The 57,105-nt window shown below is 70.7% G+C and carries 50 protein-coding genes and 2 pseudogenes (1 of these 52 only partly in view); 30 read left to right on the plus strand and 22 right to left on the minus strand.

The genetic code is table 11. The annotated features are described in order from the left end of the window. Positions 1-464: 464 nt before the first annotated feature. The 3 genes from ACFY2A_RS18810 to ACFY2A_RS18820 form a co-directional block, all read right to left on the minus strand. Positions 465-1,949 carry a S1 family peptidase gene (locus ACFY2A_RS18810; RefSeq protein WP_387173091.1) on the minus strand — a complete coding sequence of 495 codons (1,485 nt, stop codon included), beginning with the start codon at positions 1,947-1,949 and terminating at the stop codon, positions 465-467. 276 nt (positions 1,950-2,225) lie between these two features. Then, positions 2,226-2,873: a class I SAM-dependent methyltransferase gene (locus ACFY2A_RS18815; protein WP_387173093.1), complete on the minus strand. Its 648-nt coding sequence runs from the start codon at positions 2,871-2,873 to the stop codon at positions 2,226-2,228. Then, complete coding sequence (locus tag ACFY2A_RS18820) at positions 2,870-3,517, minus strand: TetR/AcrR family transcriptional regulator (protein ID WP_387173095.1); 648 nt, start codon at positions 3,515-3,517, stop codon at positions 2,870-2,872. Before ACFY2A_RS18820 ends, ACFY2A_RS18815 begins: the two co-directional genes overlap by 4 nt. Positions 3,518-3,815: 298 nt before the next feature. On the opposite strand from ACFY2A_RS18820, the gene ACFY2A_RS18825 reads away from it, so the two are divergent. From ACFY2A_RS18825 to ACFY2A_RS18835, 3 genes are all read left to right on the plus strand, one after another. Further along, positions 3,816-4,589 carry a hypothetical protein gene (locus tag ACFY2A_RS18825; RefSeq protein ID WP_387173097.1) on the plus strand — a complete coding sequence of 258 codons (774 nt, stop codon included), beginning with the start codon at positions 3,816-3,818 and terminating at the stop codon, positions 4,587-4,589. A gap of 173 nt (positions 4,590-4,762) precedes the next feature. Then, positions 4,763-5,473: a VOC family protein gene (locus ACFY2A_RS18830; RefSeq protein ID WP_387173099.1), complete on the plus strand. Its 711-nt coding sequence runs from the start codon at positions 4,763-4,765 to the stop codon at positions 5,471-5,473. A 90-nt stretch (positions 5,474-5,563) separates the two neighbouring features. Continuing rightward, the gene (locus ACFY2A_RS18835; protein WP_387173101.1) at positions 5,564-6,214 is read left to right on the plus strand and encodes a nucleotidyltransferase domain-containing protein; all 651 of its coding nucleotides are present in this window, start codon (positions 5,564-5,566) and stop codon (positions 6,212-6,214) included. 36 nt (positions 6,215-6,250) lie between these two features. Here ACFY2A_RS18835 and map read toward each other — a convergent pair whose 3' ends face one another. After that, positions 6,251-7,069, minus strand: coding sequence for a type I methionyl aminopeptidase (map, locus tag ACFY2A_RS18840; RefSeq protein ID WP_387173103.1), 819 nt, complete (start codon positions 7,067-7,069; stop codon positions 6,251-6,253). Positions 7,070-7,144: 75 nt separating this feature from the next. Here map and ACFY2A_RS18845 point away from each other — a divergent pair, with 75 nt between their 5' ends. Then, a complete protein-coding gene (locus tag ACFY2A_RS18845; protein ID WP_363925005.1) occupies positions 7,145-7,411 on the plus strand; it encodes a helix-turn-helix transcriptional regulator in 267 nt (88 codons plus the stop codon). Positions 7,412-7,436: 25 nt separating this feature from the next. Continuing rightward, positions 7,437-7,937: a hypothetical protein gene (locus ACFY2A_RS18850; protein ID WP_387173106.1), complete on the plus strand. Its 501-nt coding sequence runs from the start codon at positions 7,437-7,439 to the stop codon at positions 7,935-7,937. 85 nt (positions 7,938-8,022) lie between these two features. Here the strand turns inward: ACFY2A_RS18850 and ACFY2A_RS18855 are convergent, their stop codons facing one another. Continuing rightward, entirely contained in the window at positions 8,023-8,442 is a 420-nt protein-coding gene (locus ACFY2A_RS18855; protein ID WP_363925007.1) for a DUF4259 domain-containing protein, read from the minus strand. Between the two features lie 123 nt (positions 8,443-8,565). On the opposite strand from ACFY2A_RS18855, the gene ACFY2A_RS18860 reads away from it, so the two are divergent. Further along, the gene (locus tag ACFY2A_RS18860) at positions 8,566-9,279 is read left to right on the plus strand and encodes a DNA alkylation repair protein (RefSeq protein WP_387173108.1); all 714 of its coding nucleotides are present in this window, start codon (positions 8,566-8,568) and stop codon (positions 9,277-9,279) included. A gap of 251 nt (positions 9,280-9,530) precedes the next feature. Further along, complete coding sequence (locus tag ACFY2A_RS18865; protein WP_387173110.1) at positions 9,531-10,355, plus strand: SAM-dependent methyltransferase; 825 nt, start codon at positions 9,531-9,533, stop codon at positions 10,353-10,355. Positions 10,356-10,386: 31 nt separating this feature from the next. On the opposite strand, the gene ACFY2A_RS18870 is transcribed toward ACFY2A_RS18865, so the two are convergent. Beyond that, a complete protein-coding gene (locus ACFY2A_RS18870) occupies positions 10,387-10,908 on the minus strand; it encodes a hypothetical protein (protein WP_387173112.1) in 522 nt (173 codons plus the stop codon). A 238-nt stretch (positions 10,909-11,146) separates the two neighbouring features. Here ACFY2A_RS18870 and ACFY2A_RS18875 point away from each other — a divergent pair, with 238 nt between their 5' ends. From ACFY2A_RS18875 to katG, 3 genes are read left to right on the plus strand one after another with little or no spacing between them, the layout of a single operon-like run. After that, positions 11,147-12,964: a serine/threonine-protein kinase gene (locus ACFY2A_RS18875; RefSeq protein WP_387173114.1), complete on the plus strand. Its 1,818-nt coding sequence runs from the start codon at positions 11,147-11,149 to the stop codon at positions 12,962-12,964. Positions 12,965-13,013: 49 nt separating this feature from the next. Next, positions 13,014-13,469 (plus strand): Fur family transcriptional regulator, encoded by a 456-nt coding sequence (locus tag ACFY2A_RS18880; protein ID WP_093407101.1) that lies wholly within the window; start codon positions 13,014-13,016, stop codon positions 13,467-13,469. Next, the gene (katG, locus tag ACFY2A_RS18885) at positions 13,466-15,742 is read left to right on the plus strand and encodes a catalase/peroxidase HPI (RefSeq protein ID WP_387173117.1); all 2,277 of its coding nucleotides are present in this window, start codon (positions 13,466-13,468) and stop codon (positions 15,740-15,742) included. The genes ACFY2A_RS18880 and katG overlap by 4 nt, the downstream gene beginning before the upstream one ends. 202 nt (positions 15,743-15,944) lie before the next feature. Here the strand turns inward: katG and ACFY2A_RS18890 are convergent, their stop codons facing one another. Next, positions 15,945-16,073, minus strand: coding sequence for a hypothetical protein (locus ACFY2A_RS18890; RefSeq protein ID WP_387173119.1), 129 nt, complete (start codon positions 16,071-16,073; stop codon positions 15,945-15,947). 18 nt (positions 16,074-16,091) lie between these two features. Here ACFY2A_RS18890 and ACFY2A_RS18895 point away from each other — a divergent pair, with 18 nt between their 5' ends. The 5 genes from ACFY2A_RS18895 (at position 16,092) to fxsT (ending at position 25,137) form a co-directional block, all read left to right on the plus strand. After that, positions 16,092-18,443, plus strand: coding sequence for an FxsB family cyclophane-forming radical SAM/SPASM peptide maturase (locus ACFY2A_RS18895; protein WP_387173121.1), 2,352 nt, complete (start codon positions 16,092-16,094; stop codon positions 18,441-18,443). Then, on the plus strand, positions 18,430-19,272 hold the full coding sequence (locus tag ACFY2A_RS18900; RefSeq protein ID WP_387173123.1) for an aminoglycoside N(3)-acetyltransferase: 843 nt from the start codon (positions 18,430-18,432) through the stop codon (positions 19,270-19,272). Before ACFY2A_RS18895 ends, ACFY2A_RS18900 begins: the two co-directional genes overlap by 14 nt. A gap of 84 nt (positions 19,273-19,356) precedes the next feature. Then, on the plus strand, positions 19,357-20,013 hold the full coding sequence (locus tag ACFY2A_RS18905) for a TIR-like protein FxsC (RefSeq protein ID WP_363925016.1): 657 nt from the start codon (positions 19,357-19,359) through the stop codon (positions 20,011-20,013). Continuing rightward, complete coding sequence (locus ACFY2A_RS18910) at positions 20,010-21,257, plus strand: TIR-like protein FxsC (RefSeq protein ID WP_387173125.1); 1,248 nt, start codon at positions 20,010-20,012, stop codon at positions 21,255-21,257. Before ACFY2A_RS18905 ends, ACFY2A_RS18910 begins: the two co-directional genes overlap by 4 nt. Further along, the gene (gene fxsT, locus ACFY2A_RS18915) at positions 21,250-25,137 is read left to right on the plus strand and encodes an FxSxx-COOH system tetratricopeptide repeat protein (RefSeq protein WP_387173127.1); all 3,888 of its coding nucleotides are present in this window, start codon (positions 21,250-21,252) and stop codon (positions 25,135-25,137) included. The genes ACFY2A_RS18910 and fxsT overlap by 8 nt, the downstream gene beginning before the upstream one ends. A 43-nt stretch (positions 25,138-25,180) precedes the next feature. On the opposite strand, the gene ACFY2A_RS18920 is transcribed toward fxsT, so the two are convergent. The 7 genes from ACFY2A_RS18920 to ACFY2A_RS18950 form a co-directional block, all read right to left on the minus strand. Then, positions 25,181-26,071, minus strand: a complete 891-nt coding sequence (locus ACFY2A_RS18920; RefSeq protein WP_387173129.1) for an alpha/beta fold hydrolase — start codon at positions 26,069-26,071, stop codon at positions 25,181-25,183. A gap of 252 nt (positions 26,072-26,323) precedes the next feature. Next, positions 26,324-26,875, minus strand: a complete 552-nt coding sequence (locus ACFY2A_RS18925; RefSeq protein WP_387173131.1) for a hypothetical protein — start codon at positions 26,873-26,875, stop codon at positions 26,324-26,326. A gap of 125 nt (positions 26,876-27,000) precedes the next feature. Continuing rightward, positions 27,001-27,843, minus strand: a complete 843-nt coding sequence (locus tag ACFY2A_RS18930; protein WP_387173133.1) for a carbohydrate ABC transporter permease — start codon at positions 27,841-27,843, stop codon at positions 27,001-27,003. Beyond that, positions 27,833-28,798, minus strand: coding sequence for a carbohydrate ABC transporter permease (locus ACFY2A_RS18935; RefSeq protein WP_387173135.1), 966 nt, complete (start codon positions 28,796-28,798; stop codon positions 27,833-27,835). The genes ACFY2A_RS18930 and ACFY2A_RS18935 overlap by 11 nt, the downstream gene beginning before the upstream one ends. Positions 28,799-28,808: 10 nt before the next feature. Then, positions 28,809-30,080, minus strand: a complete 1,272-nt coding sequence (locus ACFY2A_RS18940; RefSeq protein ID WP_387173137.1) for an ABC transporter substrate-binding protein — start codon at positions 30,078-30,080, stop codon at positions 28,809-28,811. A gap of 16 nt (positions 30,081-30,096) precedes the next feature. Beyond that, positions 30,097-31,722: an FAD-dependent oxidoreductase gene (locus ACFY2A_RS18945; RefSeq protein WP_387173405.1), complete on the minus strand. Its 1,626-nt coding sequence runs from the start codon at positions 31,720-31,722 to the stop codon at positions 30,097-30,099. 75 nt (positions 31,723-31,797) lie between these two features. Further along, positions 31,798-32,808, minus strand: a complete 1,011-nt coding sequence (locus tag ACFY2A_RS18950; protein WP_363925024.1) for a LacI family DNA-binding transcriptional regulator — start codon at positions 32,806-32,808, stop codon at positions 31,798-31,800. Between the two features lie 374 nt (positions 32,809-33,182). Here ACFY2A_RS18950 and ACFY2A_RS18955 point away from each other — a divergent pair, with 374 nt between their 5' ends. Next, complete coding sequence (locus ACFY2A_RS18955; RefSeq protein WP_387173140.1) at positions 33,183-34,202, plus strand: hypothetical protein; 1,020 nt, start codon at positions 33,183-33,185, stop codon at positions 34,200-34,202. A 215-nt stretch (positions 34,203-34,417) separates the two neighbouring features. Here ACFY2A_RS18955 and ACFY2A_RS18960 read toward each other — a convergent pair whose 3' ends face one another. Next, positions 34,418-37,786: an endo-1,4-beta-xylanase gene (locus ACFY2A_RS18960; RefSeq protein WP_387173142.1), complete on the minus strand. Its 3,369-nt coding sequence runs from the start codon at positions 37,784-37,786 to the stop codon at positions 34,418-34,420. A 178-nt stretch (positions 37,787-37,964) separates the two neighbouring features. After that, the gene (locus ACFY2A_RS18965; RefSeq protein WP_387173144.1) at positions 37,965-38,978 is read right to left on the minus strand and encodes a GlxA family transcriptional regulator; all 1,014 of its coding nucleotides are present in this window, start codon (positions 38,976-38,978) and stop codon (positions 37,965-37,967) included. Positions 38,979-39,048: 70 nt separating this feature from the next. On the opposite strand from ACFY2A_RS18965, the pseudogene ACFY2A_RS18970 reads away from it, so the two are divergent. Both ACFY2A_RS18970 and abc-f read left to right on the plus strand, forming a co-directional pair. Beyond that, a pseudogene (locus ACFY2A_RS18970) lies at positions 39,049-40,339 on the plus strand (APC family permease); the annotation flags it as partial. A 222-nt stretch (positions 40,340-40,561) separates the two neighbouring features. After that, positions 40,562-42,199 (plus strand): ribosomal protection-like ABC-F family protein, encoded by a 1,638-nt coding sequence (gene abc-f / locus ACFY2A_RS18975; RefSeq protein ID WP_387173146.1) that lies wholly within the window; start codon positions 40,562-40,564, stop codon positions 42,197-42,199. 102 nt (positions 42,200-42,301) lie between these two features. Here abc-f and ACFY2A_RS18980 read toward each other — a convergent pair whose 3' ends face one another. Further along, positions 42,302-42,865 (minus strand): GNAT family N-acetyltransferase, encoded by a 564-nt coding sequence (locus ACFY2A_RS18980; protein ID WP_387173148.1) that lies wholly within the window; start codon positions 42,863-42,865, stop codon positions 42,302-42,304. An 80-nt stretch (positions 42,866-42,945) separates the two neighbouring features. Between ACFY2A_RS18980 and ACFY2A_RS18985 the strand changes: the two are divergent. From ACFY2A_RS18985 to ACFY2A_RS19000, 4 genes and pseudogenes are all read left to right on the plus strand, one after another. Then, positions 42,946-43,131 (plus strand): annotated as a pseudogene (locus ACFY2A_RS18985) (TetR family transcriptional regulator); the annotation flags it as partial. A 33-nt stretch (positions 43,132-43,164) separates the two neighbouring features. Beyond that, complete coding sequence (locus ACFY2A_RS18990) at positions 43,165-43,650, plus strand: hypothetical protein (RefSeq protein WP_387173407.1); 486 nt, start codon at positions 43,165-43,167, stop codon at positions 43,648-43,650. A 144-nt stretch (positions 43,651-43,794) separates the two neighbouring features. After that, positions 43,795-44,709 carry an ATP-binding cassette domain-containing protein gene (locus tag ACFY2A_RS18995; RefSeq protein WP_387173150.1) on the plus strand — a complete coding sequence of 305 codons (915 nt, stop codon included), beginning with the start codon at positions 43,795-43,797 and terminating at the stop codon, positions 44,707-44,709. Continuing rightward, positions 44,709-46,370: an ABC transporter permease gene (locus tag ACFY2A_RS19000; RefSeq protein ID WP_387173152.1), complete on the plus strand. Its 1,662-nt coding sequence runs from the start codon at positions 44,709-44,711 to the stop codon at positions 46,368-46,370. The genes ACFY2A_RS18995 and ACFY2A_RS19000 overlap by 1 nt, the downstream gene beginning before the upstream one ends. Positions 46,371-46,471: 101 nt before the next feature. On the opposite strand, the gene ACFY2A_RS19005 is transcribed toward ACFY2A_RS19000, so the two are convergent. Both ACFY2A_RS19005 and ACFY2A_RS19010 read right to left on the minus strand, forming a co-directional pair. After that, positions 46,472-46,891 (minus strand): hypothetical protein, encoded by a 420-nt coding sequence (locus ACFY2A_RS19005; protein ID WP_387173154.1) that lies wholly within the window; start codon positions 46,889-46,891, stop codon positions 46,472-46,474. Between the two features lie 138 nt (positions 46,892-47,029). Beyond that, a complete protein-coding gene (locus ACFY2A_RS19010; RefSeq protein WP_387173156.1) occupies positions 47,030-47,596 on the minus strand; it encodes a nucleosidase in 567 nt (188 codons plus the stop codon). A 94-nt stretch (positions 47,597-47,690) separates the two neighbouring features. Between ACFY2A_RS19010 and ACFY2A_RS19015 the strand changes: the two genes are divergently transcribed. After that, positions 47,691-48,767, plus strand: a complete 1,077-nt coding sequence (locus tag ACFY2A_RS19015) for a PIN domain-containing protein (protein WP_363925034.1) — start codon at positions 47,691-47,693, stop codon at positions 48,765-48,767. A gap of 47 nt (positions 48,768-48,814) precedes the next feature. On the opposite strand, the gene ACFY2A_RS19020 is transcribed toward ACFY2A_RS19015, so the two are convergent. Together ACFY2A_RS19020 and ACFY2A_RS19025 are read right to left on the minus strand one after the other, a co-directional pair. Then, on the minus strand, positions 48,815-49,582 hold the full coding sequence (locus tag ACFY2A_RS19020; RefSeq protein WP_387173158.1) for an ABC transporter permease: 768 nt from the start codon (positions 49,580-49,582) through the stop codon (positions 48,815-48,817). Next, positions 49,579-50,319: an ABC transporter ATP-binding protein gene (locus ACFY2A_RS19025; RefSeq protein WP_363925036.1), complete on the minus strand. Its 741-nt coding sequence runs from the start codon at positions 50,317-50,319 to the stop codon at positions 49,579-49,581. The genes ACFY2A_RS19020 and ACFY2A_RS19025 overlap by 4 nt, the downstream gene beginning before the upstream one ends. A 111-nt stretch (positions 50,320-50,430) precedes the next feature. Between ACFY2A_RS19025 and ACFY2A_RS19030 the strand changes: the two genes are divergently transcribed. Together ACFY2A_RS19030 and ACFY2A_RS19035 are read left to right on the plus strand one after the other, a co-directional pair. Beyond that, positions 50,431-51,534 (plus strand): sensor histidine kinase, encoded by a 1,104-nt coding sequence (locus ACFY2A_RS19030; protein ID WP_387173161.1) that lies wholly within the window; start codon positions 50,431-50,433, stop codon positions 51,532-51,534. Then, positions 51,531-52,175, plus strand: a complete 645-nt coding sequence (locus tag ACFY2A_RS19035) for a response regulator (protein ID WP_387173163.1) — start codon at positions 51,531-51,533, stop codon at positions 52,173-52,175. Before ACFY2A_RS19030 ends, ACFY2A_RS19035 begins: the two co-directional genes overlap by 4 nt. A gap of 54 nt (positions 52,176-52,229) precedes the next feature. Here ACFY2A_RS19035 and ACFY2A_RS19040 read toward each other — a convergent pair whose 3' ends face one another. Continuing rightward, positions 52,230-53,573: a glycoside hydrolase family 18 protein gene (locus tag ACFY2A_RS19040; RefSeq protein ID WP_387173165.1), complete on the minus strand. Its 1,344-nt coding sequence runs from the start codon at positions 53,571-53,573 to the stop codon at positions 52,230-52,232. A 256-nt stretch (positions 53,574-53,829) separates the two neighbouring features. Between ACFY2A_RS19040 and ACFY2A_RS19045 the strand changes: the two genes are divergently transcribed. The 5 genes from ACFY2A_RS19045 to ACFY2A_RS19065 all read left to right on the plus strand — a co-directional run. Further along, positions 53,830-54,573, plus strand: a complete 744-nt coding sequence (locus ACFY2A_RS19045; protein ID WP_387173167.1) for a DUF305 domain-containing protein — start codon at positions 53,830-53,832, stop codon at positions 54,571-54,573. Between the two features lie 278 nt (positions 54,574-54,851). After that, the gene (locus ACFY2A_RS19050) at positions 54,852-55,667 is read left to right on the plus strand and encodes a cellulose binding domain-containing protein (protein ID WP_387173169.1); all 816 of its coding nucleotides are present in this window, start codon (positions 54,852-54,854) and stop codon (positions 55,665-55,667) included. A 115-nt stretch (positions 55,668-55,782) separates the two neighbouring features. Then, the gene (locus ACFY2A_RS19055; protein WP_387173171.1) at positions 55,783-56,421 is read left to right on the plus strand and encodes a transporter; all 639 of its coding nucleotides are present in this window, start codon (positions 55,783-55,785) and stop codon (positions 56,419-56,421) included. Beyond that, on the plus strand, positions 56,418-56,729 hold the full coding sequence (locus tag ACFY2A_RS19060) for a transcriptional regulator (protein ID WP_363925043.1): 312 nt from the start codon (positions 56,418-56,420) through the stop codon (positions 56,727-56,729). The genes ACFY2A_RS19055 and ACFY2A_RS19060 overlap by 4 nt, the downstream gene beginning before the upstream one ends. Beyond that, positions 56,726-57,105, plus strand: partial view of an ABC transporter ATP-binding protein gene (locus ACFY2A_RS19065; RefSeq protein ID WP_387173173.1) — the start only. Its footprint extends 520 nt past the window's final position; only the first 380 of its 900 coding nucleotides appear in the window; it begins with the start codon at positions 56,726-56,728; the stop codon falls past the right edge of the window. The genes ACFY2A_RS19060 and ACFY2A_RS19065 overlap by 4 nt, the downstream gene beginning before the upstream one ends.

Below are 57,105 nucleotides of genomic sequence, written 5' to 3' on the forward strand. Positions count from 1 at the left end.
ACCATCGACCCCTGCAACCTGCAACTGCTCTACCAAGGCCGCTCCCCCAACTCCGGCGGCGACTACGGCCTCCTGCCCTACCGCCCAGGAGTACTGACCCTGCAACGCTGACCGACTCTGGGGATTGGTCCGGACCCGACATGGTGTCCGGACCAATTCTCGTCCTGCCGGCTTTGACCTGGACCGGTGTCGCCGGGCATCGCGATCTGCGCCGCGCCTGCCCTCCGGCCCGCCATCAGAAGTCCGCCCAGTCCGGTCACGAACGCCGGGACCGTCGGAGGCCCGTCCCGATCGCGCGGCCAGCCGGATTTCGGTACGCCTCCGGCGTGTCCGCCGGCTGCTGGTCGAACAGAACCAGAGCACGCGCCGCGGGTGTCGGATCAGGGCCTCGACCGGTCACCGGTGGGCACGCCAAGCGGCGGGGTGCGGATCGATCCGCACCCCGCCGCCGGGTCGTCGAAGGGTCAGGGGTTGGTGATGCCCAGCGAGTAGCTGCCGGAGCCGCTGTACGCGTGCACCTCGAAGCGGTAGTAGCCCGCCGTGCCGTTGTAGGTCAGCGACTCATCCGGCCCGGCGCTGTAGGAGCCGGCCACGTCGACCCAGGCCGATCCGCTCCACTTCTGCAGGTAGAGGTCGAAGTCCACGCCGGTCGGTCCGTCCAGGCAGCCGCGGTGGGTGCCCGAGGTGGACGAGTAGTAGTAGCTGCCGTTCGGCTGGTACCGACTCTGGCCGGAGGAGATGCTGCCGGTGTAGGTCGACTCGTAGCCGCTGCACCCGGTGGGCGGCGGCGGTTCGTTGCCGCCGCCACTGGTGCGCAGCGTCAGGCCGTACGCCGAGAGGATCTCGTTGACCGGCTGGAAGTAGGTGGTCCCGCCGGAGGAGCAGTTGCCGGAGCCGCCCGAGGTCACACCCTGGGCCTGCTGGCCGGACAGCCACGAACCGCCCGAGTCGCCCGGCTCGGCGCAGGCGTTGGTGCGGGTCAGCCCGCTTACCGAGCCCTCGGCGTAGTTGACGGTCTGGTTCTTGGCCTGGATGGTGCCGCACCGCCAGCCGGTGGTCGAGCCGGAGCGGCAGACCGCCGCACCGACGGCGGCTTCGGTGGAACCGGCCACCGTCACGTTGCCACCGGAGTAGTTGTTGACCCACGGCTGCGGCGTCCAGTTCGAGTTGGTCTGGACCCAGCCGTAGTCGTTGCCCGGGAACGACGAGCCGCGGAAGGTGCCCTGGGCCACCTGGTTGTAGCCCTGCGTGGCGGTGCCGGTGCGGCCGCAGTGCCCGGCGGTGACGAAGCCACCGGTCACCGAGAACCCGACCGAGCAGCGCCCGCCCATGTAGTAGGCGTCGCCGCCACGGACGTCGTAGAGCACTCGGGGAGCCTCGGTGGTGCTGACCACCCGGACCGCGGTGGCGTCGACGCGGCTCGTGCGGACGAACTCCGCAGCCGTAGCGGTGTTCCCGCTGGCGAGGACCACGACGGTGTTGGTCGTGACGTCGACGTACCAGCCGGGAACCGCGCCGGCCGGCGCCTTGGCGGCGTGCCGGTCCAGGGTCGCCTTGATCCGGTCCAGCTCGGCGCCGCTGCGCTCGACGATCGTCGCCCGCGCACCGGCGGCCTTGACCCGGTTGGCTGCGGCCTTTCCGGTGACGGCGACGACCAGGCCGTCGGCGGTCATCCAGCCACCGGCGTACGACGATCCCAGGGACCGGCGCAGGCTGGCGTCCGTCCTGGTTCCCTTGTCGTCCCGGGCGATCCGGGTGCGCGCCTCGGTCGGGCTCAGGTCCAGGTCACGCTGCATCGCGGCGAGCATCTCCGACGATGCGGCCGCCACGGTGGCGGTGGCGGTGTCGGGGGTGGGCAGCGGGGCCGCTGCGGCGGGGGTTACCGCGACGGCGATGGCACCGACGGGCAGCAGGATCGCTGCTGCCGCGAGGGTGAAGACTCGTCTCATCTAGTTGCCTCCTGTGGAAACGGCGGCGCGGATCGGGGGTGCGCCGCGATCGGGGCGGGGTTGTCCCGCCGCGCTCCGCCCTCGGGGTTTGGGCGACGGTGCTGCGGGTGTCGCAGCCCGTTGACCTGGCCGGTGCCGCTGCCGGGCGCCTCGGTGGGGCGCCAGCCGGATCAGATGGGCCACCGCCAACCTAACCGGAATCCATAGGATTTGATCTATATCAGTTAACTCATATTAAGGCGAGTAATGCTCGACTCTCTGGCGGACGCCGGCTACTCAGTCGGACCTCACCGCGTGTACGCGTTCGACGGTGCCGGCCTTCGACCGCTCGGCCTCGACGATCGTGAACCCTGCCGCCCGTACCAGTGGCAGCTGGCGGCGGGTGAAGTGCTCGCCGGCCGCGCGTATGGTGAGCCGTTCAAGTAGCCACTGCGCGGCGCGAACCGCTGGCCACGTACTACCGATGTGATCCAACAGGAGCAGCCGGCCGCCGGGCACGAGGACGCGTTTCATGTCGTCGATCGCCCGCGCCGGGTGCGGGATGCTGCAGAGTGAGAGGGCGCAGACGACGGTGTCGAACGATGCGGGTGCGAAGGGCAACTCCTCCGCGTCGCCCTCGCGCAGGTCGACCGCGCGGCCGAGGTCTGCGGCACGCCGCCGCGCGATGTCCAGCATCGCCGGGCTCAGATCGACGCCCACCACCGTCGCGTCCTGGGGGTAGTACGGCAGGTTCCGACCGGTGCCGATGGCGACCTCCAGCACCCGCCCACGCGCGCGGGCACCCAGCCATTCGCGGCCACCAGCGAACTGGACCCGCTCGAAGAACGCGATCTGCTTGTCGTAGCTGGGTGCGGACCTGTCCCACACCCGCCGCTGCCTGGCCGTCGGCGTCTCGGCAATATTCCTCTTGGCGGGGCTGTTCATGATGATGGTCCTACCTGCTCGGCGGGATGGGGAAGGGCGCAGTCCACATCGGAGTTAGCCGCCGCATCGATCACCCCCATGACCGCCTTGCGGACTCGGGTGGCAGCTCTCGCGGGATCGGGCTGACCGGCGTCGAGCCAGGCGATGATGGCCTCGATGGCCACCACCGGTGCAAGCTGGGCAGCCCAGCCCGCCAGTGCCTCGTCCGGTACGACCGCCGAGATCTGCGGGTACGCGGCAGCGGTGATGTCGGAGTGGAACTTCTCGATGCGTTCGTTGAACTCTGGCTCGCGTAGGGCGTGCTGAAACAGCAGTCGGAATCCGGCGGGGCACTCGACCGCTGCCCGGATGAGGCCGTCGATGCTGGCGTCGCTGAACCCACCGACCGGCTCGTCGACGTGAGCCTCCAGCCGGGCGCACATCTGGTCAAGGACCGCCTGGTAAAGATCGGTCTTGGAGTCGAAATGCCGGTAGAGGATCACTCGCGTGATCCCGGCCTCGGTGGCGATCTCGTCCAAGCCGGTGGCCGCGAACCCGTTGCGCGCGAACGCCTCGGTCGCGGCGGCCAGGATCTGCTCGCGGCGCTGAGCGCGAGGCAGGCGGCCTACCCGCTCTGGTTGTTCACCGGCCACCTCGACCTCCACCGTTGTTGATGCTCGCGTGTACGTAAGCGCGTGTCTACTCGAAAGTACACAACGTGGCGGTGGCCGGTCGTGCCGGCTCCTGTTTGGCGGCGGCGCGCGAAGAAATTCAGCATCTGCTATATATGGGAACGCTTCCAAGCGTGACGCGGTGGGGGCGAGGTGGATCGGGGCTTTCGCGCCAACCCGGGCTGCCAGGTCTTCCGCCGCTGCCCGCAGCCCTTGGAACGTCACCTGTCCGGCGTCGGACGCCGTAGCCCTGCCACGTCGCCGTGGTGGGAATCAGCTCCTGGAGGAGAACATGCGCAGCCTTCTTGCCACGTTGACCGCCCTGATGGTCGGCGTCACGGTCGGCAGTGTCCCGTCCGACGCCGCGGGTGCCTCCCACCGAGGCTCCTGCGCCCGGCACATGCTCTTCTGCGAGGACTTCGAGCGCCTGCCGCCTGGCGGCGCCAGCACCCTGGACTGGGGCATCGACACACGCAACGGCACGCTCACTGTGGAACGTGCCCGCCGTGGCAACCAGGTGTTGCACATCCACACGGTCGACAACGGCCGTGCCTTCCTGCGCGTCGACGATTTCGCCGCGCCCGGCAATCGCTTCTACGGCCGGATGCGGCTGCGCGTCGACGCCTTCCCCACCGGCCCCGACTGGGCGCACTTCACCCTCGTGGAGGCGACCGGCACCGGCAGTTCGGAGATCGTCCGTCCGATCGGCGGGCAGTACGCACCCACGGTCCCCGGAATCTTCTGGGGGGTCGGCGCCGACGGTGGGCCGACCGGCGACTGGACCAACTGGCGCGAGTCCGCCCCGGTCGTCGAGGACACCTGGCAGTGCTTCGAGTGGCAGCTCGACCCTGCGGACAACCGCGTCGCGGTGTGGATCGACGGGGTGGCGAACCCGGAGCTGACCGCCTCCACCACCGAACACGGCGGCAACGACGTGCCGTTCATCCTGCCGACGGTGAACACCGTGAAGATCGGTTGGCAGCTCTACCAGGGTGGCACGACCCCCGGCGAGTTCGACCTCTGGATCGACGACATCGCCCTGTCCACCAGGCGTCTCGGCTGCTGACCCGTAGGGCGGGTGAAAGCGTGGTACTGGCCAGCGGATTTTCATCGCCGCTGGCGATCGCGCAGGCTCGCCGAATATTCGGCTGTGCCCGGCACCACGCTTTCCTACGCTGCACCCGGACGGGCGACGATGGCGCGCTGGCGAGTGCGGTCAGCCGACGATCGGGGGATGCAGTGACGTGTCAGCTGACAGCGGTCTGTTTCGATGCGAGCGGGCCGCTGCGGCTGGCGCAGTTCTGGGCCGGGCTGCTCGGCCGGGAGGTCGTCCACGACGCCGGCGGCGCGTTTCTCCCGGGCACGGACACGCAGCTCGGCCTCCGGTTCGTGGCGAGTCGCGCGGAGCGGGTGGGGGAGAACCGCTTGCACCTGCATCTCACCAGCGCCAGCCTGGCCGACCAGCAGCAGACGGTGGCCAGGGCGCTCGCCCTCGGCGCCGGCCACATCGACCTCGGGCAGCGCCCGGAGGAGGGGCACATCGTGCTGGCCGACCCCGAAGGTAACGAGTTCTGCGTCATCGAGCCGGGCAACAAGTTCCTCGCCGGTTGCGGACTTCTCGGTGAGATCGCCTGCGACGGCACCCGGGAGGTCGGCCTGTTCTGGAGTACGGCGCTGCGTTGGCCGCTCGTGTGGGATCAGGACCAGGAGACCGCCGTGCAGTCACCGCGTGGCGGCACGAAGGTCGCCTGGGGTGGTCCGCCCGTGGCACCGAAGCAGGGAAGGAACCGGCAGCGCTTCGACCTTGCTCCACCCGCCCACGGTGATCAGCGGTCGGAGGTCGACCGGCTGGTGTCCCTCGGCGCCACGCGGCTCGAGGTCGGCGAGGACGGCACGGTCATGCTGACCGATCCCGACGGCAACGAGTTCGGTGTGCTGACGCCCCGATAACCCACCGGGCGGGCGTCGACCGGTTCCTGCCGGCCCAGGCCGCACGGCTGCGGACGGTGGGTCGAATGTCGACAGGGATATCGTCGGTGAGTGGCAGGCCAACTACCGGACGGCGGCGTCGAGGTGTCACTCGACGAGATCGAGGCCCGCTGGGCCGCCTGCTGGACACCGCAAGAGGTAGCACGGCGCCTGGCCGGGACCGCCGTGCCCTGGTACGTCGCGGGCGGCTGGGCCCTGGACCTGTTCCGTGGCGAGCAGACCCGCGAGCACCACGACATCGAGATCGGTGTGCCAGGCGGCGGGTTCCCGGGCATCCGCGAACACTTTGCCGACTTCACCTTCGACGCCGTAGGTGCGGGGCGGATCTGGGAAGCGGCGACGCCGCAGGTGCTCAGCGCCACCCGACAGACGTGGCTGCGCGAGCCGGCAACGGGACGTTACCTGCTTGACGTCATGCGTGAGCCACACGACGGCGAGGTGTGGATCTGCCGGCGAGACGCGACGATCCGGCTGCCCTATCCCGAGATCATCCGGCGCGGCCCGGACCGGATTCCGTACCTGCGCCCTGAGCTGGTCCTCCTCTTCAAGGCCAAGCACGTACGCGCCAAGGATCAGGCGGACTTCGACGGTGTCGTTTCACTGCTGACCCGTACCCAACGCGACACGCTGACCCGGCTGCTGGGGCGGGTACATCCGGGACATGCCTGGCTGGCGGCCCTGCGGGTGGGCGACAGCCGGTGAGACGGCGGTCCGGCCGACCGCACCGGGTTGCGCCGGTCAGGAGTGGGAGGCGGACTTCTCGGCGGGATCGGCGGGGCCGGCGCCGTGGGCGGGACGGCGGGTCAGGACCCGGGGGCCGGAGTCCGTGACGGCGACCGTGTGCTCCGAATGGGCGGTGCGGGAACCGTCGGCCGACCGGATCGTCCAGCCGTCCGTGTCGTACCTGATTTTGTCGGTGGACCGGCAGAGCCAGGGCTCGATGGCGATGGTCAGGCCGGGGTCGAGTTTCAGGCCGCGACGGGGGCGGCCGCTGTTGGCCACGTGCGGGGCCTCGTGCATGGTGCGACCGATGCCGTGACCGCCGAACTCGGCGTTGACCCGGTAGCCGTAGGAGTGGGCGACCTCGCCGATCGCGGCGGAGACATCGCCCAGGCGGCCGCCGGGCTGGGCGGCCGTTATGGCGGCTTCCAGTGCGACCTCGGTGGCCTCGATCAGCCTCAGGTCGGCCGGGTCGGGGTTGCCGACGACGACGGAGAGCGCGGAGTCGGCGACCCAGCCGTCGATGCCGACCGCCATGTCGATGCTGAGCAGGTCGCCGTCCCGCAGGACGTAGTCGTGGGGGAGACCGTGCAGCACTGCGTCGTTGACCGACAGGCAGAGCACGTTGCGGAACGGACCACGGCCGAACGAGGGGGCGTAATCCCAGTAGCAGGACTCGGCACCGCGTTCGTTGATGCGGCGGCGCGCATGGTGCTCAAGGTCCATCAGGTTGACGCCGACCGCGGCGACACCGCTCAGCTCGGCCAACAACTCGCCGACGAACTGGCCGGTCACCGCCATCCGATCGATTTCCTCGGCCGACTTGAGCTCGATCATGAAGCCTCCCTCATCCCTGCGGTATTTTTATACCACGTCGCGCTGGGGCTGCTCGGGAGGGGATATCCTGCTGGCATGGTTCGCCAACCACTGACCGCCGAACAGATCGCCGCGGGCCAGCGCCTCGGAGCCGCCCTGCGGGCCGCCCGGGCCGGCCGCAGCCTCGTCGACGTGGCCCTGGCAGCCGGCATCTCCCCCGAGACGCTGCGCAAGATCGAGGCGGGCCGGCTACCCGCGCCGGCGTTCGGCACCGTGGTCTGCCTCAGCCAGGCCCTCGATGTCCCCCTCAGCGACCTGGCCGAGGTCTGGCGGGCCGACATGCCCGTCCGCCAGGCGTCCTAGGGTCCCTGCCGACCTTGTGCGTCAGTTGAATCCCCACCGCGCGGGACGGCCCGACGTACCCGTCATCTTCCTGGACCTCGACGGCGTACTGAATCCCTTCGCGGCACCGACCTGCCCTGACGGCTACCAGGAACGTGTCCTCTTCGACGGGGAAGACCCGCAGCGCTACTGCGTGGCGCATGCCGACTGGATCCGGGAACTGGCCGTCGCCGGGGAGCTGTGGTGGGCGACGGGTTGGGGCGAGGACGCCAACGAGCTCTACCTGCCGCTGCTCGGCGTCGGGCCGCTGCCGGTGGTCGGCTTCCCACCGGTGCCGTTCGATCCTGAACTCAAGGTGCCGGCCGTGGATGCCGTGGCCGCCGATCGACCGGCAGCGTGGCTCGATGACAACCACACCGCCGTCGGCCGGCGGTGGGCCGCTGCCCGTTCGGTACCGACCTTGCTCGTGTCGATCGATCCCGCGATCGGTTGGACCCGCGCGGACGTCGAGCGCGTGCTCACCTGGGTGGCATCCCTGCCCAGGTGAGCACGGATCGCACGGATTCCCGAGAGGCCCCCGTCCTACCTCATCGAGCCGTGATCCGGTCGACCGCAGACCCACCCGTCCCGGATCAGGCCGTCAGTGTCCGGCGCAGCTCACGGACGGTGTCGAAGGCCCGGTTGTCGTCATCGGCGAATGCCTCCTGCCACAGGTCGTGCCATTCGGAATTCGCGGACATGATCCGGTCGAGCGCGCTCGCGGCCAGCGCGGGCAGGTCGGCGGGCAGGTCGAGTCGGCCGCCGTCGCGGAGGACCTCCGGCGCGTACGGTGAGCTGATGGGTTGCCCACCGGGCAGGTGCGCGGCCACGATCGCGGCTGCGGCAATTGCCTCGCAGGCGATGTCGGCGTCGAGGTAGTCCTGCTCGACGGCGGCCTCGTTCAGGGCCTTGCGGACCAGCGCCGGACGCTGGGTGGCGTCGGCCTTATCGAGGTCGCCACACCAGTCGGCGGCGGTGTCGTTGTCGAACGGTCCGCTGTCCCAGGCACCCATGAAACCTCCCACGATCGGTTGCGCGGCATTCTGGCACCGCCCACCGACAGGCTTCGACACCCGCGATCCGGCACACGGACGCGGGCAGTCAGTCACCCACGGTGCACTTCGTCGTACGCTTCCGTGGCGAGTGACGAACAGGGGGTCGAGGTGGCCGAGACGACGTTGACCGGGACGACGGTGGCGCAGGTGATGGCGAAGCTGGCCGAGCTTGCGGACCCGAGGACGCGCGAGGTGAACGAGAGGCACGGTGACGATCACGGTGTGAACCTCAGCAAGCTGCGCGCCCTCGCGAAGCGGCTGAAGACGCAGCAGGACCTCGCGTGGCAGCTGTGGCAGACGGGCGACACCGCGGCGCGACTCCTGGCGATCCTGATCTGCCGTCCGAAGGCGTTCGAGCGCGGCCAGTTGGACACCATGCTGCGCCAGGCGCGGCGACCCAAGGTGCACGACTGGCTGGTGAACTACGTGGTGCGGAAGAGCCCGCACTGCGAGGAGCTGCGCCGTACGTGGTTCGTCGATCCGGATCCCGTGGTGGCCAGCGCCGGCTGGGCGTTGACCACCGACCGGGTGGCCGCGAAGCCTGAGGAGCTTGACCTCACCGGGCTGCTCGACGTCATCGAGGCGGAGATGAAGGACGCGCCGGACCGTCTGCAGTGGGCGATGAACCACTGCCTGGCGCAGATCGGGATTGCGCACGCCGAGCACCGTGCCCGCGCGATCGACATCGGGGAGCGTCTGGGAGTGCTCCAGGACTATCCGACCTCTCCGGGCTGTACCTCCCCGTACGCGCCCACCTGGATCGCCGAGATGGTGCGCCGACAGCACGGTAGGTGACCAGATCCGCACCATGCGTCGGTCGCCGGATGTTCGGCACACCGTGGTGCAGGTCAAGGCTGAGGTGGACCGGCGTGAGCGTGCCGGCAGACAGACCACTTAGGATGGTCGGCGGTGTCTGCCGCAGAATGTCGATCACGGTGCGGCGGCGACGCCGACCGAACACGCTTGGGCGCTTGGCTACACTCGGTCCGGCGCTCGGCCCGAGCGGTTCGACCGACTGTGATCCGGTGTGGACGAGGAGACGAACTGTGGCGAATGAAGAGGTGGCACCGTCCGGGGTCGACATGAGCGTGCCGAGCATCGCGCGGGTGTACGACTTCATGCTCGGCGGCAAGGACAACCTCGCGGTGGACCGCGCCGTCGCCGAGCACGCGCTCAGGATCACGCCGGACGGCCCGCAGGCGGGCCAGGCGAATCGGGCCTTCCTGCGTCGGGCGGTGCGCTTCCTCACCGAGCAGGGCATCGGCCAGTTCCTCGATCTCGGTTCCGGTCTGCCCACTCAGGGCAATGTGCACCAGGTGGCCCTGCGCCACGATCCGCAGGCACGGGTGGTCTACGTCGACAACGATCCGATCGTGCTGGCGCACGGTCGGGCGCTGCTGGCCGACGCCGGAACCGCGACGGTGGTCCAGGCCGATATCCGGTCGCCGGAGGCCATCCTGGAACACCCGGAGGTCCGCCGGTTCCTGGACTTCGACCGCCCCGTCGGGCTGTTGCTCTTCGCGATTCTGCACCACCTCACGGACGACGAGGACCCGAAGGCGGTGGCGGCGAGGCTGATCGACGCCCTGCCGTCGGGCAGCTACGTCGCGATCTCCCACTTCCGTGATCCCGGGGACCGGCACCCGGATGCCTCCCGGAAGGCGCGTGAGGTCGAGCGCATCTTCAACGAGTCCCTCGGCACCGGTCGTTGGCGTACCGACGAGGAGATCCTCTCCTTCGCCGAGGGCCTGGAGGTGCTGGAACCGGGCCTGGTGCCGGTGGCCGCGTGGCGACCGGACCCGGAGGAGACCGCACCGGAGCAGAGCGACACCTACCACACCTTCGTCGGGTTGGTCGCCCGCAAGCCGTAGTACCGCGGCGCGGCCGCCTGCGCGGATCCCGTCACCGCCACACGGTAACCTGACTGGCTACCAGTGCCTTCTGTCCTTCGAACGGGCGGTAGGCCGCCGGGTCGGTCAGGTCGTGGCGGGCCGCGAGGCTGCGGTACGAGAAGCGGACCACGGTCCCTTCCACGCTGAGCAACTGCGGCGGGGCCGCCTCCACCGCCTGGCGGGTCAGCACGAGCAGGGTTCCTTCGGTCAGGTCGATGTCTCGTACGACGATCGCGCGCTCGTCGATGATCCGGTCCACCGCCGCGGTCACGGTCAGCGCGGCACCGACCTCGACCCGCGCCAGAGTGTCCGGCGGGCTGGTGCCGGTGGACGGAGGTGGCGGTTCCGCCACCGGCTCGCGGGCGCAGCCGGTGACGGCCAGTACGGCCGCCAGCGCGGTGGCGACCGCCGCGTGCCGGACGCCGTGCGGAACGGCACCTCCTCGGCCGCCCCGCACGACCGGATGGACTGCGAGGTCGCCGGCAGCGCGCACACGTCGCGTGGTCCAGCGGGCAAGAGGTCGGTTGCGCATGTCGTCGCCTCCTCGAAACAGGGCCTTTTCCCAGAGATGCCCTGCGGGATGACGAGTGCCGCGCGAACGTGTGACGGTCGCGTGACATCACGAATCGAGGCTTACCAACTGGTTGACCAGGGGTTTTCCCGCCTCCGGCCGGGGGTAGCGCGATAGTCGACCAGGGCGGTGACCGGACGCGATCCGCCGACGGGACACCCCGCCGGGGGTGCGCGACCGGAGCGGGAGGTTGTGGCTCGTGCGTTGTCTGCAGCGGCGTTACCGGCTCGACGAACCGGTCGGCCGGGGCGGCATGGCCACCGTCTGGCGCGGCTACGATCTGCGGTTGCAGCGTACCGTCGCGGTGAAGCTGCTGTCGGCACCGCTGCTGGGCGACCCTGCGGCCCGCGACCGCATCCGCCGCGAGGCGCTGGCCGCCGCCCGGCTGGACCACCCTGGCGTCGCCCGGGTCTACGACTACGGCGAGCAACGGCACCTGACCCGCACACCCACCCCGTTCCTGGTGATGGAGTTCGTCGCCGGATCGACGTTGGCCGCCCGTCTCCGTGCCGCTGGCCCGCTGCCTGCAGACGAGGCGCTGCGGATCGGTCAGCAGGTGGCGGCGGCACTCGCCGCCGCGCACGAGCAGGACATCGTGCACCGGGACGTCAAGCCCGGCAACATCATGCTCACCGACAGCGGCGTGAAGGTGGTCGACTTCGGTATCGCGGCCGGCGCGGGTGACGACCCGGCGGAGCCGGACGGGCAGGTGTGGGGCACCCCGAGCTATCTGCCGCCGGAGTTGACCGCCGGAGCGGAGGCGGTACCGGCGGGTGACCTGTTCGCCCTCGGCGTCGTCCTCGCCGAGTGCCTCACCGGTCAGGCTCCCCAGCGGTCCCCGCACGAACCGGTGTCCGTCCCCAGCGTCGAGGGGCTGTCCGCCTCCCACGCGTACCTGATCGGTCGGTGCCTGGCGACCGATCCGGATCGGCGTCCCGGCGCGGCCGAACTCGCCGAGGCACTGGCCGGAGTGACCGTGACCCTGCGGCCGGCACCGGGTTCCGCGCCCACCCCGGTCGCCGCACCCACCCGGGTGGTCGCCGGCCCCACCAGGCCGGCCGATGGACGGGCCGGCCGGTCGGCGGTCGCCGGGCGGCGTCGCGGGCTGCTGTTCGCCGCGTCTGCCGCAGCGGCGGCAGCGCTGGCCGGGATCCTGCCGGGACTGGTCACCGCCAACGAGGGCTCGGCCGATCCGCAGGCCACCGAGGCCGGCTGCGCCGTGCAGTACCGGGCCCAGCAGGCGGCCGACGGTCACTTCATGGCGCAGATCAGCGTGACGGGGACCGGGCAACCCTCAGCCGGGCAACCGGCGCTGACCTTCACCCTGCCGGCCAGCCAACACCTCCTCGACGTGCGGGGCGCTGCCTGGATGCACGACGAGCAGCGGGTGACCCTGCGGCTGGCCGAGCCGTCGGAACCGGGCACGGGCGTGACGGCGACCCTGCACGGCCGCGTCGAATCCGGCGGGCACGAGACACCGGAGCGGTTCAGCCTGGCGGGTGTCGCCTGCGAGCATGCCGACACGCACGTACGGACATCGGTCCTGGCCTCCGCGTCGGCCGAGCCGTCGGCGTCGACGGAGGGGCCCTCCCGGGGCCGGTCGGGTACGCCCGACGGGGACCACCTGTCGCCGAGCGGCGGCGGGGGCGGATCGGGTCGACCCGACGTCCAGCCGTCCGGCGCACCATCGGCGACGCCGTCGGGTACGCCGACCAGCTCGACGCCGACCGCGTCCGGTCCGTCGGACTCGCCGAGCCCGTCGACCACCACCAGCCCCACGTCCAGCCCGTCGGCGACCACCAGCCCAACGCCCAGCCCGTCGGCGACGTCGAGTCCGGCGACGACCTCGCGCCCACCGACCCCGTCCCCGCCGCCGGGCCCGACCTCACCGCCGGCTACGGACCCACCCGAAACCGCAGCTCCGACCCCCGAACAGACATCTCCCACCGCCTCGGTGACCTCCGCCACGTCAGCGCCTGCGGACGAGGGCGGGGACACCGGCGACACGAACACCTGATCCCGCGAAAACTTGATTCATTCCAGAAGAGTCGAGTAGGTTCGTGGGCATGACGGCCGACTTCGAGGCGCAGCTGCGGGCGGTCTCGTTGCGCGTGACCCGACCCCGGTTGGCGGTGCTCGCGGCGCTTCGCGACCACCCGCACGTCGACACCGACACCGTGATCCGGCTGGTCCGTGCCGATCATCCCACCGTGTCCCACCAGGCGATCTACGATGTGCTGCGGGCACTCACCGACGCCGGTCTGGTCCGGCGCATCCAGCCCACCGGAGCGATCGCCCGCTACGAGTCCCGGGTGGGGGACAACCACCATCATGTCGTCTGCCGCTCCTGCGGCGTGATCGCCGACGTGGACTGCGCCGTCGGCTACGCCCCCTGTCTCACCGCCTCCGACGACCACGGATTCGTGGTCGACGAGGCGGAGGTCGTCTACTGGGGCACCTGCCCCGACTGCGCGACCGCACGCACCACCAGTGAACCGCCAGGTCGGAAGGAAGCACATTGAGCAACGCAGAGCACGACGCCCCGTCCAGCGCCCAGGGCGTGGACTCCAAGGCGGCGGCCGGCTGCCCGGTCGCGCACGACTCCGTGACCGCCCACGGCAGCGAGAGCGAGAACCCGGCGATCGACTCGCCGACGCCGAAGACCGGCGGTCGTCCGCGTACGAACCGGGACTGGTGGCCCAACCAGCTCGACCTCTCGGTGCTGCACGCCCACTCGTCGAAGGGCAACCCGCTGGGGGAGGACTTCAGCTACGCCAAGGAGTTCGCCAAGCTCGACGTCGAGGCGCTCAAGCGGGACATCGTCGAGGTCCTCACCACCTCGCAGGACTGGTGGCCGGCCGACTTCGGTCACTACGGCGGCCTCATGATCCGGATGAGCTGGCACGCCGCGGGCACCTACCGCATCGAGGATGGGCGCGGTGGCGCCGGTGACGGCGGGCAGCGCTTCGCTCCGCTCAACAGCTGGCCGGACAACGCCAACCTGGACAAGGCACGCCGCCTGCTGTGGCCGGTGAAGCAGAAGTACGGCCAGCAGATCTCCTGGGCCGACCTGCTCGTGCTCGCCGGCAACGTGGCTCTGGAGTCGATGGGCTTCAAGACCTTCGGGTTCGGCTTCGGCCGCGAGGACGTCTGGGAGCCCGAGGAGATCTTCTGGGGTCCGGAGGACACCTGGCTGGGTGACGAGCGCTACGTCTCCGAGAAGGACATGTCGCAGGGCGTCGGCGCGACCGAGATGGGCCTGATCTACGTCAACCCCGAGGGCCCGCGCGGCAACGCCGACCCGCTCGCGGCGGCGCACTTCATCCGGGAGACCTTCGCCCGGATGGCGATGAACGACGAGGAGACCGTCGCGCTGATCGCCGGTGGCCATACCTTCGGCAAGACCCACGGTGCCGGTGTCGCCGACGACCACGTGGGCCCGGAGCCCGAGGGCGCGCCGCTGGAGGCGCAGGGCCTGGGCTGGCTGAGCACGTACGGCAGCGGCAAGGGCGCCGACACCATCACCAGCGGCCTCGAGGTCACCTGGACCGACCGGCCGACGCAGTGGAGCAACCGCTTCTTCGAGATCCTCTTCGGCTACGAGTGGGAACTCACCACCAGCCCCGGCGGTGCCAAGCAGTGGGTCGCCAAGGACGCCGAGGCGATCATCCCGGACGCCCACGACCCGTCGAAGAAGCACAAGCCCACGATGCTCACGACCGACCTGTCGCTGCGCGTCGACCCGACGTACGAGAAGATCTCCCGTCGGTTCCTGGAGAACCCGGACGAGTTCGCCCTGGCCTTCGCCAAGGCGTGGTTCAAGCTGCTGCACCGCGACATGGGTCCAGTCAGCCGGTTCCTCGGACCGTGGGTGCCGGAGCCCCAGCTGTGGCAGGATCCGGTGCCGGCCGTCGACCACGAGCTGGTCGGTGAGGCCGACATCGCGGCGCTGAAGGCGAAGGTCCTGGAGTCCGGCCTCACCACCGCCCAGCTGGTCTCCACCGCCTGGGCCTCGGCCGCGAGCTTCCGGTACACCGACAAGCGCGGTGGTGCCAACGGTGCCCGGATCCGCCTCGAACCGCAGCGCAGCTGGGAGGTCAACCAGCCCGAGCAGCTCGCGACGGTGCTGAGCACCCTGGAGGGCATCCAGCGGGAGTTCAACTCGGCGGGCGGGGCCAAGATCTCCCTTGCCGATCTGATCGTGCTGGCCGGTTCGGCCGCCGTAGAGAAGGCCGCCCGGGACGCGGGTGTCGAGATCACCGTCCCGTTCCACCCGGGCCGCACCGACGCCAGCCAGGAGCAGACCGACATCGAGTCGTTCCGGGTCATGGAGCCGCGTGCCGACGGGTTCCGCAACTACCTGCGTGCTGGCGAGAAGACCCAGCCGGAGGTGCTGCTGATCGACCGGGCGTACATGCTCAACCTGACCGCGCCCGAGATGACCGTGCTCGTGGGTGGCCTGCGTTCCCTCGGTGCCAACGTCGGCGGCAGCCGGCACGGTGTGCTCACCGACCGGCCCGGCGTGCTCACCAACGACTTCTTCCGCAACCTGCTCTCCCCGGGCACCCGCTGGAAGGCGTCGGAGTCCGACGAGCACGTGTACGAGATCCGTGACGTGGCCACCGAGCAGGTGAAGTGGACCGCCACCGCGGTCGACCTCATCTTCGGCTCCAACTCCCAGCTCCGGGCGCTCGCCGAGGTCTACGCCAGCGACGACGCCCAGGCCAAGTTCGTGGCCGACTTCGTGGCGGCCTGGACCAAGGTGATGGAACTGGACCGCTTCGACCTCGCCTGATCCGACACCCACCCGACGAGCCCCGGGCGATCAGCAACGATCGACCGGGGCTCGTTGCTGCCACGGGACATCACGGCGGGTCGTCTCTATGCTACTAATTGGAGTGACGTTCGCCGCTCCGTCGACTGATCCGTCCCGCAGGCACCGGCATTGAGGGGAGTCACCCGTGGCCCATGCCGCACCCGTCGAGGCCCAGCAGGCGTCAACCGATCTCACTGTTCTTCTGCGCACCCCACTCCGTCAGCTCTCCACCGAGCAGGTCCGGCCCCTCGTACGCCGGATCGTCGAGGACCGCGACCGCGTCGAGGCGGTCGATGTGGCGGCGTTCCAATCGGCGATCTGATGCCTGGTGTCCACCACGCCAGGCGAATCTGATCCGTGGCCGCTTCCACTGGACCAGTACGTCCTCAAGGTGCACAGCCGATGTGACCTGGCCTGCGACCACTGCTACGTCTATGAACACGCCGACCAGAGTTGGCGGGCCCGGCCGCGGGAGATCGCCCCGGAAACCGTGGCGGCCGCCGCCGTCCGCATCGCCGAGCATGCCCGAGAGCACGGCCTGCGCCGGGTTCATCTGGTGTTGCACGGCGGCGAACCGCTGCTGCTGGGGGTGACCGGGTTGGCGATGGTGCTGACCCGCCTGCGTGCCGCCATCGAGCCGGTCGCCGAACTGGACCTCCGGATGCAGTCCAACGGGGTGCTGCTCACTGCGCAACTGTGCGACCTGTTCGTGGAGCACGGCGTGCGGGTCGGCATCTCGCTGGACGGTGACGCCTCGGCGAACGACCGGCACCGACGCTTCGCCAACGGGGCCAGCAGCCACGCCCAGGTACGGCGGGCGTTGGCCCTGCTCCGTCGGCCGGAATATCGCCGCTGCTACGCGGGCATTCTCTGCACGATCGACGTGCGCAACGACCCCGTCGGGGTCTACCGGGCGCTGCTGGCCGAGGCGCCGCCCCGGATCGACTTCCTGCTTCCACACGCGACCTGGGCCGATCCGCCGCCGCGACCCGACGGTGTCACCTCGTACGCGGACTGGCTGCTACCCATCTACCGACAGTGGGTCCGCGGCGGCCGGCCGGTCGACATCCGACTGTTCGACTCGCTGCTGGCCACCGCCGCCGGCGGGCGGAGCGGCACCGAGGCCGTCGGGCTCGATCCGTCGGGTCTCGCGGTGATCGAGACCGACGGCGCCTGGGAACTGGCCGACTCGATGAAGACCGCGTTCGACGGTGCGGCCGGGACAGGTTTGGACGTCTTCGACCACTCGGCGAACGTCGTGACCGCACATCCGGAGTTTGCCCGCAGCCGGCGCGGCCTGGCCGTGCTCTGCCAGACCTGCCGGGACTGTTCCGTCGTCGGCCAGTGCGGCGGTGGGCTGCGGGCGCACCGTTACTCCGCTGCCGGCGGGTTCGACAATCCGTCGGTCTACTGCGCCGACCTGAAGAAGCTGATCGTCACGATGAACCGTGAGTCACCGGAGACCGGCGTGGCCGCCCATCCGACCGACCTTGCCGGGGACCGGCTTCTCGACGGCCTGCCCGCCGGCGACCTGCTGGACGATCTCGGTACCGGCCATGGCTCGGAGGCCAGCCTGCGGCGGCTCGCCGCCGCCCAGCTCGCCTACGTGCGGGGGCTGCTGGTCCAGATCGCCGACCGGGTCTCCGGCACGCCGCTCGCCGAAGCCTGGGAGCTGATCGTCCGGCTCGACGAGGAGGCGACCGACGCGGTCTCGGCCACCTTCGCCCACCCCTACCTGCGGCGGTGGGCCCGGCACTGCCTCGCCCCGGTCACGGGTGAGGCCCCTGACTGGGCGTACCTCGGCGCGCTGGCCGCGGCCGCGGCCGTCCGCGCGGGCGTCGACACGGACATTGAGGTGCCGGTGCGCTCCGGCCTGGTGCATCTACCGGGCCTCGGCGCGCAGGCCATCGACGAGCCGGGTGAACGGAGCGCACGCCTGTCGATCGCTGGCGGTGGATTCACCGCCCGCGCCGGGAAGTCGCTCGTCACGGTGCCACCCGCCGGGGCCACGCCCCCGGCGGGCTGGGCACCCGTACGTCAGGTCGAGCTGGACGGCTGGACGGTCCTGATCGACGACATCGACCCGTACCGGGACTGCTACCAGTGGCCGGTGACCGGCCGGCTCGACCCGGCGCAGCTGACGTCCTGGCGGAGGTCACTGGCTGCCGCCTGGGCCAGGATCGAGCGCACCGTGCCTGGTCAGATCGCGGGGCTGCGGGCCGGGCTGCGGACCGTCACGCCGCTGCGGGTGGATCCGAGCGGCCGGCTGCGCAGTGCCGCCTCCCGGGACGCCTTCGGCGCGCTCGGCACCGTGCCGGCCGCCCCCGACCCGCTGGCGGAGCTGCTGGTGCACGAATTCCAGCACGTCAAACTCGGCGCGGTGCTGGATGTGGGCCAGTTGTACGACCCGGCGTACCGGAAGCGACTCACCGTGCCGTGGCGCGACGATCCGCGACCGCTGGAGGGTGCCCTCCAGGGCACGTACGCACATCTGGCCATCGCCGACATCTGGGGGGCTCGGCCCGGTGCCCTGGCCCGGCAGCGGCACCGCCGATATCGCGGGTGGACGGTGCGCGCCATCGACGAACTGGCCGGCACCGGGGCGCTCACCGAGCACGGGCATCGCTTCGTCCGGCGGATGCGCCAGACCGTGGACTCGTGGTCCGATGACCCGCGTTGACCGAGCGGTCCTTTCCGGCCGCGCCGATCCCGCCGAGGTCGACCGGCTCGCCGCCGACCTGACCATACTCGGCGTACGGGCCGGGCAGGACCTGTTGGTGCACTGCTCGATGCGGCGGATGGCGCCGGTGGCGGGCGGCCCAGCAACGCTGCTGGCGGCGCTGCGTCGGGTGGCCGGGCCGGAGGCGACGGTCGTCGTCCCGGCACAGACGGCCGGCAACTCGCCGACGAGTCCGGCCTTCCGGGCCGCCACCGACGGGCTGGATGCGGCGGGCCGGGCCGCCTACGAGGCTCGGCTACCCGGGTTCGATCCGGCGACCACACCCGCCGAGGGAATGGGGATCTTCGCCGAGTACCTGCGGCAGCAGCCCCGCGCGGCCCGTAGTGGTCACCCACTCACGTCGTTCGCCGCCCTCGGCCGCCGCGCGGCCGAGTTCACCGCGGTCCACGACCTGGACTGCCACCTCGGGGAGCGCTCGCCACTTGGGCGTCTCTACCGCGCCGGCGCCGCGGTCCTGCTGCTCGGCGTGGGCTACACCAGCTGTACGGCCCTGCATCTGGCGGAGTACCGGCCGGAGGCACGACGGCCGGCGGGCCCACCGCCGGAGCGGGCCTACCGCTGCTACGTGCTGGTGGCCGGGCGTCGGGAGCGACGCGATTTCCGCGCGCCGTCGCTCGACATGAGTGATTTCTCCACGCTCGGCGCGGCGATCGATGCCGGTCTGCCGGTCGGTCGCGGCCTCGTGGGCAGCGCACCGACCCGGTTGCTCGATCTGCGCGATGCGGTCGACTTCGCGACAACCTGGATGGCCGGGCATCGCCGACCGTAAAGCGGTATAGACCCATCCGTGCCGGTGTGCTTACCTTGGGCGACGGCGCGGTGGCACCTGCGGTCGATGGCGGGGGAGCAACAGTTGGGTGATGACAGGGTGGTGGACGATCCGTTCGCTCCACTGTTCTTTGTCAGCTATGCCGTCATCAAACCGCCGCTGCGGGCGCCCGGCGGCCGGCGGGAGGCCAACACGAACGCGCTACGTCTCTTCACCGAGCTGTCCATTCACGTGAACGCCCTGGTGAGCCGCCCGGCCGGCGCGGATCCCGGCTTCATCAACCGGACCATGCGCGGTGGCGAGAAATGGACCCCGGAGCTACTGGAGGCCGTCGGCACATGCCAGGTCTTCGTCGCCCTGCTGACCCCGGCCTACCTGGACAGCGAGTGGTGCGCGATGGAGTGGGAGTTGTTCGCCCGCCGGACGATCACCCGCCGTGACGGTCGGCCCACCCGCGAGACCTGCATAGTGCCGGTGTGCTGGGCGCCGGAGGATTCGTGCGAGCCGCCCGACGGCCTCGAGTGGTTCTCCCCGGAAGGCACCCCGGACGAGAACGTGGTACCGAGATACCACCAGGAGGGCCTGTACGGGCTGCTCTCCATGAAGGACGACGCCAGCGACGTGGTGATCTGGAAATTGGCCCAGCGCATCGTCGAGTTGACCCGATCGCACTGGGTGGAGCCGCAGGTGCTGACCGCACCCAACCGGCCCCTCAGGAAGTTCTCCGGGAGGGACAGATGAGCGGGATCGGGGCGGCGGCACCGGTGGCGGTCGACCACGGCACCTACTTCTTCCTCAGCTACGCCCATTCCCCGCCCATGCTGGAGGATCCCCGTCTGGATCCCGACAAGTGGGTCAAGGTGTTCTTCGACGATCTGTCGGCGGCGATCCGCGGCCAGATCGCCGCTCCGGACGACCGGCAGGTCGGGTTCTTCGACGCGCAGCTGAGCTCCGGTGCGGACTGGGAAGAGACGCTGACCACGGCGCTCGGCAACACCCAGGTGTTCGTGCCGCTCTACTCGCCCGCCTATCTCAGCAACTCCTGGCCGCTCGGCGAGTTGGAGGCGTTCCGGCGTCGGCTGAAGGCGTCCTCGATAAGTGAGAAGTACCGACACATCGTGCCGGTGCTGTGGATCCCGCTGCCGTCCTGGGACCAGACGGCCGAGACCCGTGAGGCACTCGAACTCGCCGGCGATGTCACCGGGTACGCCGAGAACGGGCTGCGCGCGCTGTGCATGCTCGCCAGCTACCGCTCGGCGTACCGGGAGGTGCTGAGTCGTATCGCGACGGAGGTCACGCAGATCGCGCAGCGGCATCCGCTGCCGTCCTCCGTGGTGCCGAAGGTGGCCGAGGCGCGTCCCACCTCGCGGGCGGACGCCCAGTTCGTGGTGGTCGTCGCCGCACCGACCCGGGCCGAGGTGCCGGCGGAGCGGGCACCCGGGGTCTACGCAGAGCGCAGCGAGCAGTGGCGCCCGTTCGGGCAGGATCAGGCGTTGCCCGCCGCGAAGTACGTCGCGAGCACGGCGGAGCGGCTCGGGTTGGCCACCCACGTCACCAGCTTCGCCGATGCCGGTGACGTGATGGCCCGCTGCCCCTCGGTGCTACTCGTCGATCCGTGGATCGTCAGCGACAGCGCCGGCGAGCACGATCTGGCGCTCGTGCTGAAGCGGCTGCCTCGGTGGGTGATCCCGTTGGTGGTGCTCGCCAAGGACGATCCGTTGGCCGCGCCCGCAGGCAACCGGTTCGCCGACCGGGTCGCGCGGATGCTCGACCGGGCGAACCGGCCGCCGGCGAGGCGGGTCACCCAGCTGTCGGAGTTCGTCCAGATCATGCCGGAGTTGGTGACCGAGGCCCGCCGTCAGTTCCTCAAGAACGCACCCGTCGTGCCATCGGACCGGCCTCGGGTTCGGCGACCGCAACTCGGTCGGCCCGAAACGTCGGGCGGCAGCAACACTTTTCAGGTACAGAAGAGGACCGATGACTGACGAACGCAGCGGCCAGGTGGTCACGTTCTACTCGTTCAAGGGTGGTACGGGCCGGACCATGGCACTGGCAAACGTGGCGTGGATCCTGGCGGCGAACGGCAAGAAGGTGCTGGTTGCCGACTGGGATCTGGAGTCGCCCGGCTTGCATCGGTTCTACCATCCGTTCATCGACCTGAGTGTCCTGCCCGGCACCGGCGGGGTCATCGACATGATTCGCGATTTCGAGACTCAGGCCTCGGTCAAGGACGACGACGGGCTGCCGAAGAGCCGCCTGCTGCCGAACGGTTGGGAGGCGGAGTTCGCGCGGGTGCAGCGGTTCGCGTTCTCGCTGAACTACACCTTTCCCAACGGGGGAAGCCTCGACTTTCTCTCCGCCGGCCGGCACAACCGGGACTACGCCGCCGGGATCAGTGGCCTGGACTGGGACGTGTTCTACGACGGGCTGGGCGGCGCGGCGTTCATCGACGCGTTGCGCGCGGACATGCGTCGCAACTACGACTACACGCTTATCGACAGCCGGACCGGGCTGAGTGACGTGGCCAGCATCTGCACGATCCACCTGCCGGACGTGCTCGTCGACTGCTTCACGTTCAGCGACCAGGGGATCGATGGCGCGGCCCGGGTGGCCCGCGAGGTGACCGAACGGTACTTCAACCACCGGCGGATCCGGGTGCTGCCGGCGCCGATGCGGGTCGACCCGGCCGAACAGGACAAGGCCAACGCCGGCCGGGCGCTGGCCATGCACCGCTTCGCCGGACTGCCCGCCGGGATGAGCGAGGGCGACCGTCGCGACTACTGGGCCGAGGTCGAGGTGCCCTACGTGGCCTACTACGCGTACGAGGAGACGCTGGCGACGTTCGGTACCGACCGGGCGATGCTGTCGGCGTACGAGCGACTGACCGCGGCGATCACCGACGGTCAGGTCCGGTCCCTGCCGCGACTGGACGATGCCGTGCGCGGCCAACTGCGGTCGCAGTACGAGCGCAAGAGGTTCCTGCCGCAGGGGGAGATCCTGCTGCGCTACGCCCCGAAGGACGAGGTCTGGGCGGAGTGGGTCGAGCGGATTCTCGGCCTGGTCGGCATCCAGGTCATCGACGGGGGGTCGCCTGCGGTTCGCCGGGAGGTCACACCGACCCGGACACTTACCGTCGTCTCGACGGCGTACGCGGAGACCACGCCGGGCGCGCTGCCGCCGTCCGAGACCCCCGGCTCGGGCACCCCGCTGGCCGTGTACATCGACGACGTCAAGCCGCTGCCCGAGTTCACGCTTGAGACGTCGGTCTTCCTCAACGGTGTGACCAGGGCGAGTGACGCGGCGGCGAGCCTGCTGCGACTGGTCGGCCGCGTCGAGTTGGCCGGTGAGGACGTGATTGCGGCGACCGGGTCCCGCTATCCGGGTGCCGGTCCGGAGCTACAGCGCACGCCGGTGGCCAACGTTCAGTTCATCGGGCGCGACGAGGAGCTGCGCCGGTTGCGGCGGCTGCTCCAGGCCGGTGCCAGCCGGGGATACTCGCTGGTCGCGCTGCGTGGGATGGGCGGTGTGGGCAAGAGTCAGATCGCCCTGGAGTACGTCCATCGCTTCCGGACGGCGTACGACCTGGTGTTCTGGATCGAGGCCGATCCGAAGGCCCTGGTCGACTCGTCGTTGGTCGATCTCGGTGAACGGATGGGCCTGCCCGAGGCGGTGAACATCCCGGCCGCCATCCGTCAGGTGCACGACACGCTGATCCGCGGCGACCGCTATCCGCGGTGGCTACTGGTCTTCGACAACGTCGCGGACTACCGGGAGATCGAGGAATTCCTGCCGCAGGGCGGCCGGGGCCACATCATCATCACCGCTCGGGAGCGGACCTGGGAGGAGAGCGCGGAGACCATCGAGATCAGCCCGTTCAGCCGGGCCGAGAGCATCGAGCACCTCAAGCGGCAGGTGGCCAGCATCTCTGAGCCGGACGCGGACCGCGTCGCCGAGGCGCTCGGTGACCTGCCGATCGCCCTCGCCGTCGGTGGTGCCCTGCTGGCTGTCAGCGGGGGGTCGGTGGACGACTATCTGGTCGCGTTGGCCGAGCACGGCGCGGTCCTGGAGACCTGGGGACCATCGCTGGACCGGCTGAAGCAGGACTCGCCCGGCGCGTACCGCCTGTTGGAGATCTGCTCGGTGCTGTCGGTGAAGGTCTCTATCGAACTGCTCAACAGCAGAGGCATCGCAGACCTGCTGCGGCAGGCCGACCCGTCGGTGCCGACCCGCTCCGGCGCGGCGAGACTGATCCAGCGCATCAACCGGCTGGCGCTGCTGCGGCTCGACACCCGAGCGCAGCAGATCGAGATCCACCGCCTGCTGCGCGACGCCGTCCAGCGTCGGATGACCGAGGAGGAGCGGCAGAGCACCCGCCGGCAGGTGATCAGCGCCCTGGCCGCGGCCCGGCCGGACAGCGACGTGGACGTGGCGGACAGCTGGGAACGGTTCCGGATGCTCTGGCCCCACCTGGAGGAGTCGCAGGTCGCCATGCAGGCGGCGCTCGACTCCGACGATCCGGCCGTGCTGGAGTTGCTTGTCGAGCGGGTGCGTTACATCTGGCTGCGCGGTGTGCTCGGCCAGGCCCGCGAACTCGGCGAGCGGATCCTCAGGGCGTGGACCGACCGGCTCCAGGCGAGCACCGACCCCGACGAGCGTGCGATGCTGCGCCCGCCGCTGCTGCGGCTGCGCTTCAACTTCGGCAACATCCTGCGCTCGCAGGGCCATTTCGAACAGGCCCACGCGTTCGACGAGGAGACCCGCGCGGAGCAGCGGGAACTGCTCGGCGAGACGCACGCCGACGCGCTGATGACCGCGGGTGGGCTCGCCGCTGACCTGCGAGGTCTGGGTCGGTACGCCGAGGCCCTGACCGAGGACGAGCAGACCTACGGGATGTGGTCGCGGGACTTCGGTGAGAACTTCCCGCGTACCTTGACGGCCTTGAACAACCTGGCCGCCTCGATGCGGCTCAACGGCAAGGTTGCGGAGGCACAGCGGCTGGATCAGCAGGTTTACGACCAGCGCCGGGTGATGCTCGGCCGCAACAACCACTGGACCCTCGCGTCGGCCGTGAACCTGGCCCGAGACCTGCGGGAGTCCGGCGAGTACGACCGTTCCCTGGTGCAGTCGCAGGAGGCGTTGACCGACTATCAGAACCTGTCCGGCCCCAACGCCCTGGCGACGCTCGGTGCGCAGACGAACCTGGGAGTCGCGCTGCGCACGGTGGGTCGGCCGGCCGAGGCGGCCCAGTTGCTCGACGCCGCGTACGACACGTTGCGGGCGACGTACGGGGAGGACAGCCCGGACACGCTGGCTGCCCGGCTGAGCCGGGCGACCAACCGGCTGGCGCTCGACGACCCCACCGGGGCCGAGGAGGAACTGCGGGCGGTGCAGGCGCTCTACCGGGCGCTGCTGGGTCCGCGGCACCCGCACACGTTGATCTGCGAGAACAATCTGTCGGTGGCGGCCCGGGCGCTTGGCAACCGGGAGGCCGCTCGGATGTCGGCCCAGGTGGCCGCCAGCGGACTGGGTGAGATGCTGCACCCGGAGCACCCGTTCGTGCTCGCCGCCCAGATGAACCTGGCGATCTGCAAGGCGGACATCGGGGATCTCGCCGGAGCGTTCGAGTTGATGGACGACCTGCGCAAGGTGCTGCGCACCGTGCTCGGGCCGCAGCACCCGGACACCCTGCGGGCCGCGGCCAACCTGGCGTTGATTCGACATCTGCGGGAGCCGGACGCGGCACCGGAGGAACTGGACGCGGCAGTGGCTGAGTTGGTTAAGCGGCTCGGTGGCGGGCATCCGGACGTGCGCGCGCTGGGCCAGCGGAAGTTGCTCGACCGGGTGCTGGATCCGCACCCGTTCTGATCGGCGCGCGGCGACGTTGCCGTGAGTCGTCCGGGCGGTCGGGTCAGACCCGCCCGCCCGGACGGGCGTCGACGAGATCCACCTGGGGGGTGGCGAGCCAGGCGAGGATGTCCGGCAGGATCAGCATCGCGGCGAAATGGCCCACCCCGGGCTGCTCCTCGAACTCCGCGTGCGGGATCTGCGACTTGAGCCAGCGGGCGTGGGAGACCGGCGAGAAGGCGTCGTCGGCACCGTGCCAGAGGCGGACCGGAACGTTTATCGACGACGGGTCGAAGCCCCAGTCCTGGCTGAGCGCCAGCGCGTCGTCGATCCAACCGTCGGCGCCGAAACGGACCGCCTCGGCGAAGCTGGCGGCCAGTTGTCGGCGCATCGCGACGTCCTCGACCACGTTGCGATCGGCGGCGCTCAACTCGCCGTCGAGGAAGCTGACCACGCTCGCCGGATCCCGCCGGGTGCGGTCGGCCCGGATGGTCAGCGACTCGATCAGCCGGCGCTGGTCGGACATCGCTTCGCGGTACGCCTGGACATTGGAGGGGGCCATGCCGGCGTACCAGTCCAGACCCGGTGCGTCGGTGGGGGCCGGGGAGACCAGCACCGCCGCCCGGGTCAGCCGACCGGTGAACAGGTCACTGGCGGCGCAGGCGAGGGCGTGTGGCCCGCCGCCGGAGCGGCCGACGACGGCGAAGGCGTCCAGTTCGAGGTGGTCGGCGATCGCGTGGACGTCCCGTGCGGCATCGGCGACGCGACGGCCCGGATGGCGGGTCGACCTGCCGTAGCCAGGCCGGTCGTAGCAGATGAGCCGGATGCCGAGCAGGTGCAGGATCATGCTCCGGGGCTTCGGGCCGCTGCGGCTGCCGGGCATTCCGTGCATCAGGAAGATCGGGAAACCGTCCGCCTTGCCCGATGTCTCGACGGCGAGAGTTCGGTCGTCCACCGGGACGTCCCACTCGGTCGGCCGCTCCTGTGACACCCTGTGCCTTCCCTAGGAACCTCGGTGAAGGGTGGCGTCGGCGGGCACACCAGCACACCGTCTCGGCTGAGGCTCCCCCGTCGATCGCGATGGGGCTGATTACTGAAGAACTCAGGGTATCCCCCGCGAGGCGGGTACACCAGCAGAGCGCAGGATACCCGTCAGATGCCATACCACTGCGGCCGACCCGCCGGTGAACAGTGGCTCTTTCGTGGATTACCGGCGACCGCCGCGACGCCTCGCCAGCAACCGGTGGTGCTCCCGTTTCAACGCGTCGAACGACCTGCGAACGTAATCGACGTACGCGGCACCGGGATGCGTGATCAGGGCCGGTCGTCGGTCGCCCGGTTGGGCCAGCGCGACCTCGTACGCGGCGACGTGGGCGCAGAAGGCCCGCAAGGGTTCCGGCATACCGTCCTCGATCACCAGGTCGGCGCGGCCGAGGATGAGGTCGCGCATCCGGATGTTTGCCGGCATCAGCGCCTGCTGGACCCACCGCATCCACTGGTCCTGCTGGTCCTCGGTCAACGCCGCGTCGGACCTGCGGTGCTGCCGGCCGGGCAGGTTGTCGTCCCGAAGGGCCTGCCAGAGTCGTTCGTTGACGTCGACAAGGGCGTGCAGCGGACCGTAGAGATCACGCAACTGGCTCGCCACCCGGTCGAGGCGGGCGCGCCGACGCTCGGCGCGAACCTGGGCGTACTGGTTGAGCACGAAGACCAGTACCGCGACCACGATGCTGGCGCTGGCTGTGATCACGGCCGCCGTCACGTCACGCTCCCACCCTGGCCCGCGTCCGCCGAGGACTGCCGTCACCACGCAGCATATTGCAGTCGTGCATGGTCGACCCGTCCCGGCGTCCGCGCGGCCCGGCGGATCCGGGCCGCGCGGCGGGGTCAGCCCTTCAGGCCGGTGTGGGCCAGACCTTCGATGAACTGCCGCTGCGCGATCACGAAGATCACCAGGATGGGGATGGCGGTCATCGACGCCGCCGACAGCTGTACGTCCCACATCGGCCCGCCGTAGGCGTCGACGAACTGGGTGAGCGCCTGCGGGAGGGTGAACTTCTCCGGCGTGGAGAGGAAGACGATCGGCTCCAGGTACAGGTTCCAACTGTGCAGGAAGGTGAAGATCGCCACCGCGCCGAGCGCCGGGCGGGCCAGCGGCAATGCGATGCGCCAGAAGGTGGCGAAGCGGCCCAGCCCGTCCACCCGTGCCGCCTCCTCCAACTCGGCGGGGAGGGTGATGAAGAACTGCCGCATGATGAAGGTGGCCAGCACGCTCGGCGCGCCGAGGATCGGCACCAGGATCAGCGGCCAGTGGGTGTCCACCATGCCCCACGAGTTGAACATGCGGAACAGCGGGACGATCGTCACCTCGCTGGGGATGAGCAGCCCGACCAGCACCACCACGAACAGCACCTGCTGGCCCCGGAAGCGGATCCGGGCGAAGGCGTACCCGGCCAGCGAGGAGACCGCCAGGGTGCCGACGGTGACCACGGCCGCGATGTACCCGCTGTTGAGGTACTGCTGCGCGAACGGTTGCAGCTCGAAGACCCGACGGTACGCGGAGAGGCTGGCCTCGGTCGGGATCAGCGACGGTGGGAAGGCGAAGATGTCGCCTACCGGCTTCACCGACGAGGTGACCATCCACCAGGTGGGGAAGACGAATGGCAGGGCCAGCAGGCAGAGCACGCCGTAGAGCGCGACCCTGGCCCGTACGGAGAGCCTACTGTTCATGGAAGACCCACTTCCTGCGCATCCGCCACTGCACGACGGTGAGCACCAGCACGATCAGGAAGAGCAGCACCGACAGTGTGGCCCCGTAACCGAACTGGTGGAACTGGAAGGCCCGCTGGTAGAGGTAGTAGACGAGCACCGTGGTCGAGGTGCCCGGCCCGCCTTGGGTGAGCACGGCGATCTGGGCGAAGACCTGCAACGACCCGACCACCGTGATGATCGAGGTGAGCAGGATGGTCGGGCTGATCAGCGGCACGGTGATCCGCCGGAATCGGGTCCAGGCGTTGGCGCCCTCGACCCGGGCCGCCTCGTACAGCTCCGCCGGCACGCCCTGCAGCGCGGCCAGGAACAGGACCATGTTCAGGCCGACGTTCTTGACCACCTGCACCACGATCACCGACAGCAGTGCCGTCCAGTCGCCACGCAGCCAGTTCGGCCCGTCCATGCCGACGGTGCCCAGGGCCCCGTTGACGCCACCGTTGTCCTGAAGCAGGAATCCCCACACGATCGTCCAGGCCACAAGCGAGACGACCACCGGGGAGAAGAACAACGTGCGGAACACGACGGTGCCGCGTAGCCGCTGGTTGAGCAGCACCGCGAGCAGCAGGGCCAGGCTCAGGTTGAACACCACCAGGCCGATCGAGAACAGCGCGGTGACCCGCAGCACCGACGGCAGGTTCGGATCGTCGGCCATCGCCTGGTAGTTGCCCGCGCCGACGAACTCGAAGGTGCCGGCGAGCACGTTCCACTCGTGCAGGCTGTACCAGAAGACCAGCCCGAGTGGGATCAGTACGAACAGCACCGAGCCGGCGAGTTGCGGTGCGACGAAGAGCAGCCCGGCGAGCTGGTCGCGGCGGCGGGTCGTCCACCAGCCGCGCCGCCGGTGCGGGGCGGCACCGCCGGGGGCGGACCGGCCACTGGCCCGCCCCACGGTGTCCCTGGTCAGGACCGACATGGCACTGGTCCTACTTCGCCAGCAGCGGGTTGATCGCGGTGCAGACGCCGTCGAGTACGCCCCGCACGTCCGCGTCCGGCCGCCACAGCGGGTCCAGCGCGGCCCGGACCGCCTGGTTCAGCGCGGCCTGGCCGGTGTGGCTGGGCTTGACCACGCCCTCGGCGATCCCGTCGATCACCACCTGTTGCAACTGCTCCGGGCTCAGCAGCGGGTTGGTCTTCGCGAGGGTGTCGGCGGTGAGCAGCGAGGCCCGCGGCGGCGGGAAGAACTGCGCCAGCTTCGCCGAGTTGGCGGGGTTGGTCAGGTAGGCCAGGAAATCGGCGGCGGCCTCGGCGTTGCGGCCCTGCTTGAGCACACCCATGCCGCCCTGGCCGATCACCGCGTACTCACCCTTCGGCCCGGCGGGCAGCGGCACCAGGTCCCAGCCGAACTTCTGCCCCTCAAGCAGGGAGGCGCGGGAGATCTGGGTGATGGTCATGCCGGCGTCGCCGGCGAAGAAGTCGGCGGTGGTACCCGGACCGGGCAGCGCCTTGTCGACGAAGATCCCCCGGTGCAGGGCGGTCATCGCCTCGACCATCTCGGCCGAGTTGAAGCCGCAGGTGCGGCCGTCCTCGCTCCACGCCTGCGCGCCCCAACCGGTCCACACGGTGGACAGGAAGTCCCAACCCTTGTAGTCGAAGTCGCGGACCACCAGACCCGCCTTGCCGGTCTCCGCCTGCACCGCCTTCGCGGTGGTCAGCGCGTTCTGCCAGGTCCACTGGCGGGCGGCGATCAGCTCGGCCGGGCTCTGCGCGCCGGACGCCTTCACCAGGTCGGTGTTGACGAACACCCCGAACGGCGAGGTGGAGAAGGGGTACGCGTACAGCTTGCCGTCGGCCTGCCACAGCTTCGTCGCGGCCGGGGCGAGTTCGTCGAAGCCGTACCCCTCGGTGCCCTTGAGGGTGTCGTCCAGCGGCACCAGCGCGCCGGAGGTGACGAAGTCGGGCGCGGAGTTCTCCAGCACCCAGGCCAGGTCGGGCGGGTTGCCGCCGGCGATCTGGGTGGTCAGGGTGGTGGTGTAGCTCTCGAACGGGATCGGGTCGAAGGTGATCCCGGCGACGTCCGGATTCGCCGCGGTGTACTCGGCGGCGATCTCGTTGAACAGCTTCAGGTGGGCCTCGTTCGCCGACCAGGTGGTCATCCGCAGCGTGACCGGGCCGTCGGATTCGGCGGAGTCGCCGCCGCAGGCGGTCAGGCCGAGCATCGCGGTGAGCGCGACGACGGCCGTCAACCGGTTCCTCATCAGGTCATGTCCTTCCTCAGTAGCCGGCGATGTCGGGCCAGCGCAGCTCGACACCGGATTCGGCGAGGCGGTTCTGGAAGTCGGCCAGCAGGCCGGGGGTGTAGCGCACCGCGCGGGGGGTGACCCGCCGGGCCAGGCAGAAGTCCGCGAGCAGGCCGGCGACCTCGCCGACGTTCCACTCCACGGGGTGCAGGCGGTAGGAACCGTTGGTGATGTGTGTGGTGCCGATGTTCTTGCCGGCGGGCAGCAGGTTCTCCACCCGCCGGGGGATCAGGGCACCGAGCGGGATCTCGAAGGGGCAGGAGGCCACGTCGATGTAGTTGTCGCCGCCGGTGGAGGGGTGCAGGTCGATGCGGTACATGCCGACCCCGACCGAGTCGGCGTAGCTGACCGCGCCCTTGTCGCCCCGGATCTCCAGCGAGAGGTCCTGCTCGACGACGGTGTACTCGGCGCGGATGCGGCGCGACTCGCGGATGTAGGGGGCCTGGGCCAGGCCGCTGTGGGCGACATCGCCACCGGTGGCGGCGGTGCCGTTGCCGGTGACGTCGCCGCGCAGCCGCAGCCCGGGAAAGCCGGTCCCACCGTCGGAGCGCGGCGCCTCGGTCTGCAACCAGTAGAGCACCGACAGGGACAGCTCCCGGGCCGCCGCGATCCGCGCGTCCGGATCGGGCACGTCGATCACCGGCTGCTCGAAGTAGTCGAGCATCGGCCAGTTGACCAGGCAGATGTCGCTGTCGTAGGAGCCGGGGGCGAAGTTGCGTCGGGCGGCGATCCGGCGGAACGTCCACAGGTTCCCGTCGCCGGGATTGACCCGCTGGTCGGCCTGGACCAGCCAGGGGTCGTCGTCCGGGTTGGGGGTGAAGCTGCGTTCGGAGATCGCCAGGGTGCGCGGGTTGGGGGAGCGGAACGACAGCATCCGGTCGCCCCAGAACGGTGGCCGGTACGCCCGCCAGAAGTCGTACGCCGCCGGCCTGTCGATGGTGTGGTCCCCGTCGACGTGGTCGACCGCGAAGCACACCGACACCGCCTGCATGTTCGCCGGCTGCGCCTGCTCCGGCGCGCTCGGCTCGCCGGTGTCGGCCCGGGACTCGAAGCCGGTGACGTACTCGGTGCCGGTCAGCGGCAGCAGCTCACCGGTCTCGGTGGCGTCCAGCACGTATGGCGCGGTCAGGTGCACCCGCTCACCGGTGTGTCGGTGCGCCACGGTCACACCGGTGACCCGGTCGCCGTCGGTGTCGGCGGCCACCGGCCGGTACGGCTGGAGCACCCGCAGTCGCCCGGATCCCCGGTACGACCCCAGCATGGCCTCCAGTACCGCCACCGCGACCCGGGGTTCGTGGCAGAGCCGACTGACGTGCCCGGCCCCCGGGTTCAGCGCGGTGGTGCGCCGGGCCCGGTCGGTAAGCGGATACCACCGTCGGTAGTGCTCGCGGATGCCGTCACGCAGCGCCCGATAGCTGGCGGTGACGCCGAAGTGCTCCACCCAGGAGTGTTCGTCCGGCGGTACGGCCTGGCTGGTGAGCTGCCCGCCGAGCCAGTCGTACTCCTCGGTCAGCAGCACGCTGCGACCGGCGCGCAGCGCGGCCAGGGCGGCGGCCACGCCACCGAGCCCACCGCCGACGATCAGTACTTCGGCCTGCATCTCGGGCACGGTCGGTCCTCCCAGGGGTTGGTCGAGGGTCGCCGGCCGAAGGCGTGGCGACCGGGGGCGAGCTGGTCAGTGTCGGGGCGGCAGGAGGGTGACGCCGTCGACCGGTTGACACGGCAGCAGCCGCTGGGTCGCGGTGCCGGGCACCCCGGCGAGCAGCCCGGTGAGCACCTCCACGGCCTGCCAGCCCATCTCGCGGCGGGGGATCCGGAAGCCGGTGAACTCCAGGTCGCTGGTCGTCGGTCGGGTCGGGTCGCCCAGGGCCAGGATGGACAGGTCGGCGGGCACGGTCAGACCGCGCTCGGCGGCGACGGTGGCCAGGGCGACACCGTCGGCGTACTCCTCCACCATCACGGCGGTGACTCCGGCGGCGAGCAGCGCGTCGAGCAGGTCGGTGGGGGAGCGGTCGGTGGGTTCGTGCCGGGTCGGCAGCCCGGCCGCGTCGAGGGCGGTCCGGTAGCCGGCGAACCGGTCGGTGTGTGATTCCGGGCCGCCCCCTTGGCCGAGGTACGCCAGCCTGGTGTGACCGGCGTCGAGGGCGCGTCGGACCATGTCGGCGGTGGCGGTGGCGTAGTCCGCGCCGACGTACGGCACCGGTCCGCCCGCGTCGTCGCGTCGGCCGACGGAGACGAACGGATGCCCCTCGGCGACCAGCCGGCCCAGCTCGTCGCGGTCGAGCGAGCGGCCGAGCAGGACGCAGCCGTCGGCCAGCCGCAGCCGGTTGTCGTCGTGGAAGATGCGTCGCCGGCCGTCGGTGACCGGGGCGCTGGTGAGCAGCAGCAGGTCGCAGCCGAGGCGCTCGGCGGACTCCTCGATGCCGACCAGGAACGGGTGGTAGAAGTCGCCGGTGCCGGCCGGGAAGACCGGCTCGTAGGTGAAGACGCCGAGGATCCGGTTGTGCCGGGCGGCGAGCCGCCGGGCGACCGGGTCGGCGACGTACCCGGTGGACCGGATGGCGCTCAGCACCCGTTCCCGGGTTTCCGGGGCGATCCGGACGCTGCCGTCGTCGCGGCCGTTGAGCACCAGCGAGACCGTCGCCTGGCTGACGCCTGTCATCCGGGCGATGTCCTGCTGGGTCACCCGCCTGCGCGATCCGGTCACGTTCCGTGTCCAATCGTTTCTTCGCTAATACGCATTAGCTACGTTGGTGTGAAATCCTGCGACCCACTGCCGCCTGCCGTCAACCCCCGAAGACGGAAAAGTTCTCCGGATTATCGGCGTGATAATTCGTATTAGCGCCTTGACCCGGGCTCGCCGTCGACCGCAGACTCATCGATCACAAGGTTCGCTCCCTCATGGAGCCCGATCTCACGCACGGTCACCGGCATTCGTTGCGGCGACCGTCTGGCCACGCCTGCCCTCACCGTCCCGTCGCGGCCCAGCCGGCAGCGCGGTCCCACCACCATCCCCAGCTCCGCCATCGACGAGCGTCCCCCTCCCGATCGGAGACCCTCATGAACGACCGACCCCTACCGGAACCCGCCTCGGTGAGCCGTCGTGGCCTGCTGCGCGGCGCGGCCCTGCTCGGTACCGCCACGGCCGCCGGTACCGCCCTCGGCGGCACTCTCGCCGCCGCTCCCGCCCTCGCCGGGCCGGCCGGCTTCCCCAGCTACCGCTACGTCCGCGACGCGTTCGCCACACCGCTGCGCTACGACCCCACCGGCGAGACGATCTTCCCGTGCGTACGCGGGGTCTACGACAAGATCTCCGGGGCCCGGGGGCGGTACTACCTCTACTACGCCCCGCACGACGCCCCGGGCGGCATCTGCCTGGCCTACGCCGACCGGCTCGAAGGCCCCTACACCGAGCACCCCGCCAACCCGATCGTCGACCGGGTGCTGCCCACCACCACGGTCAGCCACGTCTCCTCGCCGCACGTGGTGTGGAACGCTTCCACCAGGGAGTTCTTTCTCTACTTCCACGGGGAGAACTTCACCACCCGGGTGGCCCGCTCCCGCGACGGCATCACCTTCACCAACGAGACGCCGATCCTGAGCACCGGGCTGGTGCCGAACACCACCGAGACCTCGTACGCCCGGGTCTTCGCACACTCCGTCGCCGGGAAGAACAACAAGTACGTCATGCTCTTCATGGGGGCGCACACCGTCGGCCCCGGCACCCGGAAGATCTTCTGGGGTTGGTCACCGAACGGCTGGGACCAGTGGCAGTTCGCCCCGAATCCGCTGATCTCGCCGGCCGGTGACGGGTTGACCGACATCTCCAGCCCGCACCTGCTCAAGCGCAACGGCACCAGCTACGTCGCCTACCACGGCAACGACGGCCGCATCCGGCTCACCGAGGTCGGCAACAACTTCGACCGGGAGGTGCATCTCGGGGTCTTCCACGCCCCGATCGCCTCGGACAACGGTCGGGTCGCCGCGCCGGCCTTCGGCACCGACGGTGGCGTCTCGTACATGGTCTATGAGGCGGGCCCCCGGCTCGACGCCCGCATCTGCATCGCCCGCGCTGTCTGACCGGAGCGGGAAGACCGCCCCGCACCGGCAACTCCGGCCCGCCGCCGGCTGGTCAGTGGCACCGGACGAGGACTTACCCGACGACCGCCACGGCGGCGACGAGCATGCGGACATGAAGGTGGCGGCCACCCGCCCTGAGCGAGCGGTGGCCGCCACCGGAGCTGTCGCACCGTTCGGGCCCGTCGGCTGGGTCAGCCGACAGGCCCGGGCGGGTGTCACAGGTTGGCGCAGTACCCGATGCTGAAGGTGCTGGCGCCGGCGGCCAGGGTCCGGTTCCAGTCGACTCCCCGGATCCGGTAGCTACCGTCGGCCAGCCGCTCCCACTTGAAGTTCCAGGCGGTGTAGATGTCACCCTCCAGATCGAGCACGGCGGTCCACTCGACGGACTTGTCGCCGTTGTTGGTGGCGGTGATGGTGGCGCAGTAGCCACCGCCGCTGTCGGAGTTCCAGCGGGCGATCCGCTCCGTCGTGATCTCCACGTTGGAGCCGGCGACCAGCCGGCCCACACCCCAACGGGCGGTGGTCTGGTAACCCTCGCCGTTCTGCTCGGCCCAGTTGCGGATCGACGTGCGTGCGCCCTCGGCGGCGTCGTTGACCTGGAAGTCCAGGCCGTGGAACGTGCCGAGGCCACCGTATTCGAGCAGGCTGATCGCCGCCTCGACGGTGTAACCGGCGTCGGTACGCACGGCCGCGCTCTCCAGCCGTCCGGCCTGGAACGCCTCGTCGCCGGTGCCGAACGACACGACGTTGTCGGCGTTGATCCGGATCTGGCTGTCGTCGTAGCGGAACGGACCGTTCTTGGCGTTGCCGGCGTCGACGTAGATCTCGACCGAGTCCTGGGTCCACGGGTCGGAGCCGGAGACGTCCACCACCGGGTCGGTGACCTCGGCCAGCACGTACAGTGTCTGGCCCCGCCAGAGGGTACGGACCTCGGCGCTCGCGCCGTCGGTGCCGGAGACCTGCTTGGCGGTGGTGACCGAGGTGGCCTGGGCCCAGCCGGCGTCCACGGTGCCGTCGATGACCGGTGCGGCGGCCGTTTCGCGTACCTCCAGGTACGACAACTCCTCCACCAGGCTCAGGGTGCCCACGGCACCCGGGGTGTTCCAGCCGGAGGTGGTGCCGTTGTCGGTCACCCGCACGTCGAAGGTGCGGGTCTCGCCCTCGGCGGCGTCGGCCAGCGGCAGGTGGGCGACCAGGTGGTAGCCGTCGTCCCGCTCGGCCGCCACGGCCGGCACGTCGCCGCCGCCGTCGCGGGAGACCTGGTAGGTCTCGTCGCCCAGGGTGAAGGTGACCTGGTCGTCGTCGGAGACCGAGGCGTCGTCGACCGTCACGTACGCGGTCAGGTGGTCCGGCGCCCAGCGCAACTGGAACCGGGCCGAGTCCTCGATCGGGTGCAGTGGCAGTTTGCGCCACGTCAGGTCCTTCGGCGCGGCGGGCGTGAGGGCCACGTCACCGGCGAAGACGTTGGCGGTACGCAGGCGCGCCGGCAGGTCGCCGTCCACCGTTCCGTAGTAGGCCGGCTTGGCCCGTAGGTTGTCGTCGAACAGCAGCGGCGCGTTGGCCGACCGCCACGAACGGCCGTCGGTGAGGCCCCATACCGTGACCGCGAACAGGTCGTCGGTGTGCTCCCGGAAGATCCGGAAGGCGTCCCGGTAGAAGTAGCCCTGCTCGATCAGCCGCGCCTGGGTCACCGGAGTGCCGGTGGTGACGTCGAGTTCGGTGACGGCCTGGGTCAGCGGCAGGTCGGCGAAGGCATCCAACGTGGCCGCCAGGCTGCTGACCGGCGTGGCCAGCGAGACGTGGAACTGGTGACCCACACCGTCGATCGGCACGTCGCGCTCGACCAGCCGCTGCACAAGCGCCCGGTAGCGGGCCTGCTTGCCACTCTGCTCGGTGTTGTAGTCGTTGATGAACAGGGTGACCGGGTCGCTGCCGGGTACGGCGTGGACGTCGTTGAACGCCTCGTGCGCGTACTCGAACGACAGGTCGATGAAGCTCTCGCCGAGGATCCGGTACCACTCACTGCGGCGCAGGCCGTCGGCGTACTCGCCGCTGTCGCTGATGACCTCGTTGACCACGTCCCAGGCGTACAGCGGGTTGGTGGGGGAGCCGAACAGGCCGTAGCGCTCGGACAGTGATTCGGCGACGTCGAAGATGTGGGTGCGTAGCCGGTCCCGCAGCAACTGCTGGTGTTCCGTCGACGTGGTCAGCGGCTGGCCGTCCGCGTCCTGGAAGAACCAGGCCGGGGTCTGGCTGTGCCAGACCAGTACGTGACCGTAGACGCGCAGGTCGTTGTCGCGGGCGAAGTCCATCACCGTGAGCGCCTGCTCGTGGGGTCGGAAGGTGCGCTCGTCGTCGTACCAGGCCTCGGGCTTCATGTGGTTCTCGTGCGTGACCTGGTTGAAGTGCCGGTTCAGCAACTCGGCGGCGCCGCCGACGGTCTCCCGGGCGTCGATCGCCACGCCGACCGGGAAGTCGGTGGTCTCATGGATGGCGGTGAGATCCTCGATGACCGGCGGCTCGGGCACCCGGACGACGACGTCGTCGACCAGGAAGTCGCTGGTGTTGCCCGCCACGTCCGCGCCCTCCCAGCGGGTCTCGAAGTAGAGCAACGCCTCGTCCGCGGCGGGCATGGTGAACCGGGCGGTCACCTCGGTCCAACCCGTGTTGGTGATGGACTCGAACTGGGCGAGTGTGCTGAACGACTGGCTGTCGCCGGAGGTGCTGGCCAGGCTGAGCCAGATCTGGTCGGTCGGCTGGCCCTCGGCGAACCGCAGCCAGGCGCTGAACTCGTAGGTGACGCCCGCCTCGAACAGGCCGGCCACGTCACGCCCGAGTCCGGCACCCTGGTTGACCCGGTCGGTGACCAGCGCCGCCGCCGTCCCGCCGTGCGCGACGTCGCTGATCTCGACCGTCGGGGCGCCGGGACCGCTGTCGCGCGGACCCCAGCCGTCCAGCCCGTCCTCGAAGTCGGTGTCGATGACGACGGTGCCGGGCTCGGGTCCGCCCGGTTCGCCGTCCGGTCCGGTGATCAGCACGTCGTCCAGGAGGAACGGGGTGCTCTCCGCCGCCTCGACGTAGAGCGTGGCGGCGCTGAGCCCGTCGGGCAGCGTGTAGGTGCCGCCGATCTGCGCCCAGCCGTCGGCGGTGGTGGGGACGTCGCCGCCGATCCAGGTGTAGGTGTTGTCGCCGCCGTCGGCCGGGGTCGCCTCGACGGTGAAGTGCACCCCGGCGGTGCCCTCGGTGCCGGCCGGCAGCTTCACCCAGGCGGTGACCGAGTACTGCGTACCGGGCCGGAACAGCGCCGTCGCGCTCGTCGCCGGGCCCTGCCAGTTCGCCGTGCGGCCGGTGACCGACAGGCTGCTGTCGCTCTCGTGTCCCTCGTCGGTGATGGCGAGGGTGATGTCGCCGCGCGGTCCCCACGGGGCGTACGAGCCGGACTCGAAGTCGTTTGTGAGAATGACCTCGGCGGCGGCCGCCGGTGCGGGTGCCACGGCGACCGCCGCGACGAGCGCTGCCGAGCAGAGCAGAGCGATGGTTCGGGATCGGCGTCGTGATCGATGGGAGAGGTTCCAGAGGCGCATCGAAATCCCTCTATGTAGTATCGGTGCTGGCGGGTGTGTCTGACGTGGCCCTTCGGACGGATTTAAGCGCGTGCATGCTATGTCGAGACCCTCCCCGTGACCAGAACTTCCGGAAGTTTCCGGTAACGACGCAACGCCGACGGCTGCCGATCGGCGGCGGCCGGCTGCGGTGTTCTTCCTACCGGAGGGGTTGCCCGGCCCGTCGGTGCGTCACCGTGGCGCGGGCAGACGCGCCGACCCGGTACCGGAAGACGTGCCGGTAGGTCTGCGGGTTCATCCCGCTGATCCGACCGAAGTGCTGGCGCAGATTTGCGCCGCTGCCGAAGCCGGTACGGTGGGCGATCCGTTCGACCGGATCGTCGGTGGTCTCCAGCAACTCCTGCGCCAACCGGACCCGCTGCTCCAACAGCCACTGCAACGGCGTGGTGCCGAGGGAGTCGCGGAACCGTCGGGCCAGGGTGCGCGGGCTCAGGTTGGCCGCGCGGGCCAGGTCGTTCACCGACAGCGGCCGGTCGAGGCGTTGCCGAGCCCACTCCAGCACCGGGCTCAGGTCGGCCGGGGAAACTCCCCGCACCGGCGGCGCCGGATACTGAGTGTGGTCGGCGCCCCGCTGCGGAGCCACCACCATCCGCCGGGCCACCTCGTTGGCAACCGCGGCACCATGGTCCAGCCGCACCAGCTGCAGGCACAGATCGATGGCGGCGGCCGTGCCGGCCGAGGTGAAGATGTTGTCCTCCGCCACGTACAGCACCCGGGGGTCGAGGTTGACCAGCGGGAACCGGCCGGCGAAGTCCTGCGCGTTCATCCAATGGGTGGTGGCGCGGCGACAGTCGAGCAGGCCGGCGGCGGCGATCGGGTACGCGCCGGTGCAGATGCCGACGATGCGCCTGCCGCGTGCGTACGCCGTGCGCAGCGCTTCGACCAGCTCTGCCGGGGGATTGACCTGGGCCGGCCGGGCGCAACCGGGCACCAGCACGGTGTCGGCCTCGACCAGATCGTCCAAGTCGTACGCGGGGTCGAGCCACGAGCCACCCGTGGTACGCAGCGGGCCCGGCTCGGCCGCGCACAGTCGCATCTCGTACCACGGGTCGACGATGTCCCGTCGGTCGGTGCCGAACACCTCCTGCGGGACCGCCAGCTCGAAGATCGGCAGGTTGTCGGTCACCGCCACCGCGACGACGTGCGGACGCATGGCAGGAATCTAACGCAGCACGGCGCCAATCCTGCTGTCCCGGTCGGCTGGCCGGGACGACGGTGATCACATGACGCAGACCCGTGCCACGCCGGTGACCGGCGGTCGGCTGACCGCCACCCAGGGCGCCGCGCTATACGTCGGTGCCGTACTGGGTACCGGAGTGATCGCGCTTCCCGCCCTGGCGGCGGAGGTCGCCGGCCCCGCCTCGCTGCTCGCCTGGCTGTTGCTCGTGATCGTCTCCGCTCCTCTGGCGGCCACGTTCGCCGCGCTCGGTTCCCGCCACCCGGACGCCGGTGGCGTCTCGACGTACGCCCGGATGGCCTTCGGACCGCGGGCGGCGGCCGTCGCCGGGTGGTGTTTCTACTTCGCGGTGCCGCCGGGCGCATCCGCGGCGGCGCTGTTCGGCGCCGCCTACGTCGAGGCAGCGATCGGCGGCGGTACGCTCACCGTCGCGGTCACCGCCGTGCTGCTGATGGTCGCGGTCACCGTCACCAACCACTCCGGTGTCCAACTCGCCGGGCGGGTGCAGCTCGCGCTCGCCGGGGTGCTTGTCGCGTTCCTGCTGCTGGCGGTGCTGTTGTCGCTGCCGCACGCGGACGCCGCGAACTTCACGACCTTCGCTCCGTACGGCCTGCCGGCCGTCGGCCCCGCGGCGGCGCTGCTGATGTGGAGCTTCGTCGGGTGGGAGGCGATCACCCACTTGACGGGCGAGTTCCGCCGTCCCGAGCGGGACCTTCCCCGGGCCACCGCCGCCGCGGTCGTCGTGGTCGGTGCGTTGTATCTGGCGGTGGCCTTCGCGACCGTGGCCGTGCTGGGTTCGGCGGCGGCGGGGTCGGCGGCACCGCTGGGCGATCTGTTCGCGGTCGCGCTCGGCGGCGACGCCCGCTGGTTGGTCGCCGGGGCGGCGTTGCTGCTCACCTTCGGTGCGATGAACGCCTACTACGCCGGAGCGGCGAAGCTCGGTGCGGCGCTCGGCCGGGACGGTGCGCTGCCCGACTGGCTCGCCCGGGGCAGCGTGGCCGGCGAGGTGCCCCGCCGCAGTCTGGCCGTCACCGCCACCCTGGCGTTCCTCGCGCTGGGCGCGGTGTTGTTCACCGGGCTCGGCACCCACCCGCTGGTGCTGCTCGCGACCGGTTCCTTCATCACCGTCTACGTGATCGGTGTCGCAGCGGCGCTGCGGCTGCTACCCCGCCGCAGCGCCGCCTTCTACGCCGCCGCCGCGACCATCGGTGTGGTGCTGTTCCTCCTGGTCATGACCGGCGTCTGGCTGCTCTGGCCGGTGGCGGTGACCGGCGCGGCGCTGCTCTACCTCCGGGTACGCGACCGAATCCGGTCCTGATCGGCGACACCCGCCGGGGTTCGGGGCTCGGCGGGTTCGACGCCGAGCGGGCCGGCACTTGTTAGGCTTGCCCCTGCGGACCAACCGCCACGTACGGAGCGAGGAGCGCGGCATGCTTTCGGGGGACGACGACATCTCAGGGTGAGCAGCCCTGCCGCCGTGACGGCGGCCTGTCGTGTCGTGGCCCTGTCTGCCTGACCGGGGCGCTGTGTCCCCGGCTTCCCATCCGAGGTCTTCTTCGATGTCCGACGTGTGCGTCGTCTGCACGAATCTGTCCTTTTCCTGGCCCGACGACACCCCGGTGTTCCGGGACCTGTCCTGCACCGTGCCGCCGGGTCGTACCGGCCTGGTTGCGCCGAACGGCGCCGGCAAGTCGACGCTGCTGCGGCTGATCGCCGGTGATCTCGTACCCACCGGCGGTGGCGTGACGGTCGAGGGGGTGCTCGGCTACCTGCCGCAGAACCTTCCGCTGACCGGTGACCTGACCGTGGCGGAAGTGCTGGGTGTCGCCCCGGCCCTGACCGCGTTGCGGGCGATCGAGGCCGGCGACGCCAGCGAGGAGAACTTCGCCGCGGTCGGTGACGACTGGGACGTCGAGGAGCGCAGTCGCGCCGAACTCGACCGGCTGGGTGTGGGCGAGGTGGCGTTGGATCGTCGCCTGCACACCCTCAGTGGCGGGCAGGTGGTCTCCCTCGGCCTGGCCGCGCAGCTGCTCCGGCGTCCCGACGTGCTGCTGCTGGACGAACCGACAAACAACCTCGACATCGACGCCCGGCACCGGCTGTACACGGTGCTGGAAAGCTGGTCCGGCTGCCTGCTGCTGGTCAGCCACGACCGGATGCTGCTGGACCGGATGGACCGCATCGCCGAGCTCGACGGCGGGCAGCTGCGCATGTTCGGCGGGAACTTCACCGCCTACGAGGAGGCGTCACGGGCTGCCCGGGAGCTGGCGGAGCGCCAGGTCCGCAGCGCCGAGTTGGAGGTCAAGCGGGAGAAGCGGGAGATGCAGCAGGCCCGCGAACGCGCCGAGCGGCGGGCCGGCAACGCTGCCCGCAACCTCGGCAACGCGGGCCTGGCCCGGATCGTGGCCGGTGGGCTCAAGCGCAGTGCCCAGGAGTCCGCGGGTCGGGCCCAGCAGGCGCACGCCAGCCGGGTCAGCGACGCACAGTCCCGCCTCGACGAGGCCGGCCGGGCGCTGCGGGAGGATCAGACGTTGGCGTTGGAACTGCCGGAGACCGACGTCCCGGCCGGCCGCACCCTGGTCGAGGGGCAGCGGATGCAGGTCCGGTACGGCGGCCGGGCGCTGTTCGCCGGGGACGGCGTCGACCTGACCATCCGCGGCCCGGAACGGATCGCGCTTACCGGCCCCAACGGCGTCGGCAAGTCCACCCTGCTGCGGCTGCTGCTCGGCGACCTGGATCCGGAGGGCGGGCAGGTGCGTCGGGCCGACGGTCGGGTGGCGTACCTGTCGCAGCGGCTGGACCTGCTCGACGCGGACCGCACCGTGCTGGAGAACCTCACCGCGTACGCCCCGGACCGTCCGCAGTCGGAGCGGATGAACCTGCTGGCCCGGTTCCTGTTCCGGGGTGCCCGCGCCCAGCTGCCGGTCGGCGTCCTCTCCGGCGGTGAGCGCCTGCGCGCCACCCTGGCCTGTGTCCTGTACGCCCAGCCGGCACCGCACCTGTTGCTGCTCGACGAGCCCACGAACAACCTCGACCTGGTCAGCGCGGGCCAGTTGGAGAACGCGTTGCACGCCTACCGGGGTGCCTTCGTGGTGGTCAGCCACGACGAACGTTTCCTGCGCGACATCGGCGTCGAGCGGTGGCTGCGCCTCGACGAGGGTGGTCTCCGCGAGATCCCGGCCCTCGAGCCCGACTGAGGGCCGAAGGCGGATCGACTCTGAGGTCTCATGTCAGTGGGACATATTCATGTCCGAGTGACATGAGACCTCAGAAGGTGAGTGGCTTTTCGGAGCTGACTGTCAGTGACTGGCCGGTTCGCCCTCAGCCGGATCACCCTCGGCCGGGCCGTCCCTGGCCTGGGGATCTGCGACGGGCAGCACGAACCGGCGGAGGGTGACCGCCGAGCCGTCCGGGGCGCACCAACTGGCGGTCTCGGTGGCGGCGTGTCGCCAGCCCTCGCGCTCGTACAGCGCGACGGCTGGTGAGCGGCCCTGGTCGACGACCTCCAGGATCAGGCCCAGCCGCCGGTCCGCCGCCCACTCCCGCGCCTGACGAAGCAGGTTGGCACCGACCCGACGGCGGCGGAAGTCGGGCGCGACGAACAGCCGGGCCAGCTCCACCGACGCACGGGCGGGAGCGTCGTGCGCGGTCGGTGGGGTGCGATGGGCGGCAAGGTGCCCCACCAGAGCACCGTCGTCGGCCGCAGCGACCCACGCATGCCACAACTCCGGCGGGCACAACCAGCGCGTCGGATCGCTCGGCCAGTTGAGTGGATAGCCGTCGACGCGGTGCACCTCGGCCAGCAGGTCGACGCAGCCGGGCAGGTCAGCCGGTTGACGTTCGCGGATGGTGAGCGAGGTCATCAGGTCATTCTCAGGCGTCTCGCAGGATTGCCGGTCGCCGGGCCTTGCCGGGCGATTGAACAAGTGTTTAATCTGGTGTTGTGACGTCCTTGAGCGGAGCTTCGGAGGAGCGCGGCGGCGAGTTGGCCACCGCGAGCCGCATCCGTGACGCCGCTATCGTCCGATTCGGCCGCGACGGCTTCCGGGCCGGGCTGCGCACCATCGCCGCGGACGCCGGGGTGACCGCCGGTCTGATTGTTCATCACTTCGGCTCGAAGGACGGGCTGCGCCGCGCCTGCGACGAGCGGGTGCTGGAGTTCATGCGCCGGGAGAAGAAGAAGGCGCTGACCGACGGCACCGGGACGATGCTGCTGGCGCAGATGGCCCAGGTCGAGCAGTTCGCGCCGATGGTGTTGTACCTGCTGCGCAGCATGCAGGCCGGCGGGGAACTGGCGGCCGAGCTGATCGAGCACATGATCAGCGACGCCGAGGCGTACCTGTCCGCGGGGGAGGCGGCCGGGGTCGTGCGGCCCAGCCGTGACCGAGCCGCCCGCACCCGTTACCTGGCCTACCAGGCGACCGGCAGCATGCTGCTCTGGTTCACCCTGCACGGTGGCGACGCGGAACCCGAGAAGTTCCCCGCCCTGTTCCGGCGCTACATGGAAGAGCTCACCCTGCCGGCGCTGGAACTGTTCACCGAGGGGCTGCTCGTCGACCGGTCGATGCTCGACGAATACCTGATGTACGTGCCGGACCCGCCGTCGGCCTCCCCGAACGCCGCCGACCCGGACGGTACGGCGAGCTGAACCGCCACCACGCTGCGGCGTGGCCCACTCATCCGCGTACCACCGCGAACCACAACGGATCCGTGCGGCGCTGCCCCGGATCCGTCGATCGACCACATCGCACCCCGGGACGCCTCGGGGCATCCTCGAACGAGGTCAACAACCATGACTGCTGCCATCGACATCCACCACCTCGACAAGTCCTTCGGCCGGGTCAAGGCACTGGACGGGCTCGACCTGCGGGTCGAATCCGGCACCGTGCACGGCTTCCTCGGCCCCAACGGCGCCGGCAAGTCCACCACCATCCGGATCCTGCTCGGGTTGCTGCGCGCCGACGGGGGGCGGGCCCGGCTGCTCGGCGGCGACCCCTGGGCCGACGCGGTCGCCCTGCACCGACGGCTCGCCTACGTGCCCGGCGACGTGGAGCTGTGGCCCAACCTCACCGGCGGCGAGGCGATCGACCTGTTCGCCCGGCTGCGCGGCGGCACCGACCCGGTCCGCCGGGACGAGCTGTGCCAGCGCTTCGACCTCGACCCGAGCAAGAAGGGCCGCACCTACTCCAAGGGCAACCGGCAGAAGGTGGCACTCATCGCGGCACTGGCCAGCGATGTCGAGCTGCTCCTGCTCGACGAGCCGACCGCCGGGCTGGACCCGCTGATGGAGGCGGTCTTCCAGGAGTGCATCCGCGAGGTCAAGGACGCCGGGCGCACCGTGCTGCTGTCCAGTCACATCCTCGCCCAGGTCGAGGTGCTCGCCGACCAGATCTCGATCATCCGACAGGGAAAGATCGTCGAGACCGGCTCGCTGACCGAGCTGCGTCACCTCACCCGTACCTCGGTCGAGGCCGTCACCGACCGGCCGGCCGACGGTCTGGCCGACCTGGCCGGCGTGCACGGCCTGCGCACCGACGACGGTCAGGTCCGCTTCGAGGTCGACGGCGACCAACTCGCCGTCGTGGTACGCGAACTCGGTGACCTCGGTGTACAGGGACTGACCGTCCGGCCGCCGACGCTGGAGCAGCTACTGCTGCGGCACTACGGTGACCAGCTCGTCCACAACGGAGCCGGGGAGGTGGCGTGATGACCGCGACGACGCTCGACCGCGCGGCACCGGCCGGCACCGGCACGGGCACCGCCGTCACCGGGACCGGTGGCCTGCTGCGGTTCATGCTGCGCCGCGACCGGATCCGGCTGCCCGCCTGGACGCTCGGTCTGCCGCTGCTGATGACGTACTTCGCCGCCGCGCTGGACACCATCGCGCAGACTCCGGAGGATCTGGCGGGGCTGACCGCCTTCACCAGCAGCCCCGCCGGAGCCCTGTTCGGTGGACCCGGCTTCGGTTTCGACGACCTGACCATCGAACGTTTCCTCGCCGGTCAGTACGGCCTCTACGTGCTGATCGGTGCCGGTCTGATGGGCCTGCTCACCGTGGTCCGGCACACCCGCACCGAGGAGCGGACCGGCCGCGCCGAACTGGTCCGCGCCAACGTGGTCGGTCGGCACGCCCAACTGACCGCCGCACTGACCCTCACCGCCGTGATGGCGGTGCTGGTGGCCCTGCTGATCGGTGTGATGATGGCGGGCCGCGGCTTCGACGCGGGTGGGTCGATGCTGTTCGGCGCTTCCGTCGGTGCGGTGGCGCTGGCCTTCGCCGGCATCGCCGCGGTCACCGTCCAGTTGTCGGAGTACCCGCGCGCGGCCGCCGGCCTGGCCGGGGCGGCGCTCGGTGCCGCGTTCGTGCTGCGCGGTCTCGGTGACATGGCGGCGGTGCAGGGCAGCGGGCCGTCCTGGCTGTCCTGGCTGTCGCCGATCGGCTGGTCCCAGCAGACCGCCGCGTACGTCCACGATCGCTGGTGGCCGTTGGCCGTGTCGCTGGCCTTCGCGGCGGCGACCGCCGTCATCGGCTACGTCCTGTCGGCGCGGCGCGACTTCGGCGCCGGCCTGGTGCCGCCCCGCCCGGGTTCGCCACGGGCCGCGAGCTGGCTGGCCGGTCCGTTCGCGTTCGCGTTCCGGCTGCACCGGGCGAGCCTGATCGGCTGGAGCGGGGCGCTGCTGGTGGCCGGCGTGGCCTACGGTTCGTTCACCCAGCCCCTGCTCGACGGCTTCGAGAACGCACCTGAGGATCTGGTCGAAGTCATGGGTGGTGGTTCGGGTGACCTGCTCGCCGGCTACCTCGGCATGATGGGCCTGACCATGGCGCTCGTCGTCGGGGTCTACGCGGTACTCGCCGTGCAGTCGCTGCGTGCCGAGGAGACTGAGGGACGGGCCGAGCCGGTGCTGGCGACCTCGGTCAGCCGGACCGCCTGGATCGGCAGTCACCTCGCCGTCGTGGCGCTCGGCGTACCGTGGCTGCTGCTGGTCGCCGCTGCGGGCATGGGCGTCGGCGCGGCGGCGAGCACCGGCGACGCGGGTCTGCTCGGTGACGTGCTGGTCGGCCATCTCGCGCACACCCCGGCGGTCTGGCTGGTCCTCGCGGCTGCGGCCCTGCTCTACGCGGCGGCACCGAGGACGCTACCGGTGATCTGGGTGGTGCTCGGCTACGGGCTGATCGCCGGCTACTTCGCCCCGATCCTGGAGCTTCCCGAGAGCGTGCTGCGGCTGTCGCCGTTCGAGCACGTGGGGGAGTACCCGCTGGAGGACGTCAGCGTGGTCGCGGTGGTGGTGCTGACCGTGCTCGCCGGCGCCTTCGCCCAGGTGGCCGTGGCCGCCTTCCGCCGGCGCGACCTGGCCGGCGGCGCCTGACCCGGCACCGGCCTGCCGACGTGGCGTGCGCCGCGTCGGCAGGGCCGCCACGGTGGGTGGGCCGGGCCGCCAAGGGTGGGACGGGTGGCTGGTTGTGGTGCTCAGTCCCGGTGCGGCATCGGGAAGCCGGCCACCACGATGCCGTACAGGAGATGGTCGGCGATCAGGGCCAACTGTTCGTGCCAGTCGGTCAGCCGCCGGTCGATGCCGAGGGCCGGCGCGATGGTGGCGTGGAAGCCGAGCAGCAGCACCATGCCGTAGAGCGGGCCGACCCAGATCCGATGACGTAGGCGTTTCGGAAGTGCGCCGAAGGCCAGCCCGGCACCGAGCCCGTAGCTCCAGTGGGCCACCGCCAGGGCCGCCGGGTGCTGATCGCCGGGCAACCGGTCGAGTAGTCCGGGCACCAGCTTTTCCATCACCGACTTCGGCGGCGAACTCTGCACGAGATTGAGGGAGGTGGTGGCCTGGCGTAGCCCGGACATCGCCATCGCGGCGATGACCCCTCGGATACCACTCCGCATGATGATCGTCGTGCGCGCCGACAACTCCATGACCCGTTCCAATCCGTAGCCGCAGTACCGCGGCTACCCGGACCTCGCTGCGCCAAACGTGCCGCTCACCGCCGGACACACGCTGTGGATCGGCCCGGGATACGACGGTCAGAGGTTGTCCCGTACCCAGCCGGCGAGCAGCCGGGCGCAGCCGTCGACGGACTCCTGCCAGCTGCGTTCCGCCCCGGCCCCGGCCTCGTCGCTGACCTGCTTCACCATGCGCACCGGTACGCCGAACGCGTGCGCCGTCGACGCCACCGCGTACCCCTCCATGTCCACCAGGTGGGCACGGCGGCCCAGGGCCGCGCGGGCCTCGTCGTCGGCGATGAACTGGTCACCGGTGGCCAGCGTCGGGCCGTCGCCCAGGGTCAGCGGGGCGCCGACGGTCTGGCCGGTGAGCCGACGGATGAACTCGGTGTCCAGGTCGTGCTGGAGGACACTGCCGACCTCGTGGGTGCCGGTCCAACCCGGGTGCAGTGCGCCCGCGGTGCCGAGGTTGACCAGTACCGACGGCAGCGGGAAGCGGGCCAGCGTCGCCGCGACCGCGGCTGCGGCGTTGACCTTTCCCATCCCGGTCAGCAGCACCGGAAGCTCCGTGTCGAGGTACACGGCCTCCTCGGCGATGGCCAGGACGAGCAGCGGACGGTCCGGGCTGATCGTGCCGCGAAGATCCATCGGGCGATGGTAGCCGCTACCCGTGACGGTCCCGTACCGGCGCGGTGCCACCTGCCCCGGCCCGGTCACGTCCGCGCCGACGTACGCTGCCCGGGTGGAGCATGAGGACCGGATCGCCCTGTTTCTGGACTACGAGAACCTGGCGTTGGGGGTGCGCGACCACCACGGCGGGGCGATGTTCGACTTTCGACCGATCGCCGACGCGCTGGCCGAGCGCGGCCGGGTGGTGGTGCGTCGGGCGTACGCCGACTGGTCGTACTTCGACGAGGACCGGCGGATGTTGACCCGCTCGCATGTCGAGCTGATCGAGATTCCGCAGCGGATGGGTGCCACCCGTAAGAACGCCGCCGACATCAAGATGGCCGTCGACGCGATCGAGTTGGCCTTCGAACGCGGGTACATCTCGACCTTCGTCCTCTGCACCGGCGACAGCGATTTCACGCCGCTTGTGCACAAGCTCCGCGAACTCAACAAGCAGGTGATCGGTGTGGGGGTGGAGAACTCCACCTCGGCCCTGCTGCCACCGGCGTGCGACGAGTTCCTCTTCTACGACCGCTTGGAGGGCGTCGAGACCCTGCCGACGCGGGGCCGGCGCACCCGCCCGACCCGGCTGGCCGAGCCGGAGCCGCAGCCCGTCGAGCAGGTGGAGATCGAGGCGCCGCCGACCGAGGAGCCGGCCCGCGACGCGGACGCGCTCGCCGTCCTCGTCGCGCAGACCGTCGCCGGTCTGCAGGGCAGTTCCGGTGGGGAGGTGACCGCCTCGCGGTTGAAGCGGACCCTGTTGCGTAAGGATCCCACCTTCAGCGAGTCCGACCACGGGTTCCGCACCTTCGGTGAACTGCTGCGCCACCTGGCCGAACTGCGGGTGATCGAGCTGGCGGAGGGCCCCGCCAAGGGCGACCCGGAGGTCTCCCTGCCGGAACACGGCGACCGGGAGACGGCGTTCGCGCTGCTCGGTTCCGTGGTCCGCGATCTCGGTGGCGAGACCGGCGAGGTGGCCCTGTCCGGCCTGAAGAATCAGCTCCGTCGGGTGCGGCCGGACTTCAGCGAGAAGAAGCTGGGCTACCGAGGCTTTCTGCAGTTCTGCAAGGCCGCCGCCACGGAAGGGGCCGTGGGCCTGCGGTGGAGCACCGAGGCGGACGACTACCTGCTGACCGCTGAGCCGTCCTGACCGACCGGCCTGGCCGTCCGGCCGCCGTCCGGCGGGACCGTGACGGGTCACTCCCACCGGAACAGCAGACCCGCGACCACGGCTCCGACGACGACCGTCGCGCCGAGGCCGATCAGGTTCGCCGCCGGCACCGCGGTGCCGGCCCATGCGGACGACAGGGCCTCGACGGCTGCGCCGAACGGCAGCCAGCCGCCGACCTCGGCGAGCGCCTCGGGCAGGGCGTCGCGGCCGCCGAACATGCCACCGAGGGCGCCGAGGATGAAGAAGGCGACCAGGCCGATGGCGACGGCGGAGTTGGGGGTGGGCGCGACCGCCGCCACGATCATGCCGGTGCTGTACATTGCCGCCATCGCGAGCGCGACCACTCCGACTGCCGTGCCGAGGTTGGCGGGCGGGTCGGCGCCGAAGGCCAGGAACGCCACGACCAGGGCGGCCGTGATGCCGACTAGCGCCTGGAGGACGCTGACGACGGCCTGCGCGGCGAGGACCATGGCCGGCGACGCGGGGGTGACCCCGAGCCGCCGGAGGATCCCGGAGCGTCGGTAGTAGGCGAGGAAGCTCGGCATGTTGATGATGCCGATGATCGCGATGACCATGGCGAACACGAGTGGCAGGACGTAGAGGTCCAGCGCGGTGCGCCCGTTGGCGACGACCGTCCGGCTCGCGGTGGAGGCACTGGTCAGCATGATCAGTAACGGCAGGCAGAGGGGGACCACCAGCCCGGCCGTGTCCCGGACGACCATCTTCGCCTCGCACCCGATCAGGGTGACCAGCGAGCGCAGCCCGGGCCGACGGGCCTCGACGAGTGTGCTCATGCGGTTTCCTCCGCCAACTGTCGGCCGGTGAGCGCGACGAACGCATCGTCGAGGGTGGTGGTGCCGGCGCGTGCGATCAGGCCCGCCGGGGTGTCGAGCGCGACGACCCGGCCGGCGTCGAGTACCACGACCCGGTCGCAGAGCCGCTCGACCTCCTCCATGGTGTGACTGACGAGCAGCACGCTTACCCCTTCGGATCGGAGTCGTTCGACCGTGCCCCACATTCGGCGTCGTGCCGTCGGGTCGAGCCCGGTGGTCAGTTCGTCGAGGATCACCACCCGGGGTCGCCCGGCGATGGCGAGGGCGATGGAGAGCCGCTGCTGTTGCCCGCCGGAGAGCTTGTCGAAGCTGGTCCGGCGCTGTCCGGTCAGCTCGACCAGGTCGAGCAGTTCACCGGTGGGCCGGGGATCGGGGTAGAAGCTGCGGTAGAGGTCGACCAACTCGGTGACCCGGAGCGCGTGATGCAGGTGGGCCTGCTGCAACTGCACGCCGAGGACCTGCCGCAGCCGCGCCCGGTCCCGGCGCGGATCGAGGCCGAGTACGCGTACCCGCCCCCGTTCGGGTACGCGTAGCCCGGCGATCATCTCGACGGTCGTCGTCTTGCCCGCGCCGTTGGCGCCGACCACCCCGACCGCTTCGCCGACCTCGACCCGCAGGCTCACGTCGACGACCGCCCGGGTGCCGCGGTAGCTCTTGGCGAGCTGCTCGGCGAGGATCGCCGGTTCGGTGCTGTTCATGCCTCGACGCTACGAACGGGCCCGGCCGGTGTCGGGTCCCGAAAGTCATCACCTGCGGGCATTACTTTCGGCACAGGTGGGCTCGCCACGGCCCGACCTAGAGTGGGGATCATGCGACGCGTCGGGACAGACGAATGGTCCGGCCTCGCGATGCTCGTGGTCGCGTTCGCCGTCGCCGGCCCCGGGATCTTCGGAGCTCTCGGTACCACAATCCCGCGCGGCTGGTGGATCGCGCTGTTCGCCGCGTACCTGGCTGCCCTGCTCGTCTCGGTCGCCACCCGCGTGTCCCGGGTGGTGCGGTACGCGGCGTTTGCCGTGACCGTCGCCGCCGCCTGGGCCCTACTGCTGACCGCATCGAACCTGGGACTCCTGCCGGTGCTGCTGGTCCTCACCGCCGCGGTGAGTGTGTACGTGGTGCCGCTGCCGGTGGGTCTGGCGGTCGTGGTCGCCAACACTCTGGTGATCACGTTCGGTGCGGCGTCGATGACGCGGGCTCCGGCTGACGCCGTCATGCTCCTGATCTTCTATCTGCTCATCCAGGTGGCGACGTTGCTCAGCTCGGTCACCCTGCTGCGGGAGCAGCGGATGCGCCGTGAGTTGGCCGAGGCGCACGTCGAGTTGCAGGCCGCCAGCGTCTTGCTCTCGGACTCGGCCGCCACGGCGGAACGGCTGCGCATCTCCCGCGAACTGCACGACCTGATCGGCCACCAGTTGACCGTGCTGACCCTGGAGCTGGAGACCGCCCGTCACCTGGAGGGTCCGGCCGTGCGTACCCACCTTGAGCGGGCCGACCAGGTCGCCCGGGACCTGCTCGGCGACGTGCGGGCCACGGTCGGGCGGCTGCGCACCGAAAGCCCCGATCTGGAGCAGGCGTTGCGTCGGGTGACGCAGGACCTGCCCGGTCTCGACGTGACCATCGACGTGTCCCCGGCGGTGCGGATCGACGAGGACGACAGCGCGGCGTTCGTCCGGGCCACTCAGGAGATCGTCACCAACACCATCCGGCACGCCGACGCGCGTACCCTGCGGATCTCGGTGACCGGTGACGAACGGGAGACCGTGCTGGACGCCCGCGACGACGGTCGCGGAGCACCGGAACCGGCGCTCGGCAACGGGCTGCGTGGCCTGGGCGAGCGGTTCGCCGCCCTCGGTGGTGAGTTGTCCGTGGACGGGGGCGACGGGTTCCGGGTGACCGCGCGGGTGCCGGCGCGATGACCCGGGTGGTGGTGGTCGACGACCAGACCCTCATCCGGCAGGGCATTCGCGGGCTGCTGGAGGTCGCCGGGATCGACGTGGTCGGCGAGGCCGACGACGGCCGGGCCGCGCTCCCGGTCGTCGCGCGTACCGCCCCCGATGTGATCCTGCTCGACCTGCGGATGCCCCGGTTCGACGGGATCTGGGCGCTGGAACGGCTACGCGCGGAGGGCGTCGACATTCCGGTGCTGGTGCTGACCACGTTCGACGACGACGAACTCGTGCTCGCGGCGCTGCGCGCGGGTGCCCGGGGCTACCTGCTGAAGGACGTCACGCTGGACCAGCTCACCCGGGCCATCCGTACGCTCGCCGACGGCGGCACGCTCATCGCCCCGTCGATCACCGACCGGATGCTGCGGGCGATCCGCTCCGGGCCGTCCCCGGCCGGACCGCAGGCGCCGCCGGTGCAGAGACTCACCGAACGCGAACATGAGGTGCTGCGGCTCGTGGCGCACGGCTACAGCAACCGGGAGATCGCCGAGGGGCTGTTCCTCGCCGAGGGCACCGTCAAGAACCACGTCTCCACGATTCTCACCAAGCTCGGCGCGCGGGACCGCACGAACGCGGTGCTCCGCGCGCTGCACGAGGGCATCCTCGGGTGAGCGCCCGCCGCCCGGCCGCCGCCGGTGCGCGACGGCGGCCGGGGAACGGTACGGCTATCGGGTGGTGAGCCCCAGGCTGATCGTCCTGGTCAGGGTGGCGTGGTCGTCGTCGCCGTCGAGTGACCAGATCATCGCCCCGCCGAGGCCGGCCCGGCGGATGTACAGCGTCTTCTGCAACACGACCACCGGATCGTCGTACGTCCAGAAGGTCGTGCCGTCGAACAGCCAGGCGTGCCCGGCGCGCAGGTCGCGGTGGACGGTGAAGCCGTCCCGGGCCAGGTTCCTGAGTTGCTTGTAGTCCTCGAACCCGGCGGCGTGGGTGGCCGGCGCGGGCCCGGTGGCCGGCTGGAACAGCCCGTTGCCGCCGCCGGTGACGCCGGTCCAGCCCTGGCCGTAGTAGGGGATGCCGAGGACCAGTTTGTGCCGGGGCGCCCCGCGGGCGATCCAGCCGTCGATGGCCACCTCGACGGAGAAGTCCGGGTCGTCCGGTGCGCCGTTCGGTACGCGCAGCGCCGACTGCTGGTTGGTCACCGCCTCCCAGGTGCCGTGGAAGTCGTAGCCCTGCACCGTGGCGAAGTCGAGGTACTTGAAGATCTTGCGTCCCTCGTAGCCGGCGTCCATGGTGGCCGGGTTGGCCGGGAGGAAGGCGGTAAGCGGGTGGTGGCGCCGCGTCTGCCGGCCGTACGCGTCGAGCTGCCGGCGGAACTCGGCGAGCAGCTTGGTGAAGTTCTCCCGGTCCTCGGGGCGGATGACGTTGCCGGGTTCACCGGGCCAGTTGGGCCACTCCCAGTCGAGGTCGATGCCGTCGAACACACCTGCGGCGGCACCGGGGCCGCCGCTGCCACCGTCGAGGATCGGCAGGTTGCCCTTGAGGTAGAGGTCGATGCAGGAGGAGACGAAGGCTCGACGGGAGGCGTCCGTGCGGGCGGCGTTGGAGAAGTACGTGGACCAGCTCCACCCACCCAGCGAGATCATCACCTTCAGGTCGGGGTGCTTGGCCTTCAGCTTGGCCAACTGGCCGAAGTTGCCGTTGAGTGGTTCGCCCCAGGCGTCGGCGACCCCGTCGACGCTCTCCTCCGCCGGGACGGGACGCTGGTAGTCGGCCCAGGCGTCGCCCTCACCCGGGCCGCCGTCCACGTAGCACCGGCCGTCCTCGCTGACGTTGCCGAAGGCGTAGTTGACGTGGGTGAGGCGGCTCGCCGCGCCGGAGGTGTCGAGCTTCTTCACCGGGAACGCCCGGCCGTAGATGCCCCACTGGGTGAAGTAGCCGACCCGGTGGTAGCCGCTGCTGCGACCCGGATTGCCGCTGGCGTTGGCGGCGGCCGGCGGCGCGGCGGTGACGAGCAGGGTGGTCAGTGCGACGAGGGCGGTGAGGCGGCGGGGACGGGATGATCGCATCGGCACTCCCAGGCGGGGTGGGCGAAATCAGTTAAGATACCTTCCTGATCGATGAAGCTAAGCCGATCACGGTCTGCGGTCAAGGGCCACCGCGGGGCGCATGCGTAGGGCCGACCAGCTCCGGGCGTCCCAGGACGAGGCCGGAATGCCAGGTCCGAGTCGTACGCGCTCTCGCTTCGCCGGCCTCGGCCCTCCCGCCGCAGGTCAGTCCCGCGCTAACATCCCGCCAACCTCGACCGACGGTGGGAGTCACGTGGTGCTGGGTGTACGGGTCCGGGAACTGCTCGGACGATCGCGCAGGTGGGTGCTGATCGAGCTGGTGGTGCTGGCGGTGCTGGCCGTCGGGGTGACGCTGGTTCTCCGGTGGCCGGACGGCGACCCGCAGCCGGCGGCGACGTCGAGCACCCCCGCGCCGATCGAGCTGCCGGGCATCCCGGACGCCACCGCGCCGGTGCTGATGCCTGGACGCCCCGGCGAGCCGGCGAGGTCGCTGCCGGCGAACGAGATGTCGGCGAGGCCGCGCCCACCGCACAACAACGCGGACGTCCGTTTCGTCACCATGATGATCCCGCACCACGAGCAGGCGCTCGTGATGGCCCGGTTGGCACCGGAGCGGGGTGAGAACCCGCAACTGAAGATCATCGCGGATCGGATTCTGGCCGCCCAGGGGCCGGAGATCAAGGTGCTGGAGGCGTGGTTGGCCGACCGGGGCCTCGACCGGGACTCCGGTGGCGACCATCGGCACGGCATGTCCGGCATGCAGTCGGCGGAGGCACTGAACCGGCTCACCGCTGCCCGCGGCGCCGAGTTCGATCGCATGTTCGTCGACATGATGACCGACCATCACCAGGGCGCGATCGACATGGGCAAGGAGGCATTGACGCTCGGCTCCGACGTGACCGTCAACGAACTGGCCGGCAGCGTCGTGGTGGAGCAGGGTGTCGAGATCAACCGGATGCGCCAGGCGCTGGTTGAGGGGACCGCCGGGGGTGGCCGATAGCATCGTCCGGCTCCGGTCCGGTCGGCCGGCGGTTGTATCGAGGAACGTCGACTGAGAGACTCGGCTCATCGACCGTATCTGGGAGCCGATGCGGTCGCTCGACGGGCGTGGGCGCGCCGTTACTGCCACGCGTCCGGGCAGCCCTGTCGTTCGCGTGCCGTCGCCGTGACGTCTGCTGGCGACGCCGTCAGCGGTCCGGCGGTCGGCGCCCGACAACCTACCGGCCGTCGGCTGACTCAGCCGATCCTGCCGGTCGCCGTCCCTTTTGGAGGTAACGGATGCTTCGTACGTTCGGCGTGGTGCTGACCGCGGTGACCCTGGCTGCTGTCGCCGGGATCACGGCGGCCGGTGCCGCCGACACCCCGGCCGCCCCGACCTCGGCCCCCCTGTGGACCCCGAGCCCGAGTCCGCCCTCGACTCCGACCCCGAGCTCGAGTCCGCCCTCGCCCCCGCCCCCGACCCCGACCCCGACGGTGGCGTGCCCGCCGGCACTGCCGATCACCGGCATGGTCACCGGGACCACCGCCACCACCGTCACGATCAGCTACTCCCTGATGTTCAGTGGCCCACCCTGCGGTTACGACCTGCCGATGACCGTCCTGCTCTTCACCAGCCGTGACGACGCGGCGAAGTGGCAGAACCCGGTGGCCGAGGCGGTCACCGGGCTGGAGCGCAACGGTCAGGTGACGCTCGACGGACTGACCCCGGACACCGAGTACTGGTTCCGGTTCAGTGACGTCGAGGCCCGGCGTGACCCGTACGTGATCGGGGGGCCGGCGCGGACGGAACCTCTGTCCGGGTGCGGCGCGACGGCCACGATCGACGCCCGTTGGAGCAGCGGCTTCGTCGCCACGGTCACCGTGAGCAACACCGGCAGTGAGGCCCTCGATGGTTGGCTCGTGCGGTGGCGGTGGTCCGGCGACGAGCGGATCCAGTCGGTATGGGGTGGCGTGCCCGACAGCGAGGGCGCCGACGTCGCGGTCCGGAACGCGCCGTACAACGGCACCGTGGCGCCGGGCGGCACCACCACGTTCGGGCTGCTCGCGTCGGCCAGCACGGTGCCGCAGGGGATCACCGTGACCTGCGGACGCTGATACGGGATCACGTTGGGCCGCGGACGCCGACCGGTCCGCAGCCCAACGCGGTGCGCCGGGTCTCCGGGTGGGGCCGCCGTCGGCACGCTTGACTTTGCATCTTAAAGTAGTTTGCGTGATCACCGACGATGACCTGCCACCCGAGGACCCGGCCGCCGCCCTGCGACTTATCGACGAGCAGCGGGCGACCGCCGCCCGCCAGTTCGAGCCGGACCCGCGCGCCTACTACTGGCCCTGGGGGCTGGCCTGGCTGATCGGCTTCGGGCTGCACTTCCTCTATTACTCGCCGGGTGACGCGCCCCTGGTCGAGATGCCCTCCTGGCTGCCACTGACCACGTTGTTCGTCCTGCTGGCCGCCGCCGGTGCCGTCACCGCGATGGCCGGAGCGCGGGCGTACGGGCAGGTGACCGGGGACTCCGCCCGGCGCGGCGCCTGGTACGGCTGGTCCTGGGGGCTGGGCTTCCTGTCCCTCTTCGTGCTCGCCGGCCGGCTCTCCGACAGTCTCCCGCCGGACCTCGTCGGCCTGCTCTGGTCGGCCTTCGCGGTGGGACTGACCGGTATCCTGCACATGGCCGGCGGCGCGATCTGGCTGGACCGTCCGCTGTTCCTGCTCGGTGTCGGGATCACCGTGGTCAACCTGCTCGGCACCGTTGCCGGCCCCGGCTGGCACGCCCTGATCGTCTCGGTGGCCGGCGGCGGCGGGATGCTGCTCGCCGGGATGCTCGGCTGGCTGCGTCGCCGAGGCCGGCAATGACCGAACTCGACCCGGTCATCCACGCCCAGGCGCGGCTGCGGGTGGTCGCCTCCCTGTCCGCCCTGCCCGAGTGTGACCAGGTGACCTTTCCCCGCTTGCAGGAGGTCCTCGGGATGACCGCCGGGAACCTCTCGGTGCATCTGCGACGGCTGGAGGAAGCCGGCTACGTCGCTGTCACCAAGACCCACCGAGGTCGTACCCCGGTCACCCTGATCGCTCTCACCCGTCGCGGTCGCCTGGCCTTCGAGGAGTACACGGAGGCGATCCGTGCGCTGCTCGCACCCGCTGATTCCAAGGAGACACCATGATTCTCGCCCGGGCCGAGCAGGCCACCCGACGCTACGGTGACGTCCTGGCCCTCGACCGGGTCGACCTGGACGTGCCGGCCGGGGAACTGGTCGGCCTCCTCGGGCCGAACGGAGCCGGCAAGAGCACCCTGCTCAACCTGCTCGTCGGGCTGCGCCGCCCCACCGGTGGTCGGGTGCTGCTGTTCGGCGGCGATCCCCGCGACCCCGCCTGCCGGCGGTCGGTCGGGGTCACTCCACAGGAGACCGGGCTGCCCGGTTCGCTACGCGTCGGTGAGGTGGTCGACTTCGTCGGCGCGCACTTTCCCGACCCGGTTCCGCGGGCCGAACTGCTCGACCGGTTCGGACTGACCGATCTGGCCCGGCGGCAGACCGGCGG

Source organism: Micromonospora sp. NPDC000442 (assembly GCF_042898635.1).
In the GTDB taxonomy this organism is placed as follows: domain Bacteria; phylum Actinomycetota; class Actinomycetes; order Mycobacteriales; family Micromonosporaceae; genus Micromonospora.

Coding starts and splice junctions, on each gene's coding strand:
- ACFY2A_RS18810 (WP_387173091.1), bottom strand. CDS start 1,949: ATGAGACGAGTCTTCACCCTCGCGGCAGCAGCGATCCTGCTGCCCGTC.
- ACFY2A_RS18815 (WP_387173093.1), bottom strand. CDS start 2,873: ATGAACAGCCCCGCCAAGAGGAATATTGCCGAGACGCCGACGGCCAGG.
- ACFY2A_RS18825 (WP_387173097.1), top strand. CDS start 3,816: ATGCGCAGCCTTCTTGCCACGTTGACCGCCCTGATGGTCGGCGTCACG.
- map (WP_387173103.1), bottom strand. CDS start 7,069: ATGATCGAGCTCAAGTCGGCCGAGGAAATCGATCGGATGGCGGTGACC.
- ACFY2A_RS18845 (WP_363925005.1), top strand. CDS start 7,145: ATGGTTCGCCAACCACTGACCGCCGAACAGATCGCCGCGGGCCAGCGC.
- ACFY2A_RS18855 (WP_363925007.1), bottom strand. CDS start 8,442: ATGGGTGCCTGGGACAGCGGACCGTTCGACAACGACACCGCCGCCGAC.
- ACFY2A_RS18870 (WP_387173112.1), bottom strand. CDS start 10,908: ATGCGCAACCGACCTCTTGCCCGCTGGACCACGCGACGTGTGCGCGCT.
- ACFY2A_RS18880 (WP_093407101.1), top strand. CDS start 13,014: ATGACGGCCGACTTCGAGGCGCAGCTGCGGGCGGTCTCGTTGCGCGTG.
- ACFY2A_RS18900 (WP_387173123.1), top strand. CDS start 18,430: ATGACCCGCGTTGACCGAGCGGTCCTTTCCGGCCGCGCCGATCCCGCC.
- ACFY2A_RS18910 (WP_387173125.1), top strand. CDS start 20,010: ATGAGCGGGATCGGGGCGGCGGCACCGGTGGCGGTCGACCACGGCACC.
- fxsT (WP_387173127.1), top strand. CDS start 21,250: ATGACTGACGAACGCAGCGGCCAGGTGGTCACGTTCTACTCGTTCAAG.
- ACFY2A_RS18930 (WP_387173133.1), bottom strand. CDS start 27,843: ATGAACAGTAGGCTCTCCGTACGGGCCAGGGTCGCGCTCTACGGCGTG.
- ACFY2A_RS18935 (WP_387173135.1), bottom strand. CDS start 28,798: ATGTCGGTCCTGACCAGGGACACCGTGGGGCGGGCCAGTGGCCGGTCC.
- ACFY2A_RS18940 (WP_387173137.1), bottom strand. CDS start 30,080: ATGAGGAACCGGTTGACGGCCGTCGTCGCGCTCACCGCGATGCTCGGC.
- ACFY2A_RS18945 (WP_387173405.1), bottom strand. CDS start 31,722: ATGCAGGCCGAAGTACTGATCGTCGGCGGTGGGCTCGGTGGCGTGGCC.
- ACFY2A_RS18955 (WP_387173140.1), top strand. CDS start 33,183: ATGAACGACCGACCCCTACCGGAACCCGCCTCGGTGAGCCGTCGTGGC.
- ACFY2A_RS18960 (WP_387173142.1), bottom strand. CDS start 37,786: ATGCGCCTCTGGAACCTCTCCCATCGATCACGACGCCGATCCCGAACC.
- ACFY2A_RS18965 (WP_387173144.1), bottom strand. CDS start 38,978: ATGCGTCCGCACGTCGTCGCGGTGGCGGTGACCGACAACCTGCCGATC.
- abc-f (WP_387173146.1), top strand. CDS start 40,562: ATGTCCGACGTGTGCGTCGTCTGCACGAATCTGTCCTTTTCCTGGCCC.
- ACFY2A_RS18980 (WP_387173148.1), bottom strand. CDS start 42,865: ATGACCTCGCTCACCATCCGCGAACGTCAACCGGCTGACCTGCCCGGC.
- ACFY2A_RS18990 (WP_387173407.1), top strand. CDS start 43,165: ATGCGCCGGGAGAAGAAGAAGGCGCTGACCGACGGCACCGGGACGATG.
- ACFY2A_RS18995 (WP_387173150.1), top strand. CDS start 43,795: ATGACTGCTGCCATCGACATCCACCACCTCGACAAGTCCTTCGGCCGG.
- ACFY2A_RS19000 (WP_387173152.1), top strand. CDS start 44,709: ATGACCGCGACGACGCTCGACCGCGCGGCACCGGCCGGCACCGGCACG.
- ACFY2A_RS19005 (WP_387173154.1), bottom strand. CDS start 46,891: ATGCGGAGTGGTATCCGAGGGGTCATCGCCGCGATGGCGATGTCCGGG.
- ACFY2A_RS19010 (WP_387173156.1), bottom strand. CDS start 47,596: ATGGATCTTCGCGGCACGATCAGCCCGGACCGTCCGCTGCTCGTCCTG.
- ACFY2A_RS19020 (WP_387173158.1), bottom strand. CDS start 49,582: ATGAGCACACTCGTCGAGGCCCGTCGGCCCGGGCTGCGCTCGCTGGTC.
- ACFY2A_RS19025 (WP_363925036.1), bottom strand. CDS start 50,319: ATGAACAGCACCGAACCGGCGATCCTCGCCGAGCAGCTCGCCAAGAGC.
- ACFY2A_RS19030 (WP_387173161.1), top strand. CDS start 50,431: ATGCGACGCGTCGGGACAGACGAATGGTCCGGCCTCGCGATGCTCGTG.
- ACFY2A_RS19035 (WP_387173163.1), top strand. CDS start 51,531: ATGACCCGGGTGGTGGTGGTCGACGACCAGACCCTCATCCGGCAGGGC.
- ACFY2A_RS19040 (WP_387173165.1), bottom strand. CDS start 53,573: ATGCGATCATCCCGTCCCCGCCGCCTCACCGCCCTCGTCGCACTGACC.
- ACFY2A_RS19050 (WP_387173169.1), top strand. CDS start 54,852: ATGCTTCGTACGTTCGGCGTGGTGCTGACCGCGGTGACCCTGGCTGCT.
- ACFY2A_RS19060 (WP_363925043.1), top strand. CDS start 56,418: ATGACCGAACTCGACCCGGTCATCCACGCCCAGGCGCGGCTGCGGGTG.